The organism is Bacteroides congonensis, from assembly GCF_900130125.1.
GTDB classification, from domain to species: Bacteria; Bacteroidota; Bacteroidia; order Bacteroidales; family Bacteroidaceae; genus Bacteroides; species Bacteroides congonensis.
Window position 1 is genome coordinate 57672 of sequence record NZ_FQXY01000008.1, and the last position, 57671, is coordinate 115342.

General features: G+C 45.8%; 52 protein-coding genes, 1 tRNA gene and 2 pseudogenes (1 of these 55 only partly in view). 30 read left to right on the top strand and 25 right to left on the bottom strand.

Annotated features, from left to right (window positions below; translation table 11 throughout):
* From BQ7997_RS03585 to nicX, 4 genes are all read left to right on the top strand, one after another.
* Positions 1 to 1427 carry the 3' portion of an ATP-binding response regulator gene (locus BQ7997_RS03585; protein ID WP_011108398.1) on the top strand. It extends 946 nt beyond the left edge of the window, so 1427 of the gene's 2373 nt are visible here — the last part of the coding sequence; its start codon lies off the left edge, out of view; its stop codon occupies positions 1425 to 1427.
* A 4-nt stretch (positions 1428 to 1431) separates the two neighbouring features.
* Positions 1432 to 2712, top strand: coding sequence for a sigma-54-dependent transcriptional regulator (locus BQ7997_RS03590; protein ID WP_011108397.1), 1281 nt, complete (start codon positions 1432 to 1434; stop codon positions 2710 to 2712).
* A gap of 466 nt (positions 2713 to 3178) precedes the next feature.
* A complete protein-coding gene (gene ltrA, locus BQ7997_RS03595; RefSeq protein ID WP_011108396.1) occupies positions 3179 to 4585 on the top strand; it encodes a group II intron reverse transcriptase/maturase in 1407 nt (468 codons plus the stop codon).
* 574 nt (positions 4586 to 5159) lie between these two features.
* Positions 5160 to 6446, top strand: a complete 1287-nt coding sequence (gene nicX / locus BQ7997_RS03605) for a group II intron reverse transcriptase/nicotine-degrading enzyme NicX (RefSeq protein WP_073343667.1) — start codon at positions 5160 to 5162, stop codon at positions 6444 to 6446.
* Positions 6447 to 6609: 163 nt separating this feature from the next.
* On the opposite strand, the gene mobC is transcribed toward nicX, so the two are convergent.
* The 5 genes from mobC to BQ7997_RS25095 form a co-directional block, all read right to left on the bottom strand.
* The gene (mobC, locus tag BQ7997_RS03610) at positions 6610 to 8655 is read right to left on the bottom strand and encodes a conjugal transfer protein MobC (protein WP_011108393.1); all 2046 of its coding nucleotides are present in this window, start codon (positions 8653 to 8655) and stop codon (positions 6610 to 6612) included.
* Between the two features lie 38 nt (positions 8656 to 8693).
* Positions 8694 to 9950 carry a conjugal transfer protein MobB gene (gene mobB / locus BQ7997_RS03615; protein ID WP_073343669.1) on the bottom strand — a complete coding sequence of 419 codons (1257 nt, stop codon included), beginning with the start codon at positions 9948 to 9950 and terminating at the stop codon, positions 8694 to 8696.
* On the bottom strand, positions 9935 to 10357 hold the full coding sequence (gene mobA, locus BQ7997_RS03620) for a conjugal transfer protein MobA (RefSeq protein ID WP_011108391.1): 423 nt from the start codon (positions 10355 to 10357) through the stop codon (positions 9935 to 9937). Before mobA ends, mobB begins: the two co-directional genes overlap by 16 nt.
* 2 nt (positions 10358 to 10359) lie before the next feature.
* Positions 10360 to 10584, bottom strand: coding sequence for a hypothetical protein (locus BQ7997_RS03625; RefSeq protein WP_073343672.1), 225 nt, complete (start codon positions 10582 to 10584; stop codon positions 10360 to 10362).
* A 121-nt stretch (positions 10585 to 10705) separates the two neighbouring features.
* On the bottom strand, positions 10706 to 11119 hold the full coding sequence (locus tag BQ7997_RS25095; RefSeq protein WP_097677735.1) for a hypothetical protein: 414 nt from the start codon (positions 11117 to 11119) through the stop codon (positions 10706 to 10708).
* 87 nt (positions 11120 to 11206) lie between these two features.
* Between BQ7997_RS25095 and BQ7997_RS03630 the strand changes: the two genes are divergently transcribed.
* Genes BQ7997_RS03630 through BQ7997_RS03640 form a run of 3 tightly spaced genes read left to right on the top strand, consistent with a single transcriptional unit; the run spans position 11207 to position 13098 of the window.
* Positions 11207 to 11965 carry a ParA family protein gene (locus BQ7997_RS03630; RefSeq protein WP_073343674.1) on the top strand — a complete coding sequence of 253 codons (759 nt, stop codon included), beginning with the start codon at positions 11207 to 11209 and terminating at the stop codon, positions 11963 to 11965.
* A gap of 12 nt (positions 11966 to 11977) precedes the next feature.
* Positions 11978 to 12436, top strand: a complete 459-nt coding sequence (locus tag BQ7997_RS03635) for a DUF3408 domain-containing protein (RefSeq protein WP_008026391.1) — start codon at positions 11978 to 11980, stop codon at positions 12434 to 12436.
* Entirely contained in the window at positions 12424 to 13098 is a 675-nt protein-coding gene (locus BQ7997_RS03640) for a DUF4122 family protein (protein ID WP_073343677.1), read from the top strand. Before BQ7997_RS03635 ends, BQ7997_RS03640 begins: the two co-directional genes overlap by 13 nt.
* Before the next feature lie 84 nt (positions 13099 to 13182).
* On the opposite strand, the gene BQ7997_RS03645 is transcribed toward BQ7997_RS03640, so the two are convergent.
* Positions 13183 to 14262, bottom strand: a complete 1080-nt coding sequence (locus BQ7997_RS03645) for a PDDEXK nuclease domain-containing protein (RefSeq protein ID WP_235817254.1) — start codon at positions 14260 to 14262, stop codon at positions 13183 to 13185.
* A gap of 261 nt (positions 14263 to 14523) precedes the next feature.
* On the opposite strand from BQ7997_RS03645, the pseudogene BQ7997_RS25595 reads away from it, so the two are divergent.
* From BQ7997_RS25595 to BQ7997_RS25605, 13 genes and pseudogenes are all read left to right on the top strand, one after another.
* A pseudogene (locus BQ7997_RS25595) lies at positions 14524 to 14905 on the top strand (DUF4134 domain-containing protein).
* 5 nt (positions 14906 to 14910) lie between these two features.
* Complete coding sequence (locus tag BQ7997_RS25600; RefSeq protein ID WP_073343683.1) at positions 14911 to 15231, top strand: DUF4133 domain-containing protein; 321 nt, start codon at positions 14911 to 14913, stop codon at positions 15229 to 15231.
* Complete coding sequence (locus BQ7997_RS03660) at positions 15228 to 17753, top strand: TraG family conjugative transposon ATPase (RefSeq protein ID WP_073343685.1); 2526 nt, start codon at positions 15228 to 15230, stop codon at positions 17751 to 17753. Before BQ7997_RS25600 ends, BQ7997_RS03660 begins: the two co-directional genes overlap by 4 nt.
* Positions 17754 to 17761: 8 nt before the next feature.
* Positions 17762 to 18121, top strand: coding sequence for a DUF3876 domain-containing protein (locus BQ7997_RS03665; protein ID WP_073344743.1), 360 nt, complete (start codon positions 17762 to 17764; stop codon positions 18119 to 18121).
* Positions 18118 to 18762 carry a DUF4141 domain-containing protein gene (locus BQ7997_RS03670; RefSeq protein ID WP_044655412.1) on the top strand — a complete coding sequence of 215 codons (645 nt, stop codon included), beginning with the start codon at positions 18118 to 18120 and terminating at the stop codon, positions 18760 to 18762. The genes BQ7997_RS03665 and BQ7997_RS03670 overlap by 4 nt, the downstream gene beginning before the upstream one ends.
* A gap of 2 nt (positions 18763 to 18764) precedes the next feature.
* Entirely contained in the window at positions 18765 to 19778 is a 1014-nt protein-coding gene (gene traJ / locus BQ7997_RS03675) for a conjugative transposon protein TraJ (protein ID WP_004323338.1), read from the top strand.
* A 21-nt stretch (positions 19779 to 19799) separates the two neighbouring features.
* Entirely contained in the window at positions 19800 to 20423 is a 624-nt protein-coding gene (gene traK, locus BQ7997_RS03680; RefSeq protein ID WP_044129968.1) for a conjugative transposon protein TraK, read from the top strand.
* A complete protein-coding gene (locus BQ7997_RS03685; RefSeq protein WP_044129969.1) occupies positions 20420 to 20719 on the top strand; it encodes a TraL conjugative transposon family protein in 300 nt (99 codons plus the stop codon). The genes traK and BQ7997_RS03685 overlap by 4 nt, the downstream gene beginning before the upstream one ends.
* A complete protein-coding gene (traM, locus tag BQ7997_RS03690; protein WP_073343687.1) occupies positions 20670 to 21968 on the top strand; it encodes a conjugative transposon protein TraM in 1299 nt (432 codons plus the stop codon). Before BQ7997_RS03685 ends, traM begins: the two co-directional genes overlap by 50 nt.
* A 59-nt stretch (positions 21969 to 22027) precedes the next feature.
* Positions 22028 to 22945 (top strand): conjugative transposon protein TraN, encoded by a 918-nt coding sequence (gene traN, locus BQ7997_RS03695; protein WP_044129976.1) that lies wholly within the window; start codon positions 22028 to 22030, stop codon positions 22943 to 22945.
* Entirely contained in the window at positions 22942 to 23529 is a 588-nt protein-coding gene (locus tag BQ7997_RS03700; protein ID WP_044129972.1) for a conjugal transfer protein TraO, read from the top strand. Before traN ends, BQ7997_RS03700 begins: the two co-directional genes overlap by 4 nt.
* Positions 23530 to 23549: 20 nt before the next feature.
* Complete coding sequence (locus BQ7997_RS03705) at positions 23550 to 24014, top strand: DUF3872 domain-containing protein (protein ID WP_073344745.1); 465 nt, start codon at positions 23550 to 23552, stop codon at positions 24012 to 24014.
* Positions 24015 to 24024: 10 nt separating this feature from the next.
* Complete coding sequence (locus tag BQ7997_RS25605) at positions 24025 to 24597, top strand: tRNA (adenine-N(6)-)-methyltransferase (protein ID WP_083589161.1); 573 nt, start codon at positions 24025 to 24027, stop codon at positions 24595 to 24597.
* 194 nt (positions 24598 to 24791) lie between these two features.
* On the opposite strand, the gene BQ7997_RS03715 is transcribed toward BQ7997_RS25605, so the two are convergent.
* The 11 genes from BQ7997_RS03715 to BQ7997_RS25610 form a co-directional block, all read right to left on the bottom strand.
* Positions 24792 to 25154, bottom strand: coding sequence for a hypothetical protein (locus BQ7997_RS03715; RefSeq protein ID WP_004297770.1), 363 nt, complete (start codon positions 25152 to 25154; stop codon positions 24792 to 24794).
* 366 nt (positions 25155 to 25520) lie between these two features.
* The gene (locus tag BQ7997_RS03720; protein WP_073343692.1) at positions 25521 to 26678 is read right to left on the bottom strand and encodes a hypothetical protein; all 1158 of its coding nucleotides are present in this window, start codon (positions 26676 to 26678) and stop codon (positions 25521 to 25523) included.
* A gap of 72 nt (positions 26679 to 26750) precedes the next feature.
* Positions 26751 to 27569: an N-6 DNA methylase gene (locus BQ7997_RS03725; protein WP_073343695.1), complete on the bottom strand. Its 819-nt coding sequence runs from the start codon at positions 27567 to 27569 to the stop codon at positions 26751 to 26753.
* A 2-nt stretch (positions 27570 to 27571) separates the two neighbouring features.
* Positions 27572 to 28375: a DUF4121 family protein gene (locus BQ7997_RS03730; RefSeq protein ID WP_073343698.1), complete on the bottom strand. Its 804-nt coding sequence runs from the start codon at positions 28373 to 28375 to the stop codon at positions 27572 to 27574.
* Positions 28362 to 28637 (bottom strand): hypothetical protein, encoded by a 276-nt coding sequence (locus BQ7997_RS03735; RefSeq protein WP_073343701.1) that lies wholly within the window; start codon positions 28635 to 28637, stop codon positions 28362 to 28364. Before BQ7997_RS03735 ends, BQ7997_RS03730 begins: the two co-directional genes overlap by 14 nt.
* Positions 28621 to 29586, bottom strand: a complete 966-nt coding sequence (locus BQ7997_RS03740) for a hypothetical protein (RefSeq protein ID WP_073343703.1) — start codon at positions 29584 to 29586, stop codon at positions 28621 to 28623. The genes BQ7997_RS03735 and BQ7997_RS03740 overlap by 17 nt, the downstream gene beginning before the upstream one ends.
* A gap of 232 nt (positions 29587 to 29818) precedes the next feature.
* Positions 29819 to 30322 (bottom strand): hypothetical protein, encoded by a 504-nt coding sequence (locus BQ7997_RS03750; protein ID WP_073343705.1) that lies wholly within the window; start codon positions 30320 to 30322, stop codon positions 29819 to 29821.
* Between the two features lie 12 nt (positions 30323 to 30334).
* A complete protein-coding gene (locus tag BQ7997_RS03755; protein WP_073343707.1) occupies positions 30335 to 30628 on the bottom strand; it encodes a DUF4120 domain-containing protein in 294 nt (97 codons plus the stop codon).
* Between the two features lie 11 nt (positions 30629 to 30639).
* A complete protein-coding gene (locus BQ7997_RS03760; RefSeq protein WP_073343709.1) occupies positions 30640 to 31464 on the bottom strand; it encodes a hypothetical protein in 825 nt (274 codons plus the stop codon).
* Positions 31457 to 32383 (bottom strand): hypothetical protein, encoded by a 927-nt coding sequence (locus BQ7997_RS03765; protein ID WP_073343711.1) that lies wholly within the window; start codon positions 32381 to 32383, stop codon positions 31457 to 31459. Before BQ7997_RS03765 ends, BQ7997_RS03760 begins: the two co-directional genes overlap by 8 nt.
* 2 nt (positions 32384 to 32385) lie before the next feature.
* Positions 32386 to 33555 (bottom strand): RNA-binding protein, encoded by a 1170-nt coding sequence (locus BQ7997_RS25610; protein WP_073343713.1) that lies wholly within the window; start codon positions 33553 to 33555, stop codon positions 32386 to 32388.
* A gap of 567 nt (positions 33556 to 34122) precedes the next feature.
* Here BQ7997_RS25610 and BQ7997_RS03780 point away from each other — a divergent pair.
* Both BQ7997_RS03780 and BQ7997_RS25865 read left to right on the top strand, forming a co-directional pair.
* Entirely contained in the window at positions 34123 to 35745 is a 1623-nt protein-coding gene (locus BQ7997_RS03780) for an AlbA family DNA-binding domain-containing protein (RefSeq protein WP_073343715.1), read from the top strand.
* Between the two features lie 87 nt (positions 35746 to 35832).
* Positions 35833 to 36016: pseudogene (locus tag BQ7997_RS25865) on the top strand (ORF6N domain-containing protein); the annotation flags it as partial.
* A 1-nt stretch (position 36017) separates the two neighbouring features.
* On the opposite strand, the gene BQ7997_RS03785 reads toward BQ7997_RS25865, so the two are convergent.
* The 3 genes from BQ7997_RS03785 to gadC form a co-directional block, all read right to left on the bottom strand.
* The gene (locus tag BQ7997_RS03785) at positions 36018 to 37253 is read right to left on the bottom strand and encodes a site-specific integrase (RefSeq protein WP_073343717.1); all 1236 of its coding nucleotides are present in this window, start codon (positions 37251 to 37253) and stop codon (positions 36018 to 36020) included.
* A 457-nt stretch (positions 37254 to 37710) separates the two neighbouring features.
* A tRNA-Phe gene (locus tag BQ7997_RS03790) sits at positions 37711 to 37783 on the bottom strand.
* Positions 37784 to 37971: 188 nt separating this feature from the next.
* Positions 37972 to 39618, bottom strand: coding sequence for a glutamine/gamma-aminobutyrate antiporter GadC (gene gadC, locus BQ7997_RS03795; RefSeq protein ID WP_073343720.1), 1647 nt, complete (start codon positions 39616 to 39618; stop codon positions 37972 to 37974).
* A 217-nt stretch (positions 39619 to 39835) separates the two neighbouring features.
* On the opposite strand from gadC, the gene BQ7997_RS03800 reads away from it, so the two are divergent.
* On the top strand, positions 39836 to 40618 hold the full coding sequence (locus tag BQ7997_RS03800; protein ID WP_022138083.1) for a potassium channel family protein: 783 nt from the start codon (positions 39836 to 39838) through the stop codon (positions 40616 to 40618).
* Positions 40619 to 40930: 312 nt separating this feature from the next.
* Here BQ7997_RS03800 and glsA read toward each other — a convergent pair whose 3' ends face one another.
* Both glsA and BQ7997_RS03810 read right to left on the bottom strand, forming a co-directional pair.
* Positions 40931 to 41896 carry a glutaminase A gene (gene glsA / locus BQ7997_RS03805; protein ID WP_073343723.1) on the bottom strand — a complete coding sequence of 322 codons (966 nt, stop codon included), beginning with the start codon at positions 41894 to 41896 and terminating at the stop codon, positions 40931 to 40933.
* A gap of 8 nt (positions 41897 to 41904) precedes the next feature.
* Positions 41905 to 43350: a glutamate decarboxylase gene (locus tag BQ7997_RS03810; RefSeq protein WP_073343726.1), complete on the bottom strand. Its 1446-nt coding sequence runs from the start codon at positions 43348 to 43350 to the stop codon at positions 41905 to 41907.
* A gap of 313 nt (positions 43351 to 43663) precedes the next feature.
* Between BQ7997_RS03810 and BQ7997_RS03815 the strand changes: the two genes are divergently transcribed.
* Together BQ7997_RS03815 and BQ7997_RS03820 are read left to right on the top strand one after the other, a co-directional pair.
* Complete coding sequence (locus BQ7997_RS03815; protein ID WP_022139463.1) at positions 43664 to 44893, top strand: MFS transporter; 1230 nt, start codon at positions 43664 to 43666, stop codon at positions 44891 to 44893.
* A 3-nt stretch (positions 44894 to 44896) separates the two neighbouring features.
* Positions 44897 to 45796 (top strand): DMT family transporter, encoded by a 900-nt coding sequence (locus BQ7997_RS03820; RefSeq protein ID WP_044653600.1) that lies wholly within the window; start codon positions 44897 to 44899, stop codon positions 45794 to 45796.
* A gap of 92 nt (positions 45797 to 45888) precedes the next feature.
* Here the strand turns inward: BQ7997_RS03820 and BQ7997_RS03825 are convergent, their stop codons facing one another.
* The 3 genes from BQ7997_RS03825 to BQ7997_RS03835 form a co-directional block, all read right to left on the bottom strand.
* A complete protein-coding gene (locus tag BQ7997_RS03825; protein WP_073343729.1) occupies positions 45889 to 46281 on the bottom strand; it encodes an HIT family protein in 393 nt (130 codons plus the stop codon).
* A gap of 51 nt (positions 46282 to 46332) precedes the next feature.
* The gene (gene greA, locus BQ7997_RS03830; protein WP_022139460.1) at positions 46333 to 46797 is read right to left on the bottom strand and encodes a transcription elongation factor GreA; all 465 of its coding nucleotides are present in this window, start codon (positions 46795 to 46797) and stop codon (positions 46333 to 46335) included.
* Positions 46798 to 46978: 181 nt separating this feature from the next.
* Positions 46979 to 48130: a DUF4369 domain-containing protein gene (locus BQ7997_RS03835; RefSeq protein WP_073344748.1), complete on the bottom strand. Its 1152-nt coding sequence runs from the start codon at positions 48128 to 48130 to the stop codon at positions 46979 to 46981.
* 196 nt (positions 48131 to 48326) lie between these two features.
* Between BQ7997_RS03835 and pnp the strand changes: the two genes are divergently transcribed.
* The 5 genes from pnp to BQ7997_RS03860 all read left to right on the top strand — a co-directional run bounded on the left by pnp (position 48327) and on the right by BQ7997_RS03860 (position 57426).
* Positions 48327 to 50453, top strand: coding sequence for a polyribonucleotide nucleotidyltransferase (pnp, locus tag BQ7997_RS03840; RefSeq protein WP_073343732.1), 2127 nt, complete (start codon positions 48327 to 48329; stop codon positions 50451 to 50453).
* 171 nt (positions 50454 to 50624) lie between these two features.
* The gene (locus BQ7997_RS03845) at positions 50625 to 51158 is read left to right on the top strand and encodes an RNA polymerase sigma-70 factor (RefSeq protein ID WP_374049507.1); all 534 of its coding nucleotides are present in this window, start codon (positions 50625 to 50627) and stop codon (positions 51156 to 51158) included.
* Between the two features lie 106 nt (positions 51159 to 51264).
* Positions 51265 to 52206, top strand: coding sequence for a FecR family protein (locus tag BQ7997_RS03850; RefSeq protein WP_073343734.1), 942 nt, complete (start codon positions 51265 to 51267; stop codon positions 52204 to 52206).
* 184 nt (positions 52207 to 52390) lie between these two features.
* The gene (locus BQ7997_RS03855; RefSeq protein ID WP_073343736.1) at positions 52391 to 55798 is read left to right on the top strand and encodes a TonB-dependent receptor; all 3408 of its coding nucleotides are present in this window, start codon (positions 52391 to 52393) and stop codon (positions 55796 to 55798) included.
* 20 nt (positions 55799 to 55818) lie between these two features.
* Positions 55819 to 57426, top strand: a complete 1608-nt coding sequence (locus BQ7997_RS03860; RefSeq protein WP_073343739.1) for a SusD/RagB family nutrient-binding outer membrane lipoprotein — start codon at positions 55819 to 55821, stop codon at positions 57424 to 57426.
* Positions 57427 to 57671 lie beyond the last annotated feature (245 nt).

A 57671-nucleotide genomic window follows, 5' to 3' on the forward strand; every position in this document is an offset into this window, starting at 1 on the left:
CCAGGAAGCGTATGATGCTGACTATCGCCCATGACCTGCGCTCTCCCCTTGCCATTATCAGAGCAACGGCGGAGCTGCTGCCCGGCGAACAGGAAAGGGCTATGCAGGAGGAATACGCCGGAAATATCCGACATGCGTCAGACTATATGCTTTCGCTGGTGGACACATTGATGAATTTCTATCTGCTTGATACAGGACAGGCACGGGAGAATATTTCCGTCTTTTGTCTGGAAACCCTGTTCAGGGAGATTACCAACAATTACATGCCGCTCGTTCAAAAGAAAGGATTGCAACTGTTGACCCGGTATTCCGGCATGAACGCTGCTGTCAGTTGTGACAAGGGACATTTACAGCAGATTGTGAATAATCTGCTTTCCAACGCTCTGAAATTTACCGGGAAAGGATATGTCCGGCTGGAAGCGACATTCAACGTCGGCGAACTGTGTATCAAAGTGCAGGATACAGGAGCGGGAATGAATGATGAGGAGCAGAAACGGATATTCGATGCGTTCGAAAGGCTTGATAATGCCCGCGGCGTTTCCGGTTTCGGACTTGGCCTTGCCATTGTTTCCCGGCTTGTTTCACAGCTGGGCGGTTCCATCGGGGTGGAGAGTCACCCGGGGAAAGGAAGTTGTTTTAGGGTATCTCTTCCCCTTTTCCCTGCCGACAGTAGTTCCTTGAAGGAGGAGTTACAATCTCCGTCTGACTATCAAATAGAAGGACTGCGTATTCTCCTTCTTGACGATGACCCGAGACAGCTTTCCGTAACACGTGAGATGTTCAGGCGAAACCGGGTTGAATGTGACTGTTATACCGATTTCCGGCAGGTGGTTGCAAAATTGCGGGATGAGGATTATGACGCGTTGCTGACGGATATCCGCATGCCTGACATGGACGGGTTCGGGCTGCTGGAGTTGTTGCGTTCATCCAATATGGAAAGGGCCGGAACAATTCCGGTCATAGCCATGACTGCCGATATTGATCCGGAAGAGGAGTACCTTTCCCGGGGATTTGCCGGATGTATCCGTAAACCCTTCCGGATGAATGAGCTGCTGGAAACCGTTTCCCGAATTGTCAGAGGGAATAGGCGGACGGCATGGCAACCGGATTTTTCCCTGATTCTGACCGGGGAGGACAATAAGGGGGAGATGCTCGGTATCTTCATCCGGGAAAGCCGCAAGGACCTTGACAGGTTGCACGGGGCGTTGGAAAGGGATGATCGTCAGACAGTCCGTGAGATTCTGCACAAGAACCTTCCCCTGTGGACAAGTGTCCGCCTTGATTATCCGATAGAGGAACTGCAGGCTATTGTACTGTCCGATCCGGAACTCTGGACGGAAGAACAGATAAGGTGTATCTATAAAGTAGGAGAAGCAGCGTGGAAACTAATTGTCTGTGCTGAAAATATGAAGAAGAATATAAAATAAGCAAATGAAAAATATACTGATTATAGAGGATGATGTTGTCTTCAGCCGCAGTATCAGTAACTGGCTGAAGAAAAAGGGTATGGCAACCGGTCATGTGTCTACACTCTCGGCAGCCCGTAAGGAACTTCAGGTTAAGAAGTTCGACCTTGTCCTGGCAGACCTGCGTCTGCCGGACGGCAGCAGTATGGAGCTGCTGAAGTGGATGAAAGGAAAATATTATTCCATCCCGTTCCTTATTATGACCAGTTACGGCCAGGTGGAGAATGCGGTGGAAGCCATGCAGCTTGGGGCCTCCAATTACCTTTGCAAGCCGGTACAGCCGGACCGGCTTTGGGAAGTTATAGAAAAAGAGTTCAGCCGTCCGCAGCATGGCAGCACGGAATTCTACCGTGGTGAAAGTGAAAAGGCCCGTGAAATGTACCGGCTGATAGGCCCTGTGGCCCGTTCTGACATGTCCGTCCTGCTTCGTGGAGCATCGGGTACGGGTAAGGAACATATTGCCGCTGAGATTCATGAGTGGAGCCTGCGCAGGCACAAGCCTTTTGTAGCCGTGGACTGCGGTGCCGTTTCCGACGACCTTGTCAGATCCGAATTCTTCGGGTACTGCAAAGGGGCGTTCACCGGTGCGGACAGTGACAAGGCGGGACTTTTCCAGGCTGCTGAAGGTGGTACGTTGTTCCTTGATGAAATCGGTAACCTTGCTCCCGTAAATCAGATGAAACTGCTTCGCGCCCTGCAAGAAAAGCGTTACCTGCCGGTCGGGACAGTCAGGGAACGTCCCTTTGACATCCGCCTTATCGCCGCCACCAATGCAGATTTGGAGAAGGCCATTGCGGAAGGGAGTTTCCGTGAGGACTTGTACCACCGTCTGAACGAGTTCACTATCCGGGTTCCCCTGCTCTCCGAATGCGGGGAGGATATCCTTCCGTTGGCTGAATTCTTTCTGAAGCAGTTTTCCGCAAGATACGGGAAACCGGTTCAGGGCTTCGACCGGGAAGCGGCTGCCGTGTTACGGCAATACGGCTGGCCGGGGAATATCCGTGAACTGAAGAATACTGTCCGGCGTGCCGTCGTGTTTGCCGGGGAGGGGCGGATATCCGCACAGGAACTGAATCTGGATCAGGGCATGAAATTGGGAAACATGATTGTCTGTCCGGAAAAGGAGGAGCAGCAGATACTTCGGATACTTGGGCAGACCGGTAACAACCGCACCCTTACCGCCCGTGTACTCGGCATCAGCCGGACTGCCCTGTATTACAAGTTGAGGAAATACGGTATTGTGTGAATAAGGGAATATAGGACAGCCCCCGGAAAACGGGGGCTATTTCAGTATGCTCGGCATGGTTATTAGCTACCGGGTGCAAGTCCCCAATGAGCCCTAATAGCGGGAATCATACAGCCAATAGCAATGGTGTCCCTCGCGAGTTGGAATCTGAAAGAAGCTGGCGGCAAATATCTGGTCTGACGAACAGAAACTTCATATAAGGCATATGACCGTGGGTAAGGTTGCTGAACAAACCAAAGCCCTATAGCTATTCGGAAACGGTTGGTGTAAATGGAGCAGACATAAGATAGAAAGTTAATACCCTTATCCGAGGAGGTCTCACGGACATACAGAATAGTTGTCTTTACGAAATGTATGGAGTAACGCTTGCCGTGAGAAGTCAGCAGAGGTCATAGTAGTGGGACTGTCGATATTCCCATGAAGGACCGAACCTAATAATTAAACGATAGTAATTGAAAGTTACCAAATGAAAGAAAGAATGCAGAAAACATCAGCCCAAGCTCATGACTTCCCTCAAAGAGCTAGGACGGAATCCGAATGGTATGAGGGAGTGCAGACTTTCATGTGGATGACCGAAGACAACATCGTGGAAGTACCATTTGACAAAGAACACCTATTGGAAATCATCCTTAGTCCATCGAACCTGAACAAAGCCTATAAGGCGGTAGTCAGGAACAATGGAAGTGGCGGTATCGACAAGATGTCATGCGAACAATTATTGTCATGGCTAAAGGCCAATAAGGATGAACTGATAATCTCTTTGCAGTCCGGGACTTATCGCCCCAACCCTGTACGCAGGGTAGAAATACCAAAGGACAATGGCAAAAAGCGCCTCTTAGGAATCCCCACAGTGGTAGACCGATTGGTGCAACAAGCCATAAACCAAGTGTTGACGCTGATATACGAGCGTCAGTTTTCCAAGACAAGTTACGGGTTCCGTCCCCAAAGGGGTTGCCATGATGCTCTCCGTAAGGCGCAAAAGATAGTGAGTGAAGGTTATATATATGTAGTCGACCTCGACCTTGAACGCTTTTTCGATACGGTAAGTCATAGCAAGCTGATAGAAATACTCAGCCGTACCATAAAGGATGGAAGGGTAATAAGTCTGATACACAAATATCTTCGTAGCGGTGTAATAAACCGAGGAATGTTCGAGATGAGTACAGAAGGAACTCCCCAAGGAGGTCCTCTAAGTCCTCTGTTAAGTAATATCATGCTCAATGAACTGGACAAGGAACTGGAAAGACGTGGACACCCCTTTGTCCGTTACGCAGACGATGCGATGATATTTTGCAAATCCAAACGTGCCGCCAAACGTGTAAGGGAATCGATAACTCTGTTCATAGAAGGGAAACTCTTCCTTAAAGTGAACCATGAAAAGACGGTCGTATCTTATGTGAAAGGAGTAAAGTTCTTGGGGTACTCCTTTTATGTGAAGAAAGGGGACTGTATTCTACTTGTACACTCAAAATCCAAAAACAAGATGAAATCAAAACTCAAAGAATTGACAAGTCGGAGTAATGGATGGGGATATGAGAAAAGGAAACAGAAACTCAAAGATTACATAAGAGGATGGATTGCCTACTTCTGCCTTGCACAAATGAAAAGGCTTTGTATTGAAACCGACGAATGGCTAAGACGACGTATTCGCATGTGTATCTGGAAATCATGGAAGAATGCCAAAACCCGAGTAGCAAACTTAAAGAAATGCGGTGTCTCTGAGTGGCAGGCATATCAATGGGGAAACACTCGTCTTGGTTATTGGCGTGTCTCGAACAGCCCAATAGTAACCTTTGTAATGTCCAATGATAAATTGCGTAAGGCAGGCTATATGGAGTTCATGGACTGCTATCTCAAATGGTGCCCAAAATAGGAACCGCCGTATGCCGAACGGCACGTACGGTGGTGTGAGATTGTGCCACGAGAAGCATGTGCTAAATGCTTCGCAACTATGTAGGAGATGAGGGTAGGTCCCTCGCAATCAACTTGCAGGAGTGGGTTGCAAACCCGTATATGCTGCTCTTTCTCCATGGTCAGGGTAGTGAACGATATATGAAAAGGCAATGTATAAATTGTCAGGTAGCTTAATAGGAGATGACCGCAAGGGAACCATTGATGAAGCATCGAAAATAACCGTAGATGATGTCAAAACCAAGAGTTTCTCACTCTTTTGGGATAAGTAACGAGATTACCTGTTTATTGTCGTTATGGCATCCGGTGTACAGATGGCATGACCTGTTAAGAGGCTCTTATGTGGAACGTGGGAACCTGCTATAAGATGTTAACGGAAAATTCCAAGGGGCAGAACCTTCAAGGAAGAAAGTACGGATGCTTATAGTAGGGGCGGACTGACTCGTAGTAGTGTAGAAGTGCCTGTAATGGGTATGGAGCGAAGGGGTCAGCTTATTTAGCGTAAAAGTTAGTACAACTGATAAACAATTAGGAAGATGCAAAACGACAACGCAAAACCAATATCAATATCGAAGCAATTGGTTTATGATGCATTTCTGCGTGTGAAAGCAAACCGTGGAAGTGCAGGGATTGATAAGGTCACTCTTGAAGATTATGAAAAGAATCTGCGAGGTAACCTTTATAAACTATGGAATCGCATGAGTTCCGGCAGTTACTTTCCTCCATCGGTGAAGCTGGTAGAAATACCGAAGAGTACTGGTGGTAAACGTCCATTGGGTATCCCGACGGTATCTGATCGTGTAGCTCAAATGGCTGTAGTAATGCTGATAACCCCTTCTATCGAACCTTGTTTTCATGAGGATTCTTATGCCTACCGTCCCCATCGCTCGGCGCATGATGCTGTTGGCAAAGCTCGTGAGCGTTGTTGGAAGTATGCGTGGGTTCTGGACATCAGTAAATTCTTTGACACCATAGACCATGAACTACTGCTGAAAGCCTTGAAACGGCATACGCAAGAAAAATGGGTATTGATGTATATAGAACGTTGGCTGAAAGTTCCTTATGAGAAATCGGATGGAAGTCAGGTTGACAGGGCTCTCGGTGTACCCCAAGGCAGTGTCATAGGTCCGGTTCTTGCGAATCTGTTTCTTCATTATACCTTTGACAAGTGGATGGAAAAGAACTTTCCCCGTGTTCCATTTGAGAGATATGCTGATGATACAATTTGTCACTGCCATAGTCTTAAACAGGCTGAGTATATGCAAGCGATGATTCAACAACGGTTTGAGTGCTGCAGGTTGCGGCTCAATGAAGAGAAAACGAAAATCGTCTATTGCAAAAGTAGCCGTCAAAAGGAGTGCTATCCCAATGTGACTTTTGACTTTCTTGGATTTACGTTTCAACCCCGGGAATCGGTAGATAAGTATGGCAACCGTTTTACGGGTTTCCTGCCGGCTATCAGCCGAAAATCAATGAAACGAATCAATGAGACGATGCGCAGTTGGCACCTAAACAGGCACTCAAATCTCACATTGGAACACCTTGCGTCTGATATAAATCCTATCGTACGAGGTTGGATGACTTATTATGGTAAGTTTTATCCTACCCGTTTGAAGTGGTTTATGCAGACGTTGAACGGACGTCTAGCCCGTTGGGTAATGTGTAAGTTCGAGCGTTATAGACATCGTTTCTATCCTGCTCAAGAATGGCTTGCCCGTATTGCAGAGAAAGAGGGGCTTATCTTTTATCATTGGAAATGTGGCGCTCTGCCAAGATTTACCAATAAAGAAAAGGTGAGTTCCCAATTGATAATGGTTAAATAAGTAAAGCCGTGTGAAGCGAGAGTTTCACGCACGGTTTATTGAGAAGCTCGGGGTGAAACTCCCCTTGCTTACTCGGCGGTCGGAAAACGAAAAAGTAGGAAGAATACCAATTCGTTTTCCTCCTACTCGATTCTTTCAAAATTATGGAGGGGAAAATGCGCATTTATTCCTGTTTCCCGTTTCTCTTCTTTTTGTCATCTTCATTCTCCAGTCCCAGCCGCCTGCAGAGTTCCGGGTCATTTTTAATGCGTTCCATTTCCATGTTAATGATTGCCTGCGCATCCGCCTTGATCCTGTCATAGTTCCGTCCGATCTGCTGCGTCATGATGTCGTTTCCCTCCCTGTCCCTGAATTCATTGATGACGGGTATTTTTTTGTAATTCTTCTCTTCCCCGCTGACTTTTTCGTGGTCTACGATGATTTCGGCGTGGAATATCTTCTGTTCTATTTTCTCTCCGAAGTTGTCCGATACGGCACCAACGAATGTTCCTTGTGAAAGATTTGCTATCTTGGAGGCAGGAATAAGAGAGTCGAGTTGCGTGTTGATTGAGGTGGACACATCCTGCCGGTTGATGGATACGGACTGCCGCTTCTGGAGTACTTTTCCGAACCGCTCTGAAAGTGTCCTGGCGGTTTCCCCGACCACCTGGCCGCTAAAAATATTACCCACAGTATTTTGCACTACTTTGGATTCTTTTTCACCATAATCGCGGTTTAACTGGCTGAAATCCTGAAGGCCCAGACAGACTGCTACCTTGTTACTTCGTGCCGTGGCAATCAGATTGTCCAGTCCCCTGAAATATATAGTCGGTAATTCGTCAATGATTACCGTACTTTTCAGTTGTCCTTTTTTATTAATCAGCTTTACAATGCGGGAATTGTACAATCCCAGGGCCGCCGAATAAATATTCTGTCGGTCGGGATTATTGCCTACGCACAGCAATTTCGGTTCATTCGGGTTGTTGATGTCTAAGGAAAAATCATTACCCGTCATTACCCAGTAAAGCTGTGGTGAAATCATTCTGGTGAGCGGGATTTTTGCACTGGCAATCTGCCCCTGGAGCTGATCCTGAGCTCCGGATTTCCAGGCGTCCATAAAGGGTGAAAGGTAGTTCTCCAGCTCCGGATAAGAGGTTAATATAGTAAATAGATCTGAATACGGTTTGTTCAGCAGTTCCACCGCATGCGGGAATGTACAATAGATGCCGTTTTTGTAAATCTTTAAATACCAGATAATTGCCGCCAGAAGAATGATGGGTGATTCTACAAAGAAATCCCCCTGTTTCTCAATCCACGTTTTGTTCAAATTTAGCATGATTGTGTAGCTTGCTTCATATGCATCCGAGATGTCCGTCATGAACTCCGGATTGATAGGGTTACATCTGTGTGATCTACGCGGGTCATCGAAATTAATGACATAGAATTTGGGCTTTACCTTGTATTTATCCATATTGTTTAACAATGTGTTATATGCAATTATGGATAAATCGTCAAACTTGTAATCGTAAATGTAACAACTGTATCCCTTTGAAATCATCTGGCGTATGTAGTTATTTACCACTGCGTATGATTTGCCTGAACCGGGTGTACCAAGCACGATAGTTGCGCGGAACGGATTCACCACATTTATCCATCCGTCATTGAGTCTCCCCTGATACTGAAACTTTGTCGGCAGGTTGACTGAGTATTCATTTTCCATCAACCGGGTTTCCTGTTGGAAAGACTCGTTTTCGAGATTGAACACGTCCTCCATCAGGTTGTGCCTGTATAGACGGCTCATCCACAATCCTGCCATCAGCAGGCAAAGATAGCCGGGCACCAATGTGAATACATAAAGTGCGGTGACAGCCGCATGGGGCATGGGCAAATCCAATATCCACCAGTTGGGAAAGAAAAGGATGCATCCTGCGAAGAGTGCTGCATGGATTTTGTGCCGGGTGATCTTCTCGCCCTTGACACCTTTTGTTCCCAGACACGAGACGGCCAACAGCAGGATAGCTGCCAGTTTGCTCCATAGGACGCAATTGAAGATCCCGGTTGTATTGTTGAAGTTCATAATTATTTTGTCTATCACTTCCAGATTTAAATTCCAACTGGCAATGCTCGGATAACAATACACGTATACGTGTACTACCAAAAGAAAAATGCTCACCGCCCTTCCGAATTCCATTATTTTAGCGAGTGCTCTCAAATCGTCTTCCTGTTGCATAATACTTATGTGTAAATGGGGGTAATAATCAGTTTTCCTTAAATACCGCGGGACTTTCGTTTCGCTTTTCTCCTTTTCTTCATACGGCGTGCAAGGGCCTCCTCCCCGTAATCTACCGGATTTGTTTCCATGGAGAATATGCTTGCCGCCTGTTCCAATGGGCTTCCCGATTCCGCCTTGTGCGAATGGTGCTGCCATAGTTCGGTGCCGGTATGTGCGGAACGTTCTGTGGCAGGTATACCGTCCCACCATTTGAAAAGTTCATTGTAAATGTTTGCGGAAAATTCCTTGCCCATGCGCGAACCGTTAAATACTTCCCGCCTGTTATGGTCGATGAACGTGACACCGTAGATACGTCCCTGCTCATTTTCCCGGAATACTGCATCAATGCGGGCTTTCTTTAATAGTCCGGCCAGTTCTTCACGCGAACGTGCGTGCCGCATGGCATAAACCACCTGTGCATGAATAGTCGGCGCCCATTTACCATCCTTGAAATCCCTGGTGTGTGAAAGCATCCTCTTTTCCAGGCGTTCGTTTCCGAAACGTTTGCCGAAGCGTGAACTCTTGAAAGGTGGGCTGACCACTTTTCCGCTGTCATCGGTAGCCGAATAGATAATACCGGTATAAGGCTCGCCTTTGAATTCTCCCCGTACCTGTTTGGCTTCAATGTTTAGCGTGGATAACAGTGCACTGTATTCCCCGAAAGTCTGAAAGCGGTAACTTTCCAATACGGCTTTCAGGGTATTGCCTATCTGGTGCCGTACATCACCCTGGGTAGCATCCACTTTCTTCATTTCCGCTTTTTGATTCCGTTCTTCCATATCCGCACCGTTCCGCAGTCCAAAGTCTATTTCCAATTCCCGGCAGGCGGTCATGGAACGGCGATGCTCAAAAGAATCGTTGATTTTCCGTCCCTCTTCATCCACGCATACACTTACGATATGGATATGGGTATTGTGTGTATCACCATGCTTGTAAGCAATGTAGGGCTGGTCGCCATATCCCATCTTCTGCATATAATTCTGCGCCAGTTCCGCCAGCTGTTCATCGGTCAGCTTGTCCTCCGGTGCCGGGCTGAGTGCAATGTGCAGGACGGGCTTCTCCGTGTTCCTGTTTGCCAGCAGGTAATTCTCAAAGGAGAGCAGGGCGAGGCGCATGTCCTCGCCCGGTAGTCCCGGGCGGTCTGAAATCATCCGGTTGCCGGAGAGTATTTCAGCCGTCCCTTTCTCTACTTTCTCGTGATTGTAATGCAGTGCCCCGTACAGGCTGGCTCCATGACTTATTTTTGCAACCATTTCTTTTGGTATTCTTCGGTTAGTGCTATAACTTTTTTGGTCAGTAGCATCAGTTCAAGTGTCATTTTCTCCAGTTTGTAAAGTAGTGACATCGCACGTTTCTCCCCGAAATTGCTCCTGATGGCACGTACGACCTGGTTGTAGTTGTTACCGATAGTCTGGAATTGTCTGTGAAATTCCGTAAGGCGGATGTAGTAATCCATTGTCGCCTTGTCGATTTTAACCACTTTGATTGTGCCACCGAAGATGGCTTTTTTGATGAAACGTGTTTTGTCTTTTGCCTCTGATTCGGTAACCAACTTTTCAAACCGCATGTTTTCTCCGGCATTCAGGCGGAAGCTGTATTTGTAGTCCGCCGGATCGCTTTTGGGCTTTCTGCCCGTTTTTGCTCTCGATTCTTCCTTCATACTCATTGCATAATTATGGTCCGTCCTTTTTTCTCTTCCGGAATTTCCGACTTTGGAGGAAATTCCCCGACTGTCAGGTCGGGCAAGTGGTTTTCGTCGGACAGGATACTTCCTGTCGGACGAAAACACAACTTGCTATGTTCGTTTGAACATAGAATCCTCCTTCGTCGGATTGCTGCGCGACGTTCACGGCGTGCTGTAGTCCGATGAAGCATGTTTTCCTCCATAGTCTTATTCCGACTTTGCAAAGTTATGACTGATTAAGTGCTTGTGAAATAGAAATTTATGTGACAAGTGATGACATCTGATGACATGTCATGTCGGGTGAAGCGGATTTTAGTTATTGTATCAAAAATCCGTTCTACTTTTGGCGTGACGCAATGCAGCAAGGGACGGAACGGTACGGTATAAAAAATGCTTTATCAATGCGCTGCCTATGGTAGTGGGACAATACTGTGTATCCCGGTTGAATGTGACGTTGGTCATGTATGGATACGGCACCGTTCCGATACAATGATACGTAGGCGTATCGATGCCATGAGACAGCTTTTGTATAGATACAGTCATACATAACGAATATTGGCGTATGGCATCAAAGGTACATTCCGTTTTTAGTGTGACGCAAGGCTGCATGTATCGTATCGGTCCGGCACAAGAGAAGTCGTACTGATGTGGTGCAGACTGTGACGGGACGGTACTGTGTACCCCGGTTGGATGCGATACCGTCCATGTATGGAAACAGTGATACACAGCCGTATTCATGCTGCCGTACAGTATTGTGCGGCGTCATTTGATGTAAGGATACAGGCGAAAAGAAAATAAGTCATTAACCCTTAATTTCATGAAGTTATGAAGAAGGAACCTTTATTTGTAGCCCTCAGCAATCAGAAGGGCGGAGTCGGTAAATCAACGTTAACCGTGTTGCTTGCCAGCTATTTCCATTACCATAAGGCAAAGAACGTGCTTGTGGTAGATTGTGACTATCCCCAGCACAGCATGATGACTATGCGTGAATGGGACATAAAAAATGTGGAAAAGACCCCTCGTCTGCAAAGTTTGCTGGTGGAGCAGTTCGGGGATACGAGCAGAAAGGCCTACAACATCCTGGCTTCCACGCCCGAACAGGCCAAGGAAACTGCCTATGGTTTTATAGACCGTTCCGATACCGAATATGACCTTGTCCTTTTGGACCTTCCCGGAACGGTCAATACCACGGGCGTTTTCCAGTCCATCATCAATATGGACTATGTTTTTACCCCGATCACCCAGGAGAGGATGGTCATGCAGAGCAGCATGTCATTTGTCCTGTCCATCCGGGAATATCTGCTTCATCACAAGGGAGTCCCCTTGCGTGATATCCATATGTTCTGGAATAAAATGGACAAGCGCGTCTCCAGGGACTTGTATGACGCTTATATGGAAATCATCCGTTCTTTGGGACTACCTGTATTGAATACGGTTCTTCCGGGTGCGGAGCGTTATAAAAAGGATGTCGGTTTGAACGGGCAGATATTCCGCAGCACCCTGTTTCCGCCTTCCGCCGCCGCTCTGAAAGGAAGCAACCTCGATTTGCTTGCCGCTGAAATGGAAACCATACTCGGACTTTAACCGGACATGACTATGGCAAACAAGAACAGATCCGTCTATAATGTGGACGAGGACGCGCTCAAGCGTATGGTAGCCGGAGATACAACGGCCTTGGAAAAGATAAGGAAACAGGATGAACGGCCGGAAGAAGATGCCGGTGCCTCCGGAGTGTCGGAAGAAAAAGAAAAGAAACCTGATGTCTCCATTGAGAAGAAACCGTTCGCGGGGAAGAAAACACCGCGGGCATACGGCTTTGATGATTACCGGGAACAATTCCTGCAACAGAAACTGACGGGAGCCAGAAGACAGACTTATATACATGATTCACTGTATAAGGTCCTGGCCAGGGTGCTTCCGGTCATTGCACCGGAAATGTCTGTCCCCACATTTGTGAACAGTGTACTGTCGGACCATCTGAAAAGGTATCAGGATATAATTAACGGAATGTATAATCGGGAAGCGACCCAAAAACCGGTGGAATGGGAACTATAGTTTATTTGTCGATACGCCTTGCCTGTGCCTGTTATATATTATATAAGGTATGTGGGCAGAAAAAGAAGATACGTGAAATTTGCGACCTGCTGTATGCGAAGTTACCTCCCGTAAAAAAGAAAGAGCCGGAAAACGTCTTGTCGGAACCGGGCGGCGAATCCGGCGTCATGGGCAGCACCCGTTTTGTCTATCTGGATGAGGATGCCGGAAAGGGCGTTGCCCCCTATATGAGCCAGCCGTTGGAAACGGCTGCGGATTTTATAGGTGAGGAGGAAGATGTCGCTGAGGAAGAAGTGGAATGTAAATTACCGTTGGAGGAGATGAGAATGCTGAAAGAGGAACAGGAAGAACTGGACGGAACGTACCCGGTAGTGGATGCCGTCTCACAGGCCGTAACGCCTGATGATCTTGACAATGCCGGCAATGTATTGTTTAAACTGAATGATGCTGACAAGGATGAGGAGAAATCCCTTCGTGCGGCTCTTACCTTGCACATCATTCGGGAAACGGACCTGTTTGAGATTTTTTCCTCCCAGGTCGAGAATAAGAATGTCATCGACAGTCTGATGGGAAAATATCTGGACGGGAACGGGAACCCTCTGCCCGTGCGGAAAACAAAATCTGTCGTACCTGTATCGGACGGTTGGAAGCAATATCTGTGACCTGTCGGGTATACCAAAAACGCATCCCGGAACAAATGCCGGGATGCGTTTTTATTTTTTTGTTTTCCTTACGGCTGTTTTCTTCTATTCCTTATTTCCGGACAATTCGTTGTTGATTAACTCTTTGATCTGTTTTTGTGGAATCAGGTAACTGTATTCGGAAACTCCGATCGGAGCCGTTGAGCCTTGCAAGGCCACTTCCACTTCCACATTGTTCCTGTCCGCACACAATATAATACCGATGGACGGGTTCTCGTCCGGCATCTTTACCTGTCTGTCCAACAGGTTCAGGTAAAAGTTCATTTTCCCCACATATTCAGGTTGGAATGAACCTATTTTTAATTCCAGCGCTATCAGGGACCGGGTACAGCGGTTGAAAAAGAGCATATCCACAAAATACTCCTTATCCTCCAGTACCAGGCGGTACTGGTTCCCGATAAAGCTGAACCCCTTTCCCATTTCGAGCAGGAACGTTTTTATCTTGTCCACGAGCCTTCTTTCCAATTCCAGTTCCAGTATGGGTTTTGTGATTCTCAGGAATTCCAGATTATACCTGCTTTTCAACATTTCCTCCGCCTGTTCTTGTAAACATTCCGGCAGGGTTTCTTTGAAATTATGCAATTTGGGTTGTTCCTCCCTTGTTGAGAAAGCGTCCGCTTTGATATAATTCAGCAGCACATCCCTTGTCCAGCCCAGTTCCGTGCTCCTTGTCGCGTAAAAGTATATTTCTTCCGGGTTCTTGCACTTGCTCATTAACAACAGGTTGTGTCCCCAAGGTAAAACTGCAACGCTCTGTTGCAGTTTCCGGCTTTCCCCGCAATATCGTTCATAAAACCGTTTCATTTCCCAGAGGTTCCTCGAAGAAAAGCCCGTAGTTCCGGGAAATTCTTTCTGCAAATCAGAAGCAAGCATTTCCACCACCTGTGCTCCGTATCCTTTGCTCAAATGTTGTACGGACAGTTCCTTGCCGATGTTCCAATATAATTCCATTGTTGCACTGGTTATCTTGCGTGCAACCTTGGATTCTTGAACTTTTGATTTCTGCAACGATGCGCTGCAGAATCTGTTTATAATCATATTGAACTGTTTCCATTGTCCTGTCAGTTTATTTGCCACGAAGATAGCAATAATATTCCGGAAAACATGGAATTGTCCTTTCTTCATTATGTTTCATTGGCATTTCTTCGCTTCTGTTCTTTTGATGGAAAACCAGCTGTTGTAAACGTCTTTTTGTTTTACGTTTAAGAAAGAAACTTCTTATAAGCTTTGATGCTGTTAATGGAGAACTGACAAGCTCCGGAATTAAATTGCTTTTATCAATATGGTTTTCTGGCAGATATTAACAGGCTTGTTTCTCTTTCAACCGGGCTGAAAGACGTCTGTGCTTTGCAAGATATGACATCTGCTGACATTTGCTGCCACCTGATGAAATGTTTGTATCATGGTCTTTTGTCCCCTCCTATATTTGCGTTCGAATTCAAATTTATGTCTCACCTTAAACGATTCTACAATGAGAAAGAGAATCCTTTTTTCAGTGCTTTTCGCATTTTTCGCGGCTGCCTCTTTTGCGCAGGGGCAGGGGCTTGCTGGCATCAACGAAGCCACGAGCATGCTGACCTCGTATTTCGATCCGGCAACCAAACTGTGCTATGCCATCGGCGCGGTGCTGGGGTTGGTCGGGGGTATCAAGACCTACAGCAAGTTTTCAAGCGGCGATCCCGATACCAGCAAGACGGCAGCCAGCTGGTTTTTCGCCTGTATATTTTTGATTGTGGCCGCCACCATCCTGCGTTCCTTCTTCCTCTAGCGGCTATGGAATACGAGATAAATAAAGGCGCGGGTAATCCTTTGGAGTTCAAGGGCCTGAAATCACAGTACCTTTTTATTTTTGCGGGCGGGCTTGTTGCGGTGCTGCTTGTGGTGGTCATCCTTTATATAGCCGGTGTGAACCAGTGGATATGCGTTCCTTTCGGACTCCTGTCCGGTTCGCTGCTGGTCTGGCTGACCTTCCGCCTGAATGCCCGGTATGGTGAACACGGCCTTATGAAGCTGCTGTCGGGGAAACGCCATCCTCGTTATCTGATCCACCGCAGGAGATTATTCCGATTACTGACCAAAAGAAGAAAGAAATGAGAAATGTATTGAAAGCTGAAACGCTTGAACGTAAGTTCCCCCTGCTGTCTGTGGAGAACGGCTGCATTGTCAGCAAGGATGCCGACCTGACCGTGGCCTTTGAGGTGGAACTTCCCGAACTGTTTACTATGACTGCGGCTGAATACGAGGCTGTCCACTCTTCCTGGGTAAAAGCTGTCAAAGTGCTGCCGGATTTTTCGGTTGTCTGCAAGCAGGACTGGTTCACGAAGGAGACCTATCGTCCTGATTTCCGGGACGGTGAACAGAGCTTCCTGTCGAAAAGCTATGAGCGCCATTTCAACGAGCGCCCGTACCTGAACCACAAATGCTACCTGTATCTGACGAAGACCACGCGTGAGCGCAGCCGGCAGAGGAGTGACTTTAACAGCCTCTGCCGCGGTTCCCTTCTGCCCAAGGAGATGGTTGACAAGGACACGGCGGCCCGGTTTCTGGAAGCTGTGGAACAGTTCGAGCGTATCATGAACGATTCCGGCCATGTCAGCCTGCGCAGGCTGGAGGCGGACGAGATTACCGGCACTGAGGGACGTCCCGGACTGGTGGAGAAATATTTCTCCCTGTCGCTGGAGGATGAAACCGCCGTGCTTCAGGACATCTGTCTTAACCCCGGTGGCATGCGTGTGGGTGACAAGCGGCTGTGTGTGCATACCCTTTCTGATACGGAGGACCTTCCCGTCAGGGTGTCCACTGATATGCGTTATGAACGTATGTCCACCGACCGCAGTGACTGCCGCCTCTCGTTCGCCGCTCCCGTCGGCCTGTTGCTTCCCTGTAACCATATCTATTCGCAGTATGTGTTTATAGACGACGCGCAGGAGATTCTTCGTACGATGGAAAAAACTTCGCGCAACATGCTCTCCCTCTCGAAGTACAGCCGGAGTAATGCGGTAAACCGGGAGTGGACGGAGATGTATCTGGATGAAGCCCATACGAAGGGCGTATTGCCCGTCCGCTGCCACTGCAACGTGACGGCGTGGGCTGAGGACAGGGAGGAACTCAGACGTGTGAAGAACGATACCGGCAGCCAGCTTGCCATGATGGAATGCACGCCGAGGCACAATACGGTGGATGCCCCGGTGCTCTACTGGGCTGGCATTCCCGGCAATGCGGGTGATTTTCCGGCAGAGGAGTCGTTCTACACTTTTCTGGAACAGGCCGTCTGTCTCTTTACGGCTGAAACCAATTACCGGAGTTCTCCCAGCCCGTTCGGCATCCGTATGGCTGATCGCCGGAACGGTATCCCCCTGCATGTTGACATCAGCGACCTGCCGATGAAACGCGGTATCATCACGAACCGCAACAAGTTTGTTCTCGGTCCCAGCGGTAGCGGCAAATCCTTTTTTACCAACCACCTGGTCAGACAATATTATGAACAGGGCACGCATATCCTGCTGGTGGATACGGGCAACAGCTACCAGGGACTGTGCCGTATGATCCATGACCGTACGCACGGTGAGGACGGCATCTATATAACGTATGAGGAGGATAATCCGATAGCTTTTAATCCTTTTTATACGGATTCCGGACAGTTTGACGTTGAAAAACGTGAGAGTATCAAGACGCTGATCCTGACTTTGTGGAAACGGGAGGACGAAGCCCCGAAACGTTCGGAGGAGGTGGCCCTGTCGGGTGCGGTGAATGCCTATATCCGCCGGATTACGGATGACAGGGCGTCCAGGCCGGATTTTAACGGCTTCTATGAGTTTGTCCGTGATGACTACCGCCGTATGATCGAGCAAAAGAAGGTGCGTGAAAAGGACTTTGATATTGACGGCTTTCTGAATGTGCTGGAACCGTTTTACAAGGGCGGGGACTATGACTTCCTGCTGAACTCGGACAGGGAGCTGGACCTGACGAACAAACGGTTCATAGTCTTTGAACTGGACAACATCTCCTCCAACAAGGTCCTGCTTCCGGTGGTTACGCTTATTATCATGGAAACCTTTATATCCAAGATGAGAAAGCTCAGGGGAATCCGCAAGATGATATTGATTGAGGAATGTTGGAAAGCCCTGATGTCCGCCAACATGAGTGAATACATCAAGTATCTCTTTAAAACCGTCAGAAAGTATTTCGGTGAGGCCGTGGTAGTGACGCAGGAGGTGGACGACATCATCTCTTCGGATATTGTCAAGGAGGCGATCATCAACAACTCGGACTGCAAGATACTGCTTGACCAGCGTAAATATATGAACAAGTTCGAACATATCCAGAAACTTCTGGGACTGACGGAGAAGGAGAGGGGGCAGATCCTTTCCATCAACCGTGCGAACCGTCCCGGACCTTTCTACCGTGAAGTCTGGATCGGGCTGGGCGGAACACACTCCGCCGTTTATGCGACGGAGGTCAGCGCGGAGGAGTATACGGTGTACACGACCGAAGAATCCGAGAAGCTGGAACTCCATGAACTGACGCGGGAACTGGGCGGCAATCTGGAGCTCGCCGTCCGGCGGCTGGCTGAGAGGAAAAGAGAGGAACAAAAACAAGTATCAACCCCTAAATGAACGAAGTTATGAGAAACAGACAATTGGTGAGGCTGGCGGTATGCCTGGTCGGCATGGCCGCCATGGTATTGCAAAGTTGTATGGAAGCAAACGGAACGGACTGTGACAGACTCTGCGGTTCGTGGAGCAGCGTGGAGGGTAAGTCTGACGTGCTGGTCTACAAGGAAGGCGGAGCCTATAAGGTGACGGTCTTTTCCCGCAGCGGAAAGACACGTGTCCTGAAACCGCGGACCTACCTGCTGGTCGAGGAGAACGGCAACCTTTTCATCAACACCGGATACCGCATTGATGTGTCCTATAATGAAGCGACCGACGTGCTGACTTTTTCCCCTCACGGTGATTATGTACGTAATGAAAACAGACGATGAGAACGGGAGGTATATGGAAAAAGGCAAGCCTTGTTTGTACGGTGTTTCTGCTGGCAACCGTACAGTCAAGCGCTCAGTGGGTGGTTACCGATCCCGGAAACCTGGCCCAGGGTATCATCAACATGTCGGACAATATTGCGCATACCTCCAAGACGGCCACGAACACCGCGCAGAGCTTTTCCGAAACGGTCAAGATCTATGAGCAGTCAAAAAAATACTATGACGCCCTTAAATCCGTGAACAACCTGGTGAGGGACGCCCGCAAGGTGCGTGAAATCATCCTGATGGTGGGTGACGTGTCGGATATCTATGTCACCGGCTTCGGCAGGATGATGAAGGATGAGAATTTTTCGGCAAGGGAACTGGACGCCATCGCTTCCGGTTATACGAAACTTCTGGAGGAGAGCAACGGCGTATTGCAGGATCTGAAGCAGGTAATCGATGTCAGTACCCTCTCCATGACGGACAAGGACCGCATGGACGTGGTGGATGAGTGTTACCGTGACATGCGCCGTTACCGGAACCTTGTCAGTTATTATACGAACAGGAATATCGCCGTGAGCTACCTGCGTGCCAGGAAGAGGAACGACATGGACCGCGTAATGAGGCTCTATGGTGATGAAACCTCCAGATACTGGTAGCTATGGTACTGTTGTCGATAGATTTTGCCAGCCTCCATACGATACTGGAGAGTCTGTACAATGAGATGATGCCTCTTTGCGAGGACATGCTGGGTGTGGCGAAGGGCGTTGCGGGACTGGGTGCCCTGTTTTATGTCGCCCTCCGCGTCTGGCAGTCGATGGCCCGTGCCGAGCCGGTGGACGTCTATCCGCTGCTTCGCCCTTTTGCGCTGGGTATCTGTATCCTGCTGTTTCCGACATTGGTGCTGGGAACGATGAACAGTATTTTAAGTCCCATTGTGCAGGGGACCCACAGGATGCTGGAAGGGCAGACACTGGACATGCAGCAGTACAGGGCGCAGAAAGACCGGCTGGAGAGGGAGGCCATGATGCGCAATCCCGAAACCGCCTATCTGGTCAGCGACGAGGAGTTTGACCGCCAGCTGGACGAGCTCGGCTGGTCTCCGGGAGACGCCGCCACCCGTCTGGGAATGTATATGGAAGTGGGCATGTATAATCTGGAGAAGAGTATCCGTGACGCTTTCCGCAGCCTGCTGGAATTGCTCTTTGCAGCCGCTTCGTTGCTGATAGATACGGTACGGACCTTTTTCCTGGTGGTACTTTCCGTGCTGGGTCCGATAGCCTTCTCCATTTCGGTGTGGGACGGCTTGCAGTCCACGCTCGGGCAGTGGTTCACAAGATATATATCGGTCTACCTGTGGCTTCCTGTCAGCGACCTGTTCAGTTGCATGCTTGCCAAGATACAGGTGCTCATGCTTCAGAACGATATTGCCGAACTGCAGGGAAATCCCGATTATTCACTGGACAATTCGAACTGCGTGTACATCATTTTCATGTTGATCGGGATTGTCGGTTATTTTACCGTTCCGACCGTTTCCGGCTGGATTGTCCAGGCGGGAGGTGGCGGCAACTATTCCCGCAATCTGAACCGTACGGCGACTAAAGCCGGTGGTTTCACTGCCGGTGCCGGCGGTGCGGCATTGGGTAATATCGGAGGGCGTATACGTGGAAAATAAACAATCAAAAACGATTCACAGATGGAATTCAAGTCATTGACCAATATTGAAAGCAGCTTCAGGCGTATCCGCCTGATGCTGGCAGCCTTTGTATGCTGCTGCACGCTCATTACCGGCTATTCGTTGTGGAGCTCTTACAGCTTTGCCGAGAAGCAGCGTGAAAAGATCTATGTGCTGGACGGCGGGAAGTCGCTGATGCTTGCGCTCTCGCAGGATCTTTCCCAGAACCGTCCGGCGGAGGCTAGGGAGCACGTGAGGCGCTTCCATGAACTCTTCTTCAGCCTTTCGCCGCAGAAGGACGCCATCGAGCACAATATCCACCGGGCTCTGCTGCTGGCCGACAAGAGTGCCTACCATTATTATGTGGACCTTGCCGAGAAAGGGTATTACAACCGTCTGATTTCGGGTAACATCAACCAGGTTGTCCAGGTGGACAGCGTGGCCTGCGACTTCAACAGTTATCCCTATAAGGCGAGGACGTATGCCCGGCAGATGATCATCCGTGAGAGCAACGTGACGGAACGCAGCCTGGTGACGGAGTGCCGGCTTCAGAATGCTGTCAGGTCGGATGACAATCCGAACGGGTTCATTATCGAGCATTTTACCATTATGGAAAACAAGGATTTAAGGAGTGCCGACCGATGAGAAGAAGAAAATACCCGTGGAAACAGGCGGACATCCTGATACACCGATACTGCGGCAGACTGACGACAGGGCAGCGGTTGGCTGTCATCGCCGTTGCATTTGCCCTGTTTATGGCAGGCTGCCTGTATATGATCCTCTCTTCCCTTTTGGGTTTCGGAGAACCGGGCGGGGGACTGAAAATTGAGCATATCCGTCCTTTGGATATAAAGCCGGAGAAAGATACAACCATTCACTTTAAAGACTATTATGATTATGGACATTCAGAAAATCAGGACACTGTTAGGCTTGTCTGCTGACAGACCTTTGAGTCCCGAGGAAAAACGCAGGCGTATCAGGTATATTGTCTATCCCGCCATGTGCCTGCTCTTTGCAGGTTCGTTATGGCTGATTTATTCGCCGTCTGAGAAGGAGAGGGCGGCGGAGGAGAAAGAGAAGGGATTCAATACGGATATTCCCTCCCCCGGACAGCAAAGGATGGACGGCAACAAGGTGGACGCTTATGAGCGTGAAGAATTGGAGAAAAAGGATAATTGCCGTAAAAATGCATTTCAGGAGATGGCCTCGCTGTTCGGCAGTTCCGGTAAGGATACGGTGCACCTGCCTGAAGGCATGGCGGAATTACCGGTGGAAGAGGCGGATAACCCCTCTACAGGTTCCCATAATACTGTCCGTTCTTCTGCCGGTGCCTACCGTAACATGAACCGTACGCTGGATAATTTTTATACCCGTGCGGAGAACTCCGAAAGGAATGAACTGCTCCGACGCATCGAAGAGCTGGAGCATGAACGGCAGATGAAAAAGCCGTCGCAGGAGACTACGATGGAAGAGAAAATGGCGCTGATGGAGAAATCCTATGAACTGGCTGCCCGGTACAACGGGAAACAGGCGGCGACGACTTCTCCGGCAATGGATAAAAGGCAGCGGACGGCTGTCAAACCGGTAAAACAGGTCCGGCACCAGGTGGTGTCTTCCCTGTCACAACCCGTGAGCAACGGGGAATCCGGAAACGGATTTGCGGGGGAAAGGAATGTAGGGTTCAATACTCCTGTGGGGAAAGTGCTGACTTCTGACAGGAATACCATTCCTGCCTGCGTACACGGTACACAGACTGTTTCGGACGGTCAGGCGCTGCGTATCCGCCTGCTGGAACCGATGGTGGTCGATGACCGGTTTATTCCCAAGGGGACGATCCTGACCGGCGGAGTCCGTATGGAAGGTGAACGGCTTGATATCCTTGTTCAGGCGGTTGAATATAAAGGTACGGTTATTCCTGTAGAACTGGAGGTTTACGATGCGGACGGCCAGCGGGGAATACCGGTCCCCAACTCGATGGAGTATGATGCGGCACGTGAGATAGCGGCAAATATGGGAACCTCCATGAACGGTAGTATCAATATCTCTACGGATGCCGGGGCGCAGATCGCTTCGGACCTGGGAAAAGGAGTGATACAGGGCGTGTCGGGATATGTCGCTAAAAAGATGCGGACGGTGAAGGTCACTCTGAAAGCAGGACACAGGCTGTTGCTTCATTCTCCCGAACAGTGAGACACAAAAGCAGTAAAAGAAAATCAATCATTAACCAACCAATCAAGATGCAATCGGATATGAAAAAGATTCTGATGATGTTTTTTGCCCTGATGACGGGTGTGACGGCTGCCAGTGCGCAGTTGAGTAGCGGGGATTATTTTGAGGGACTGAGCCGTAAGATCGGCTTTAGCCGGATGATAGCCCCGCACGGGCTGGAAATCACTTATGATAAAACGGTACATGTCATATTTCCTTCCCCGATCAAGTATGTGGACTTGGGGTCCACCAATCTGATAGCCGGAAAGGCGGATGCGGCGGAGAACGTGATCCGTGTGAAAGCTGCTAAAAAGCATTTCCGGGATGAGACGAACATGAGCGTGATCACTGAAGATGGAAATTTTTACACGTTCAATGTCAGGTATGCGGATGAACCGCTCCTGCTGAACGTGGAGATGTGCGATTTCATCCATGACGGTGAAACGGTGAACCGTCCGAACAATGCCATGGAAATCTATTTGCAGGAACTGGGCAATGAGTCCCCGCGTCTGGTACGCCTGATTATGAAGTCCGTGCACAGGCAGGACAAAAGACGGGTCAGACATATCGGCTGTAAACGTTTCGGGGTTCAGTTCCTGCTTAGGGGGCTTTATACCCATAATGACCTGCTGTACTTTCATACACAGCTAAGGAATGAGACGAATGTCCCGTTTGATGTGGATTTCGTGACCTTCAAGATTGTCGACAAAAAGATCGTGAAACGTACCGCCATGCAGGAACAGATGATCTATCCCTTGCGTGCCTGCAACTATGTGACCCGTGTGGATGGAAAGTCCTCGGAACGTACGGTGTTCGCGTTACCCAAATTTACGATACCGGAGGACAAGAAACTGGTGGTGGAGATGTATGAGAAACAGGGAGGACGCCACCAGATGTTTGAGGTGGATAATGAGGACCTTGTGCGTGCTGAACCCGTCAACGAATTGAAGGTACGATGAGAATGACCGGAAAATTTGTGTTGTTGCTTGCAGCTATGCTTGCCCTGTTTCTGGGGCAGGCGCAGGCCCAACGCTGCCTGCCGGGTATGAAAGGTGTGCAGCTAATGGCGGATATGGTTGACGGTTTTTATTGCGGGAAGGAGCGTAATGATACGGGATTCGCTTTCGGACTTGCCGTTTCTACCTATGTCAAGGGAGGAAATAAATGGGTATCGGGTATTGAAATCATGCGGCGGTATTATCCTTACCGTAATACACGTATCCCTTTGAAACAGTATACTGCGGAAGGCGGCTACTACTACAATTTCTTTTCCGACCCGGGGAAAAATGTATTTTTGAATATTGGTGCTTCAGGATTGATGGGGTATGAAACTGTAAACGGTGGAAAGGGACTGCTCTTTGACGGTGCCGTCCTGAAAAAACACGAATCGTTCATTTATGGCGGTGCAGTGACACTGGAAGCGGAAACTTATCTTTCAGACAAGGTCGTCCTGTTACTGCGTCTTCGTGAACGTGTTCTTTGGGGGAGTGCCGCAAAGCACTTCCATACCCAATATGGCTTGGGCATCAAATACATTTTATAATGACTAAATCCATACGAAAAATGAAAAAGATACTTGATCAGATAATGATATTGTGCAGCATGGCAGCCGCCTTGTTTTGTTTTATCTCTTGTAGTGATGACCTGGATATTCAGCAGGAATATCCGTTCACGGTAGAGGCGATGCCCGTAGCGGACAAGATAGTCAGTGGCCAGACGGTGGAAATCCGTCTGGAAATTACCGAGGAAGGTAATTTTTCCGGAACGCTTTATACTCTCCGCTATTTCCAGCCTGACGGGAATGGATTGTTGAAGCTGGAAGACGGTACGGTTCTGAAACCCAATGACCGCTATTTATTGAGTGAGAAGAAGTTCCGGTTGTATTACACTTCAAGGAGTACGAATGAGGCACAAACGATTGATTTGTACTTTGAAAATAACTGGCAGGATGTCCGGCAGCTGAGTTTCAGTTTCAATAACAGGAATGACGGGGCGGAGAAAACGGAAGGAGGAGCCCGTGCCCAGTAAATTGAGCAGGATGTTCTTGAACTGCAGTGACGAGAAATACACTCCGGGATACGGAGTGGCTCCCATCATCAAGTATCTGCCTGAAGGGAAGATCATATGGTGCCCTTTTGACACGTGCCACAGCGAGTTCGTGCTTCATCTGCAGGAAGCCGGATTTCAGGTAAAATACTCGCATATAGATACCGGACAGGATTTTTTTGCTTACGAGCCGGATTGTTGGGATATTATTGTATCTAATCCGCCTTTCAGCAGAAAAATTGAAGTTTTTGAACGCTGCCTGCAACTGGACAAGCCGTTCGCCCTGCTGATGTCCAATTTTTGGCTGAACAGTGTCGGTCCGTGCCGGCTGTTTAAGGACAGGGAGCTTCAATTGCTGATGTTTGACAAACGCATCCAGTTTGACAAAGGGGGAGGTGTCCCATTTGGCAGCAGCTATTATTGTCACCGTCTTTTGCCTAAACAAATCGTGTTTGAGGAACTGGCGGTCTGTCGGAATGATTACAGCCGTATGCATCGGGATGTGGATAACTTGAATCGGAATATTGCGGAAGAAGACGCCGGACTTTCCTTCGGCGTTGTTTGAAAGCACAAACGGAAAAATGGATTATGGGAAAAACTTTTTTATTGTTCTTTCGATTTCCGCCTTTTCCGCCCGTGCCGGAAATCCGCCTTCCATGATTGACAAGGCGGAAGAGGGAGTTTGAACTTTTCTATATACCTTAGATTACATGTTACCGGAGCCGTGAACAGTATGCCATATTGCTTGCGGCTCTTTTATTATAGGGTTCTGCCCAGCAGTACTGACAGACGGTAGATATATTTGTTGTATTTTTTGAGACACTCCATATCCAGTGTTCCGTTATGGTAGGGACTGGATTTGTCCGTGTAGAAGAATACATCCACTTTACTGCTGTTTCTTTGAATATCCACCCCTTCAACCGGTATTTCTTCCGGGTTGTCATATTCTTCCAGCGGTAATTCCTCAATTGAGTTCCATTTGTCCATTCCAAGCAGGTTCAGTTTCCGGTTGAACAGGACGAAACCTTTTCTGGAGTAATCAATTCTTATACCGTATGGACGGTCCAGATAGAAACTTTCAACGGCCTTTTGTGCATACAGGCTCGAATTATTATTTTCCATTTTGAGTATTGATATAAGTTTTCTCTTTCAATAAATGTCTGTAAAAGGGAAGCAAAGATACAAAAAATAGTTTCTGTGTAAATTTATAGACGGATGAATTTGAATTTAATAAAGTAGGGGAACTGGAAGAACGGTTGACTGTTTATGGGGAGATGCAGAGAGAGTATAGGGGAACTAGAATAAGTTGGTGAATACGACAATTCTATCTGCTCTTTTGGTTAAAACATCCGTTTCATCATATCAACTATTTTTATAGTCCGGCAATTTGTCCATTGTGAATGATTCTGTTTTACAATTGCTTGCCGGACAATGGAAGGTCCGGCAAGTTCTGCTGATTTTTCATTCTATGATTGTCGTTTTTCCATTTCAGTTGTTTTTCACCCGGTTCATCAGTTGCCCGGATATCTCATGCAGCTCCCTGCTGCGTTCCGGCTCCTGTTCCCGTGCAAAGGCGGTGATGCCTTGTGCCAGTTTCCAGAGTGTTGCCCCTCCTGTTATGCCGTCGTCGGGGTTGTTGTTCATCAGGAGCTTTTCGACTTCCCGTCCTTCGTTTTTCAGCAACGCGCCACGCTGTACCAGGGATTTAAGTTCCTTGTCAAAGTCCACGTCTATTTCCGACGCTCCCTGAATTTCGATGGCTTTCTGCATGATCGTATCCTTGCTGTAAAGTCCTTTAGTCAAATCTTTGACAGCCGATACGGTAGTTTTCGTATCCAGTTCATAGGTTCTTTGCGAGAGCGCAAGCGTATCCGGCAAGCGTCCTCCCAGATGAATCTGCCGCATGACCGATTCACGTACCATGCCGTTCAGGCAAGCTCCGTTGAGCAGGAACGAGCGCATGTCCACCGAACCGTTTCCGAAATCGGATGTGCTGAATCTTGCTCCCGCGAATATGATTACCGTCCCGTTTTTACGGGTGGGTATTTCAACCGGTGTAGGAAGAATCGTTTCGCACCATACTTTGGTGTCATTCATATAGGCGTCGGACACGACGGCTCCGTTGTTTGCCGCTTCCCTGATGAATGCGGTTAGTATGTCCACGGAGTTGAGTCGCCGGTACGAGTCTGAGAGTACACCCCTGATTTCCGTTCCTACCGCACGGATGAGCACGCGTGTGCGCCCCGTCCATCCCGAATGTTCGTTAAGAATGGTTGCGCACAGCTGTTTCTGCCAGGCGTCTCCTGCGGAAAGCTCCCTGAGATATTTTGCCGGAATGCCCATTTTCTCGGAAATCTGGCTGATGGCATTTCCGTGCAGGTTGAATTTTCCTTCCGGCATGTTCATCTGTACCTGTTCCTCTGCCTGGAATGTAATGACCGGATGGCGGTCCTCATTACGCAGGTTCACTCCTATGGGTGCGATGAAGTCCTGCGCGATTTTTCCCTCTTCAAGCAGGCGGGTGATTGTAGCCATGACACCCTGCTGTTTTCCTTCGATCATTTTTTGAACCTTGTTTATGACTACCTGGTTCAATCCCTGTTGCTTTTGTACCGGTGCAGCGGCCGGCATTACTGTAACTTCCATAATTGCTGTATTTAATGGGTTAATAAATAAATTTAGCATACCGGTGGTATGCTTATAAAATATAGTATATAATCATTTTTCATGCTGATGATCGGGTTTGGTATCATATTTTATGTCGTTATTACATCTTGAAAACGTCTGTAAAGGCGGAGGGGAATCCGCCTTACGCTTCCTGCCACCCGCTGACATCGTTTTTCGTATGATATAAGGGGATGCTGGAAGATTCCTGCCTGCCCGGTATTCCTCCATGTTCATTCTTTTTATCGTGGGTATGCCTGTCCATGCAAGCATGGGATTGACCTTCCAACCGTCCACGAAGTTTCCGGGATTCAGGCTGTCATGGCAGATAACTTCCCCTACGCATCCGTGTATGAGCATATTGCATACGGTCATCAGGCAGCAGGTCCGGTTGATATCCTCCCCTATGAGGTAGTTTCCCGGATTCCGTGCATGATAGGCCAGCAGCAGCCTTCCGCTTCCGCAGGTCGGATCACCTATCCTCTGTCCGGTCTTTTTTTCTTCCGTTTGGGTGCACAGCACCATGAGGTTGCAGATATGTACCGGAGTGAAGAATTGCCCCTGTGACTGCTGGGTACTTTTGGAAACCAGTGCCATATATAAATCCCCGAAAGGGTCATACCAGCTTGTATCATCCTTTATCCGGCTTGCCATGAGCCGTACCCATCCGGTGAGCATTTCCATAAATTTCATGTTCTGCAGCCGTTTGTACTTCCAGTTCTGCAGTGGGGGAGCACCGGGAGAAAACCCGTGGATGATGTAGGTCAGGAAATCGTTGAATACATTGACGGGATCGAGTCCGTTTGTGTAGGAGAAATCCGTTATCAGCTTCTCAAGCGGACGGACCGGGGGAGGGGTTTCGTATTTTGCCATTGTTATTTCTTTTTATAGACGGTTATTGTACGGGTATCATCGCAGGTTATTATTTTCACGGGGGACTCTCCGAGAAAGGATATGTGTATTTCGGCTTTTGTTTCGTTCCATTCTTGTTCCGTGAGTATTTCCCATTTCATGTGGTATCCCCATAGAACGAGTGAGTTGCTGTATATCCCGTCGAAGAGTTTCCCGTGAAGGATTCCGGTCAGCCTGTCCAGTTCCTCGCGTGAGTATAGGGTGAATCCTTCGGTCATGTAGAAGAACTCGCCGTCATGTTCCGGGTCGGGCTGCCTGTTGATGTGGTATTTGCTCCAGTTTCTGGTAGTATATCTGCCATACAGGGGTTCGGGTTCCGTATATTGCCACGCACGGACACAGGCCGTGAAGTATACCTCCCCGTTGGCGCATTTTCCGGCATGTCCCCATGTCCTGAACTGCTTTTCCCTGATACCTGCCGGTCTTAAGGCGGCTCTCTTCAGATAAGTCCATATCCCTTCATGGACGTTATAGCCGACACCGTCCCCGCTTTCATAACAGAACGGGATGATTCCGGAAAGGCAGATCTTGAAATGTCCGTCGCATATCTCTTCGATGTGTGCCGATTGAAACCAGTCACCGTTCCGGCAGGTATACTCGATAATGTCACCTGCTGCCGGTCCGATATTCTTTTCCCGTTCTTGCCGGATTATTGCAATGAGACGGTTTACCTTGTCCGTGTCACTTTGGTTTACCCGATATCTGCGGTAATGGAAACCGTTGAAGCATTGCAGGCTTTCCACTGTATAAAGGTCAGTAAATTCCATAGTGTTTTCGATTTTTACGGTATACTTCAATTTGTCGGGCTACCATGTCACAGAATTTCTGTCCGTTTTCACCCTCCCCTCTGAAATAGATGATCATTTCTCGGAGGTCCCGGTTGAAACAGTTCATCCATTTGTCGTAATAATGACTGCCCTGTGTCTTTCCGAAGGTCTCCTCGAAAAGGTGCAGGTTCAGCCCTTCCTCCCCGTGGTGGTTGTACTGCCATAGGAAGATGAGTAATAGACGGTTATAGCTGAGTTCCATAGAATATGTTTTTTGATATTCCTTCCGGGGTTGCTCTTGCACAAAGGAGCTCCTCCCTTATCCATATTTGGGTGTATTCTTCCAGATATCCCTTGTCTATGAGTTTTTGATAGGCTTCCCGGACATATTTGTAAGCGGGGGAGTCCCGGTCGGGCCCTTCCGGATATTTTTGAGTCGGTATGTTGATTTCTGAAGCCACCGTCATGAGATTTTCGGTAACAGTCCACGGTTTCCTTCTGAAAAGGTCGAATATCCGGTAGTATATGCTTGTTTCGTTTTGCTGCCGGTAAAATTCCAGCTCCTCTTCCTGCGTGAAACTGAATATGAAATCAAGCAGGGTGCACTTAATCAGATGGAATCTCCTGCTTTCCCTGAGTAACCGGATGAGCGTTTCGGGCAGGTGTGTGGCCTCACACTGTCCGGTTATCCATCCGTAATGCGAATAAAGCCTTGTATTCCCTTTGGTTATCCGGCATCCTTTTCCTCTTTTCTCCATTTCTGCCGTATATCCGTCCGTGGTGAATATTTCCGCGATTTCCTCATAAAGTTTCCTCTTCTTTCTGTATTCGTTCTTTTTCCCGTACACATATCCCCAGTCAAGCTCGATCTCTATCCTGTAGATCAGATTTTTTTCATATTCCGGGTTTGTATATCCGAAAGCATGTGTTCTCCCGGTTATCGGTCCCAGTATGAATCCTTCCGGTGTATATAGTTGAAGTACATGCAGCAGTTCCGCCAGAAGGAAGTCCGGTTTCTTGCTCCTCCACCATTTTGCCTGCCGGTCTTCTTCCGCGTATGCCGGAAGAAGGGGTGAAAGTTGTACATATTCGGGGGTGTCCCGTATGATTTCCATTATCCGTAATATTGCCCCTGGTTTGTCTTCCAGTGTGAAAAGTGTCGTTTCTGTATCCGCATACAGTCTGTTCCGGGTTCTTTCATCTGTAATCATAGCCGATCATTTTTTAGTTATACATGAGCCTGTCGTGAGACGGGCATTTTTATTTCTTGTTGGATGCGTTGTCCGTTTGCCGGGGATTGCGGCAAGGCTTGACGGAAAAAAATACCGGAGCGTAGCGAGGATGATTTTTTTCCTGTCAACCAGCCCGCAGGGCTGCCTTGCGCATTCAGTCCGGCAAACGGCTATCTTTGCGGCAAGAAATGGAAATGTGGAATCCGTTTTGCTATTTCCGCATTTCCCGTTGGTGTTTTTCGGCTTTCCTTTGCAGCCTTCTTTCTGCCTCCTGTACATTTTCTTTTTTTATTTTGAGCTTGGCGACAGCCTTTTGGAGCATTTCGTCCGTCTGTTCGTCAAAAAAGAGGTTGTTCTGCTTTTGCCATGCTGTGTATTCCCTTATCCTCCGTTCCATCCTGGTGACCTGTGCCTTGGCTGCCGCCAGCGAGGAGAGACAGGAGCCGAATGAATAGTCTTCACCGCTGTGCCTGTCATACAGGCAGTAGGTATGTGTAACATTCCCTTTGGGATATTGGCAGGTCAGTCTTGCCATTCTCCACCGGACGACCCAGTCATATTTGTCCGCCACTTTTCGTGGCAGGTCATATCGGAAGAGCAGGACTTTACCGCCCTGCTCCGTAGTCCTGTAAAAGGAGATGATCACCCACAGCTCGATCTCCAGCTCTTTTTCCGCTTTTGCCATGTCTTTGGCATACTGCATCCATTCTTCCATGTTCCGGAAACTTTAAGTGTGTATCTGCCATCCTTTGAAGGGAGTCAGCTGTACGGCAAACGATTCATCCGGTGAGCCGTGATAGAGCAGCCCTCCGACAATCCCTCTGCTGCCGTCCGGGTACCTTTGGGTGAACCCGAATGAATAAGGCGCCCAGTCGTGGTAAAGCTCTATTTCACACGGGCGGTCCGGATTCTTTTCCCATGCTTCAAGACGTTCCATGCAGTTCTGCAGTGAAGTGTCCTTGATTGATTCCGCATACTGTACTACCTGGTCGTAGTAGTCCTGTTTGCACATGATTTTCATGATATTCCGTTTTAATTGGTTGATAATGTTTTTTCTTTCTCTCTGTTCCTGCCTGTATTCCTGACGGTTTTGTATTCAGTTTCCCAGCTGGTGGAGTCGCACCAGTCCCTGCACATTCCGCATACTTCGGTTGCATAGGAATAACGTACCTGTGAGTCTACGAACAGTCTGTCCCTGACGAATGGAAACGTAATGTCCAGGGGCAGACTGATGTGGTAGCCGGAACCGTTGAAACTGTTGGCGACGGCTACGATGACATCCCCGTGGAAACGGATGGTTCTGAAATCTTTTCCGTTGTCGTTTGTGACAAGTTCATTGAACCCGGCATTGAAATAAATACGTAGTTCACCGCCGTATGTGGCGTTATCCACCAGTTCTTCAATTAGTGTGTCAAACTGTCCTTTCTTCAGTTTCAGGGCGCGCCTGACCTTGTAACAGGACATAGCTCTGAATTCTTTTCCGATGCGTTCCTCTATTTTCGTACCGGGAGAGTAGTACATGTTGACGGCGGCGGAATTTTTTATGAGTTCTTCCGCCGGGTCGGTATCATTCCTGCTCAAGATGAGGTCCGTAATCTCTTCACGATGTTCCTCGAATTCTTCCTGCCTTTTCTCTTCTGCCATCTTCTCTTTGATTTCCCCAAGTATTTTGAGCAGACTTTCCGCTTCCTGTTCAGCATAACATTCCATGACTGTTTCATATAGCCTCCCCATGTTATTGTTCCGGATGCACTGCTCCTGCAGGTCTTCGCGTTCGTCCAGATTCTCCCGGTAGTCCACATGATACAGGCTGACCGTTTCGGGAACATATTTTTTCCATGACTCCGTATTATTCATAGCATTTGCATTTAGGGAGGACTGCTTTTGTTTCAGCCGGTGTTTTCTCTCTTTTGACGGCTCTGAGCCTGTGCATAATGTGCAGGAACAGTTCCCGGTCATAAATCCTGTAGAAGAAGTTTTCTCCGGTTTCCTTGACGGTTCCGGTGAATGAGACGGAATCACGGCAGGGAGGAAACTGGAAGAGGCATCCGCTTGTTATTATGGTGTATCTCTTTTCCTCCACTTCATCCAGCAATGTTTCCATGTCGTCATGTCTGCCATATCCGGAGAAATACAGAAAATGATGTTTCCTCAGGCTGATCAGTATGTTCGCCATGTCTTTTCTGGCCTTGCAGGTGTCCCCACCATTATTCCCTCCGGTTACCATGTTACAGATGAAACGTTCCCTGTTTTCCTTGTCGGTGAATGAATAGGGAATGGTGATGATCTCCTGCTTGTCCTTGCTTGTAATTCTCTCCGCTTTTCCTTTGGTGACTTTTCCCTTGAATGTGATGTTGTGGTAATGCTCGTTCATTTGCCGCTCCAGTTCGGCCTGCGGTGTCATGACCGGACGCAGTCCCCGGAAAAAACGTTTTCCGATGGTGAAACAGAACATGTACAGGCTGCCGTGGTAGGGCTCGCCGAAAAAGAATGAATGGCGCTTCAGACGGACGGGAGGCAGTTCGTTCATACAGTTATAATAGTTCTCCTTTGTAATTTCACGGAAGGGGCGGCACAATGACTTGTCATGAATGCGTGACCTCTTGTGTATGGCGTTTCTTGTTACTGCAACTAGAAAAGGATTGTTTTCCTGTTTCTTGAGTTCCTCTAGTGTGCTGCCGTAGTAGTCACAGTGTATGCCGTCCGACATGGATGTGACGCAGCTTCCTCGGAAACAACGGGAGTCAATGACAAATTTCAGATGTTCTTTTTTCATGGTCAGATATTTTGGAGGTTTAAGATTCTCTTTGCCGCAGACACCGCATTCGGATTGAGTTGCCGCTGCCATGCCCTGTTCCTGGGCGACCAGTGGAAACCGGATGATTTGAGTTCCCTGCGTTTGCTCTCTTCCGGTATTTTGTTGAAGAGGATTTGCAGACGACTTTCCTGATAGTTCCAAACGAGGATTCCACCTTCAAACGTTACTTCCCTATTTTCCAGCTCTTGGGTTTCCTTTAACTTGTCCCGCATGCGACTGGCTGTTTCAGCCAGCTGGAAGAACCGGTGGCGTGGTGTGATGACAGGCTTCTTTATGCCGGCATTATATTCGGAAATGAAGTCGATTGCCTTCTGTACAATTTCCACGTCGCCATGTCCGGCAAATGTGCTGACCTTGTTGAAGATGCTGCTGACGAAGAGTGTCCGGTTGTATCCTCTGGCTTTTCCCGTATCAATCTCATGGATCGTGTTTGCGCTGCTTGCAATGTCACGTTTCAGCCTGCGCCATGTTTCCTCCCGTTTTTCTTCTTCAGGCCTGTCTTTTTCCGTGAGCAGTTGCATGGTTTTCAGAAATTTCTCACGCCATTTCAGGAATTCGTCGTATCTGTTCTGATAGGCATTTTGTGCCTTTTCATTCCTTTGGAAATTGAATCCTCCCCGTCCTGTCACCATCGGGTTTGCGCAGCGTGAGAGGCTGTGGAATAAAACGGATATTTTACTTTTGTAAGTATTGATATAATCCTGTTTTTTTGCCTCCGGTATTTTCTTCAGGTCTTCATGGAGCTGCTTTTCATATCCCATGATGTCCGTTTCAGCCATTGTTTCCGGATCATGGGAGTTCCATCGGTAGGCATTGACGGCGATTTCTTCCAGTTCTTCCAGATAGCCGGGATACTTGAATTTTGTTACTTCCCAGTTTTTGAAGTCAGAAGCACGCAATTCCTTCTCTTCACCGTTTTCCGTGTAGGTATGAATATACATATACATACCTGTGCTTTTCTTGCGGAAATGGAAGGTAACCGCATCTTTGTCCGTTCCGATCCGCCGGATGGATTCTGCACGGTGCGCATTTGTTCTTGTGAGCGGAGTGATTGTCGGGTTACCACTGCTACTTTCTACAAGGTTCATTACTTGTTCTTCGTGAACCTGCATTTCGGTCATTTCAGCCATACTTTAATCATTTAAAATTAGACATAACCGGCTCCGTGGAGCCAGTATTTCGATTTCTTACTTGCCGGGTTGTTCGTGTCCGGGATTGTGCAAGGCTTGGCAGGAAAAAATACCGGAGCGTAGCGAGGATGATTTTTTGCTCGCCAACCAGCCCGCAGGGCTGCCTTGGGCAATCCGCAGGACACGGACTATTTTTGCAGGTAAGAAGTTGAAATATAAAATCTGGTATGGGGTGACCTGAAAATAGCAACAGTATTACATTGGATATATCTTTATTGAGTAGTTTTATTATGCGATTTTATGAGTAAAATAACATTCGAAGATTATCAGTGAAGCAATGAAGAGTGTTTTATATATTTTTTAGTTCTTCAAATTGTTACATTAAAAATGAGTTTTTACAAATATAAACGAATTAAATGAGGTTGAATGGAGATAATTAGGAGTTGAAGTTATTTATTAGAAAGTTAAGAGGGCGTCTAATTAATGAAAATAACACAATTGTTGTTTGATAAAGTAGACTGATTGTGGGTAAACTATTATCTTTGTCAATATATAAAATATGTGATTATGACATCAGAGGAAGCAAAAAATATTATAGCAAAAGGAGAAGGAATTAATATTGAATTTAAGAGTTGTCAGAATGAGATAGGATCCTCCGTTTATGAAACGGTTTGTTCTTTTTTAAATCGTTCTGGCGGGTATATTTTTATCGGTGTAAATGATGATAAAGAGATAGTTGGAGTCAATAAAAACAACTTGGAGGCAATGAAGAAAAACTTCGTACATGTAGTTAATGATCCGACTGCGTTTTCTCCAAAGGCATACGTTACACCTGAAGATATAGAGATTGATGGTAAAGTAATAATTTTTGTAAGGGTTGAAGAAAGCCAGTACGTGCATCGTTTCAAACATAAGTATTATGATAGAAATAATGAGGCAGATACTAATGTTACTGACAATCCTTCTTTAGTAGCTTCTCTCTTTTCTCGTAAGGATACACTATCTTATGAAAATCGGTTACTTCCCATGTTAGATCTGACGGATCTGGATGATGCAACATTTGATTATTGTCGTAAACTTGTTATTGCACGAAATGACACTCATGCCTGGATAAAACTTTCTAATGAAGAATTGCTGAAAAGCTGTGGCTTAATGGCAAAGGATCCTGTTACTGGAAAGATTGGTGTTAAAGTGGCTGCTCTTCTATTGTTTGGAAAGGATGAAAGTATAGCTTCTTTTATTCCGGCATATCGGTTTGAAGCTATATATAGGAATAAGACTTATGGGCGTTTTGTTTTAAATGAAGTGACAGATAGTACTAGATATGATGATCGAATAACAATACGGACCAATCTAATCAAGGCTTATGGCTTGTTGATGGATTTTGTTTATAAACATTTGCCGGAAAAATTCTATCTTCAGGATGGATCAACACAAAGAGGCGATCTTAGGGCGAATATATTCCGGGAGATTATAGCAAACTTGTGTGTACATAGAGAATATGCAAGTAATGAAGTTGGTTTATTTGAAATATTTGCTGATAAAGTAAGGACGTGTAATGCCACAAAGTTCACGTCTTCTTTGAGAACAGGTTCTATAAGTATAGATGAATTGGAAAACTATACTAAGAATCCATTATTGTTCAAGGTATTTCGTGAACTGGGTTGGGGTGAAGAATTAGGTTCGGGAAGCCGTAATATTAAAAAGTTTGCTCCTCTTTACTATAATAATAGCGTGATTGAAATACTGAATAATGAGCGTTTTGTTTTTAGTATGACTTATCGAGATGTTGTTGGTGATGTACAAGCCAGTGATGTGAATAGGTGTGAAAATGCACCTGCTATGAGTGTGAAAAGTTGTGAAGTAGGTAGTGCTGTAGATCATAATAATGTGAATGTAGATAAACTAACTTCTATTTCTATAGGTACTGCACTTGTTTCCGAATTTGTTTCTGGGGTTAGTGATAAAATAGCTCTTAGAATGGCTGAAGAAATTGCTGCTATTTATGTTGTAGGACAACTTACAAAGAAAGAACTAAAAGAACAATTAGAATTAACCGAAGAGCAAATAAAGATTGATCTAAGAGAATTGTCTAGAGCTAAACTGTTGGAACAGAAAGGTAAAGATAAGAAATATATGCTGTCTGAAATGGCACAGATAAAAATATCATCCTTTTGGACAAAAATGTAATTATAACCAATTCATTCCTCTATCCTGCTTGTGCGGATCAGGACAGTTGTCAGAAAGTGTGCGACATAATGAACCGGGTGCTAATTCACTAAAGATGAATTCGAGAGTTTGAGGTGCAAAATTTGCACCTCAAACAAAAAGTGGTACAAGATATATGCCTTATGCCTTTACGGAGTCTGGAGAAGCAATGCTTTCATCGGTTCTGAACAGTGAGGTTGCAATTAATATCAATATAATGCATGTATTTATATTGGTTCGTCGGATGCTTACGTTTATTGTGTTAATCGTTTCTTGACATTGAGCATGGATTTTTTTAGACTGGCATTCATGACTCGGGCATAATGTTGGGTCATTCGTGTGGAAGCATGTCCAAGCATAACTGATACATCTTGTAGGGGTACATTATTAGCGAGCGTAATGGTAGTCCCGAATGTATGTCGACCAGCGTGAGTGGTGATATTTTTCTTAATTCCGCAGAAATCTGCTATTTCTTTGAGATAGCTGTTCATTTTTTGGTTGCAGGGAACTGGGAGACAACATCCTTTTTTGATGCAAACAGGATTATTTTCATACTTCTTTAGTATGGCAAGCGGAACGGGAAGTAGAGGTATGTTACAGATGGAAGATGCTTTACGCCGATGCATCAGTTTGATTCTTCCTTTTCTGATCCACCAGTCTCCATTATTATCTTGCATCAGATCTTCTTTTTTGAGCGTGGACACATCGGCAAATGCCAGACCAGTGAAGCAGGCGAAAATGAAAATATCCCGTACCAGTGCTAGTCGGGGTATAGTGAATTCCTTATTCATAACGGTCTGTAATTCGTCATATGTGAGGAATACAGGAGCTGTTTCATCCTGTTCCATTTTGTATCCATAAAACGCATCTTTCTTCATCCAACCTTTTGCCAGTGCCATATTTGTGATTTTCTTGAAACATTTCATATATCGTACAATAGTATTGCGGCACAAACCGACTTCTGTTTTTAAATGCATGTCAAAGGCTTTTATGAATTCCGGAGTGAGTTCATGGAAAGTAATATCTTCTTTGTCATAAAATGTAGGAATGGAATTTTCGAGTTTTTTCAGTACATTTTTGTAACGGTTGATGGTTACTGGTGCATAGTCAATATTCACAACTTTCTCCATCTCCTTGATTTCTAGTCGTATTGTTCCAAGCAGGGTACGGATTTCCGTATCCTTGCCGAATACACGTTTTAATATTAAGGAGGGAGTGGATATTGCCTGCTCCAGTATAAGTTCTTTATACTTTTCCAATGCTCGCGTGGCTAATTCAGATAAATAACTGTTGAGTTCATTGGAAGCCCGGTCTTTTCCTTTACTACATCCTTTGGCTGCGTTCCACAGTTTGAGAGGAACGCTTCTTTGGATTCGTGTTTCTTCGTATTGACCGTTAATTGTGATCCTCATTAGAATAGGTGCTTCACCATTTTTTAATAATTTCGTTTTGAGAACGAAAAACAGAATCTTCATTGTTCCTTGTTTCATAACCTTTTTTCTTTAAGTTGGTAAATACAATTAGTTATTCTGTCAACTTGAAAGCTGAGTTGGAAGTCGGTAAAAAAGTTAAAATCGGTGGCTTTTTTGTAGACATGGTCTGAAAAACCACCGTTTTTTTTTAGTTTTAAGATTCTCTTTGTTTTCCTTCATCTTATATTTGTCAGTAAAGGAAGAATCTTTTTTGCTTTTCTTTTTCCGCTATTTCCATTGCATTCAAGCAGGTATGCAAAAGTATGTTTTTGCTCCTAAAAATGATTGGCGCAAATTGTTGTAAATGAGTGAAATATAGTGCAATCGGTGGTTTTTTAAAGGGACTCTGAAAAAGCCACCGAATGGGACATTTCCAGATACTCGAATCGGCTGGAATTTGCGTATTGGAGTATAAAAGAAAACCCATTGAAATGACTGAATTTCAATGGGTTCTGAGAAATTACCGAATCGATAGTGGTGCCACCAGGAATCGAACCGGGGACACAAGGATTTTCAGTCCTTTGCTCTACCAACTGAGCTATGGCACCTTTTCTCGTTTGCGGGTGCAAAGATAAGTATATTTTTTAATACCGCAATAACTTTGAAAGAAATTTTCGATAAATAATAGTAATGATGAAGATTAGTTTCTTTCGGAGATTATAAATAATCCCGCTTTGGCTATTCGAAAAGCCGGAGCGGGATTACTTTTTTCAGATGCAGGATGTACGCTTGGTCTTTACGACTTCGGTACATTCTTATCCGTGTCTCCGATTCCCGGAGACGCATTGCCTGAAGCGGAACTTCCACTCGAAGCGGCAGAATTGCCTGAAGGAGCGGTGCTTGAAACGGTTGCGTTGGAAGTCGTTGTACCAGGACGGGCTGCGCTTGCAGTGGTACTGCCGGCGGCTACATTAGCAGTAGCAACTTGCGGCTGGACTTCCCAGTGGAACGGTTCGAAGTTAGAGTTAGGATCTACCCAGGACGGTTTCTTGGCAGCGTAGATGATGAACGGAGCAATAACGACGATGATGGCACCGATAATCAGTACGGAGAACCAAACGGTATTGCTACCTGTGGAAATCTGGCTAGGCGGGATGAAGCTGAGGATAAAGGCAAGCAATGATCCGCAGAATCCGAGTCCGCCGACGAACCACATCAGACCGTTACCGGACTTACCGATACGGAACGGACGGTTCAGCTTTTTCATCTTATAACGCAGTGCGATAGCTCCGGAGAACATCAACAGGTACATGATAAGGTAAAGAATAACTGTCAACTGTGACAGAATCTGGTAGAAACTCTGTACGGAAGGCATGACTACGAACAACAAACTTAATACGGTAACAGCGATACCCTGTACGAACAAGATATTTTTCTGCACACCCAGTTTGTTTGTTTTCTGGAAGAACGGAGGCATGTAACCGGCTTTACCCACGGCAAAGATACCTTTTGACGGACCGGCAACCCATGTCAATACACCTGCCAATACACCGAACGCAAGGGCGATGGCGATGATCGGTGACAACCAGGAAGCATGGATATACTTGAAGTAGTTGTCAAAACCGACAAGCAAACTTTGAGTAAGGTTGATATCCTTGGCGGGGATGATAACACCGAGTGCGAAAGTACCGAGAACGAAGATAAGAACGGTGATAAGTGCACCGATAAATACGGCTTTCGGATAGTTCTTGGACGGGTTTTCTACATCTTTCACGTGGATACCGCCCATTTCCATACCGGCATAAAACAAGAAGATACTGGCGGCGAGAACGACATTGTCAAAGTTGGTAAAGTCAGGGAAGAAGCTGCTGTTGAAATCCATGTTGGAATGTCCGCCGGTTGCCAGATAGATGATACCGAGGATAATCAGCAGGGCGGCCGGAATGATTGTACCGACCATACCACCGATTTTGGCTACTTTACCAACCCAGCTCATACCTTTCAGGGAAATGAAAGTGGCGAGCCAGTAGATGATAAGTACCACGACAAGCGTGTAATACTTGTTGTTTGCCAGTGACATGTCATGTACGTCGTTCATTCCGATGAAGGCGATAGATACGGCACCGAATGTCAATACTGTCGGGTACCAGATGGTACTTTCAATCCATTGCACCCAGATGGCGAGGAATCCCAGTTTCTTGCCGTAGGCTTCACCTACCCACCGGAACACACCACCTTGCTTGTCCTGAAACATAGCCGCCAGTTCTGCTGCGACGAGCGATGTAGGGATCAGGAAGACGATAGCTGCAAAAAGATAGTAAAAGGCCGAACTCATTCCGTAGACGGCCTCGGCCGGTAGTCCACGCAATGATACTACTGCCGTAACGTTCATGATAGCTAGTGTAAACACACCCAGCTTCACTGCATTTTTAATATTTGCCATAAGTTAAGGTTTTAAGTGAAAAATATTTTAAAGTCAGTCATATAACAACATTTTGCGTGAGATGTTCCCGCAATCTCTTTCAAAGTTCGTTAATTAACATCGCTGAATTGATATATTATTGCCTCTGGACAGCTTGTCCCGAAACAATCGCTTTCTCCGATTGTTTCTTAGCATTATAAATTAATTTAAGAATCATTTTATTATAAACTAAGTAGTTATGAAATCAGCGCTTTCAGATTTTGTTTTTGGAAAAAAGGGAATCTATGGCATTCTCCACATTATTATATTAGTGATGTCACTTTTCCTGGTAATTAGTATTTCGGTAGATACTTTTAAGGGAATTCCTTTTTATACGCAGTCTTCTTACATGAAAACCCAGTTGTGGATTTGTATTTGGTTTCTTTTTGATTTCGTGCTGGAGTTTTTTCTATCGAAGCACAAAGGACGTTATCTGCGGACGCATTTCGTCTTTCTGCTAGTGGCTATTCCCTATCAGAACATTATTGCTTATTACGGGTGGACATTCTCGCCGGAAGTCACTTATCTGCTCCGGTTCATTCCTTTGTTGAGGGGCGGGTATGCGCTTGCCATCGTAGTGGGGTGGCTGACGTACAACCGTGCTTCGAGCCTGTTCGTCTCTTATCTGACTATGTTGCTGGCAACGGTTTATTTTTCCAGTCTCGCATTTTTCGTTCTCGAACATAAGGTGAACCCACTGGTAAATGGCTATGGGGATGCTTTGTGGTGGGCGTTTATGGATGTTACTACCGTCGGGTCGAATATCATAGCGCAAACGGTGACGGGGCGGGTGCTTTCCGTATTGCTGGCAGCCTTGGGAATGATGATGTTCCCTATTTTTACAGTCTATATAACGAACTTGATTCAGCAATCCAACAAGCGGAAAAAACAATATTACGAAGCGGAAGAACAGCAGAAAAAGGCTGTTGCGCAGAAACAAGCCGCAGCGGAGAAACCTGTAGTGCAAAGCACGCAAGGATAATATGACAAGTAATAAAAGTGGCTTCATCATCTTTGCTTATGCGGGATGATGAAGTTATTCTTATATATAAGAGGTTGTAAATCAGTAGTTAATTATTATTTTTAATAATCTTGTGACTATTCTTTATAAATGTCGGGGAATATGCATCGAGTAGAATATATTACATTTTATCTTTGCGCAAAAGATGTACAGACGCAGGATCTGTTTTATATCTGACAAAGATATTTGGTGTGAAGTCTTAACTGGACAAGGGGAATAAAAAAGGTTACTATCGTAAGATAGTAACCTTTACGTTTTTTTCAAAAGAGTCTTTTAGTCGACAATGGTGATATGATCGTGACCGAATACATTCAATCCCAACTTGTTCATGATGTACTGGATAGCCAACTGTGCTTTGACAGAGTTGCCCGATCCATCCAAAGGAGGAGCGAATGCGGCGATACCGAACTGTCCGGGCAATACACCCATCACACCACCGCCTACACCTGTTTTGGCAGGGATACCGGAAGTGTACATCCAGTCGCCGGTATGTTCGTAGAAACCTACTGCGGCAATCATGGCTGTGATTTTAGGAGCCAGGCCGGCATCGAACACTTCTTTCTTGGTCACAGGGTTCACACCGCCGTTGGCGATTGTTCCGGCTGCAATGGAAAGTTGCAATGCAGTGACTCCCAGCGAGCACTGACGGGTATAAAGGTCGAGTGACATATCCGGGTCGTCATAGATGCGGTTGTAGTTCTTCAGCAACCAGGCGATAGAACGGTTGTTGAAGTTCGTATCCGATTCGGATTTGTACAATTCGTCAATCAACTGGGGAGCGCTGCCGCACAAGTCGGTTACGTTTCCTACGATGGCATCCCATTTCTTGGCGGAGTCACCGATAGGTTTCACCATACTGCAGGCAGAGATGGCGCCGGCGTTTACCAACGGAGTGGACGGATGGTCGTTCTCCAAAAGGATGGCGATGATTGAGTTGAAAGGTAAACCTGTTGCGTCGGCTCCGATCTTGTCAAGGATTTCCTTGGCGCCATATTGACGCAAAGCCAGAATAGCCGTATGCACTTTGGATACAGATTCTATACCGAAGCGGTAGTCAGTATCTCCCACATGGATGGTCTGCCCGTCGAGCAGGCAGACACTGATTCCAAAGAGAGCTTTGTTGACATTTGCCAGGTAAGGGATATAGTCCGCGTTCTTGCCGCCTGTATTGGTCTTTACCTGATCGTATGCCTCTTGTACCACTTCTTTTAATTGAGCGAGTGTTACTTTTTTATCCATAGAACATTTTATTTTTTAATTGTTTTGTGACGACGGCCACCGTGGTTGAACATCTTGGCTTCTACCGGAAGGTTCTTTTCCTGTGCCATACGGGTAGGAGTAGGATATTCCAATTTTTCGAGTTCTGTAATCGCATTGTTGATGTCGCCCAGTAACATATCTGCCATATCACGGCTGAATCCCTGACGGACAACGATACGCATCACTACATAATCATCCAGTTTGGCAGGTAATGTATAAGCAGGAACCATCCAACCATGTTGGGACAGTTTGTCTTGCAAATCATACAAAGTCCATTTGGCAGATTTCGCATATTCCGGTTTCAGGTACCAGATGAACAATGGGTTCACAACATCTTCAGAGTAGTTGACGAACGGAACCATCTTGGCGATTTCATCATGGAGATACTTGGCAATTTGCAATGAGTTGTATTGTACTTCCTTGTATCCCTGGAATCCTAAACGGATGAATTGGTAATATTGTCCGAGGATTTGAGCGGCAGGACGAGAGAAGTTCAAACCTACCTGAGTGATGTTGGCACCCAGATAATTTACGCTGAACGACATTTCTTCCGGCAGATATTCCTTGCCTTTCCAACAAACCCAACCAAGCCCCGGATATACCAGGCCGAACTTATGACCGGATACACTGATAGAAAGTACCCATTTCAAACGGAAGTCCCATTTCTTTTCCGGATAAAGGAAAGGAAGGATGAAACCACCACTTGCGGCATCTACGTGGATAGGAATGTCATAGCCTGTCTTGGCGTTGTAAGCATCGAGTGCTTTGTCCAATGCTTCGACATCATCGTTCAGTCCTGTCCATGTAACACCCTGGATAGGTACGATACAGATGGTATTTTCGTCACACATCTTCAAAGCTTCTTCGGGGTCGAGTGTGGTCTTGTCAAGAGTCAAAGGCACTTCACGCATTTCGATCTGCCACAACTGTGCGAACTTTTCCCAAACAACCTGGAAACCTGTAGAAATAACAAAGTTTGGTTTGTCGAACGGTTTGCCCTGAGCTTGTCTTTTTTTACGCCAGCGCAACCAGGCGGCTACACCACCCAACATACATGCTTCGGAAGAACCGATGGCCAGTGCTCCGGTTTTCCAGGTATCTTTTTCAGGAGAGTTCCACAAGTTGGCAACGATGTTGATACATTTACCGTTCATCACTGCGATACGCGGATACTCTGTCTCATCAATGTAGTTGATGTTGATGGCTTCGTTCATCAGTTTGGTAGCGTAGTCATCCATGTAGGTGGTAACGAAAGTGGCGAGGTTCAAACGTGGCTGAGTCTGAGCGAATGTTTCGTCTTTTACCATCTGATAGGCAACTTCAGGAGTTGTCGGCCCATCAGGGATTTTCTCTACCGGAGAGGGTTGTAACATTCTGTCTGAACCAAATACATCAGTTTTGGCATCACCTTTTCTGAAATTTAAATCTTCCATACTTAATTTATTTTTTAAAGGTTTAGGGCGATGGGGTGTTTCCCCGTCGAATTTCCCACAACAACAGCAGATAGTTTTGAAAGTTTCCGGCTTTTACATTATTTGGCGTTTATTAAGGGGGCGGATGCCCTTATTGAAACACACCTTTTTGGATTCTTTTCACCACAGGGGACACAGAGGACGCAGAGGTTATAATTATCTCTGAATTAGAACTCTGCGTCCTCTGTGGTGAAATAGTTCATTTCCGTACCTATTTGAACTTTATACGGAGAGTATTGTTTTCTTCAAACCTAAACTTTTAACGAATAAGCATATGAGAATACAGACTGGACGGGGGACAATTCCTCTTATAACCTTAATTGCCATCTGGTCTATTTCGGCATTGACATCATTGCCGGGACTGGCCGTTTCACCCATATTGGGTGATCTTACAAAGATATTTCCGGAAGCGACGGATTTGGATATACAGATGTTGACTTCACTGCCATCGTTGCTTATTATTCCTTTTATATTATTAGGTGGTAAACTGACGGAGAAGGTCGATTATGTCCGTATCCTGAAAATAGGGCTCTGGCTTTTTGCCGCAAGCGGTATTTTATATCTGATTTCCAATAAAATGTGGCAATTAATCGTGGTAAGCGCTTTGCTCGGTATCGGTTCGGGACTTATTATCCCTTTGTCTACCGGATTGGTTTCCCGCTATTTCGTGGGAACTTACCGTGTGAAGCAATTCGGATTAAGTTCCGCCATAACTAATTTCACTTTGGTGATAGCCACTGCCGTGACAGGTTATCTTGCGGAAGTCAGTTGGCATCTGCCTTTTTTGGTCTATCTTCTTCCACTGGTTTCTATCCTGTTGGTCGGACATTTAAAGACAAACCAGCCGGGGACGGAACCTGTTGCTGCCGGTAGCGGCAATTCAACACCGGAGCAGTCTGCCATTGATACCGGAGGAAGCAAGTACGGCATTCATACCAGGCACCTGTTGCAATTAATGCTTTTTTATGGAGTGACGACTTACATTGTATTGGCTGTCATATTCAATCTGCCTTTTTTGATGGAAAAACATCATTTCTCCAGTGGTGATTCTGGGTTGATGATTTCACTTTTCTTCTTGGCGATTATGGCTCCGGGATTTGGACTGGATAAGATTGTGGGGGTACTGAAAGAACGGACAAAGGCATATAGCCTGCTATCCATGGCTTTAGGATTATTATTGATTTGGATAGCCCCGATAGAATGGCTCATTATTCCGGGATGTATTCTTGTCGGTTTGGGATACGGTGTCATTCAACCTATGCTTTATGACAAGACCACCCATACCGCATTACCGGAAAAGACCACTTTGGCACTGGCATTCGTAATGATGATGAATTACTTGGCTATTTTGCTTTATCCTTTCATTGTCGACTTTTTCCAGTGGATATTCCACACCCGGTCACAGGAATTTCCTTTCATATTTAATCTGCTGATTACTATTGTAACGTTTTTCTGGGCTTACCTGCGGCGTAATACCTTTTTGTTTAATGATCAATTGAAATAAAAAATGAAGAATAAGAAACTGGAGGCTAATCTGAGCATGGCCGTCTCGAAAATTTTTAGCGGTTTAAATATGAATGCTCTGAAGTTCCTTCTGCCTTTGTGGATGAGTCCGCTGACAGGGGCGACACTCCGTTGTACATTTGCGGCTGCTGCTTTTTGGATTATCGGATGGTTTATGCCACCGGAGAAATCATCGGCCAAGGACAAATGGTTGCTCTTCCTGCTAGGGGCTTTCGGACTTTATGGCTTTATGTTTCTTTATTTGGCGGGGTTGAGTAAGACGACTCCTGTCTCCAGTTCCATATTCACCAGTCTTCAGCCTATTTGGGTATTCCTTATTATGATCTTCTTTTATAAGGAAAAGGCGACGGCAAAAAAGATTATCGGTATCTCCATCGGACTGGTCGGAGCATTGGTCTGTATTCTGACGCAGCAAAGCGATGATTTGGCATCCGATGCTTTTATGGGAAATATGCTCTGTCTGGTTAGTTCTGTTGTCTATGCCATCTACCTGATTTTAAGTAATCGTATCCTTACTACTATCGGGGCAATGACCATGTTGCGATATACATTTTCCGGTGCGGCGGTATCTGCTATTATAGTGACAATGATTACCGGTTTCGACGCGGCGGTATTCTCCATGCCGTTCCATTGGACACCTTTCCTTATCCTGATGTTTGTGCTGATTTTCCCAACCACCATAAGTTATATGTTACTCCCTATCGGATTGAAATATCTCAAGACAACAGTGGTAGCTATCTATGGTTATCTGATTCTGATTGTGGCGACTGTCGCTTCTCTTATCTTAGGGCAAGACCGTTTCAGTTGGACGCAGACGTTTGCCATCATTTTTATCTGTATCGGAGTCTATTTGGTGGAAGTTGCCGAAAGCAAGGAACGCTAAAAGCTGCACACAGGGAAACACCTTGTTTCAAAGCATGGAATAAAAAAAGAGCGTTCTTCACAGAACGCTCTTGCTTATTTTATCATCATGTTTTATAGAGAGGAGTTGATTGCTTGTGCTATGGACTTGAATTCTTCATCCGACAATTTCAGCTTCGGATTCGAGAACAACATATCCGATTCCTTCTGAATGGGAATCAAATGAATGTGCGCGTGAGGAACTTCCAGTCCGATAACAGCTTCGCCTACCTTTTGGCAAGGGAAAGCCTTTTCGATGGCGCGGGCTACTTTCTTGGCAAATACATGCATAGCGGCCAGATCTTCATCGCTCAAATCGAAAATATAGTCTACTTCCTGTTTGGGCACCACCAATGTATGCCCCTTTACCAACGGGTTGATATCGAGAAAAGCAAAAAACTTTTCGTTTTCCGCTATCTTGTAGCAGGGGATTTCACCTGCGATGATTCTGCTGAATATTGTTGCCATAACTTTTATTGATAAAATAAGGCAAGCCTTACTTGAAGACCTGCCTTGACGTTAAATTGATATGTTTACTACTTCCAATGCAATTTGACCCTGTGGAACAGTAATTTCTGCTACTTCACCCACCTTCTTGCCAAGCAGACCTTGCGCAATCGGAGTGTTAACGGAAATCTTTCCTTCTTTCAGGTTAGCTTCGCTTTCAGAAACGATGGTGTAGGTCATCTTCATTCCATTCTTCACGTTCTTCAGCTCCACTTTATTTAAAATCTGTACAGAATCTGTTTTCAGTTTAGATTCATCAATGATTTTTGCATCTGCAATGGTAGCTTTCAGTTTGTTGATACGCATTTCCAACATACCTTGTGCCTCTTTGGCTGCGTCGTACTCTGCATTTTCCGACAAGTCTCCTTTATCTCTGGCTTCGGCTATTGCCGCAGAGATCTTCGGGCGTTCCACTGTTTCCAGTTCTTTTAGTTCCGCCATCAGTTTCTTGTAACCTTCTTCTGACATATAAGCCATGATGTTTTCCTCCTTTAATTGTTTTTAATGGTCATATAAACAAAAAAGAATTCCAACATGTGCCATGCTGGAACCCTCTTCTCATTATTTCTTTGCAAAGATAGCCTTTTAAGTGATACGTGTCAAGTGGAAAATGATGCTATGTAACATATTTAAAAGAAATATGCTAAATTATAACAACTTAAAGCAATGACTTGACAGCTGCTTCCAAATCCTTGATATCTTCGCCACGAAGCTTCAATTCGTTGTTACGGTTAATCAAAAAGACAGATGGTACTTGGCGGACATTATATACGGCTACGTTCGTCGAATATACTCCGTTTCCATCGCGTACACACACCCAGGGAAGGTTGTCGGCCGATGTTTTCCAGTAGTGTTCATCCGCGTCGAGAGATACCTGGTAGATTTCCAGTCCACTCTTTGCGTATTCATTATATAGTTCACGAAGCATCAGGTTGTGAGGAGCTCCGGCAGGCGACTGGAATACGGAGAAGTCTAACAGTACGACTTTACCTTTCAGGTCAGTCAGCTTGCGTACATTTCCTTTCACGTCGCGCAAGGCAATGTCGATAATCCCCGTTTCTACGATTTTTTCCTGGGGGATTTCCAACGCTTTCGCTTGCGGCTGGCGTGTATTCTTCATTCCTTTGATTACGATATTATAAAGGTTCTTGGAACGTACGGCATTCGGGAATGCGTTGTTGAGGCTCGTGGCAACAGCGGCAAAACACTTCACGTCATCTTTATTGTTCAACGGGTCGAATATCAGATAATTGTTGAGCTTCTGGAATAAGGCAAAGTAAGCGGCTGCCGTGTTGGGAGCGGCAAAAATATAGTTGACTTTTACATCTTCCTTATAATTGTTGAGCAGGGTCGCCAGGCTGTCCTCAAAGACATCATGCCCGATTTTGTTGCTGCGCAGTGCAGCCAGCAAATCATCCACGTCTTTCTGAAGCCGGATTTGTTTTTGCGTCAGTTCCTTTATCTTGTTACTGTTTTCCGAACCTTCCACAGTATAAGCGGTAGAGAAATCTACATACGGTGCTTTGACCTGGATTGTTTCGATAGAGTCTACAGAAAAGTTGATAACTTTGTCGTCTACCCGCAAGCGATAGAATTCGGGTGATTCGGGGCGGGGTTGCTTGAAGCTGAATGTGCCTTCCCCTTTCAGTTTTACTGAATCGAGCGGAACAATACCTTCCAGGCCGGAAGCCTCGAGATAAAGCATTTTACCGTCGGCTCCTGATACATCCCCGTTCACCTGGAATTTAGGGCCGGAACTACAAGCTGTCATAGTAAGTGCGGCGAGCGCTGCAAAAGTAACCTTTTTCATATAGTGTGTGTTATTTACGAGGTGCAAATATACTTCTTTTCGAGATTAGTCAAAGCATTTTGCTGTGTTCTTCATCCTATTTTTGAAAAAAAATCAGTTAGTAACTAACTTTTTAGCTCATTTCCACCTGATTACAACGATAAATGTATATCTTTGCAGGAATTTTGAAAGAAAAAGTATAGATAAAACAATTTTTATGATTAACCCAATTGTTAAGACGATCGAGTTGGCAGATGGAAGAACCATCACGCTCGAAACGGGAAAGTTGGCAAAACAGGCAGACGGTTCTGTAATGCTACGCATGGGCAACACCATGTTATTAGCTACTGTTTGTGCCGCTAAAGATGCAGTTCCCGGAACAGATTTTATGCCTTTACAGGTAGAGTACAAAGAAAAATTTGCGGCATTCGGCCGTTTTCCCGGTGGTTTCACCAAGAGAGAGGGTAGAGCTTCTGATTATGAAATTCTGACTTGCCGTCTCGTTGACCGTGCTCTCCGTCCTTTGTTCCCTGATAATTATCACGCAGAGGTATATGTGAACATCATCCTCTTCTCGGCTGATGGTGTAGATATGCCGGACGCATTGGCAGGACTTGCAGCTTCTGCAGCACTTGCCGTTTCAGATATCCCATTCAACGGACCTATCTCTGAAGTACGTGTAGCACGTATCGACGGTCAGTTCGTTATCAATCCGACTTTTGACCAACTGGAAAAAGCAGATATGGATCTTATGGTTGCCGCTACTTATGACAACATCATGATGGTAGAGGGTGAAATGAATGAAGTATCCGAAGCTGAATTGCTGGAAGCAATGAAAGTGGCTCACGAAGCTATCAAGGTTCATTGCAAGGTACAGATGGAGTTGACAGAGGCTGTCGGCAAAACTGTGAAACGTGAATATGACCATGAAGTAAACGACGACGATTTGCGTAAGGCAGTTCGTGAAGCATGTTATGATAAAGCATATGCTGTTGCCGCTTCGGGAAATAAGAACAAGCACGAACGTTTTGATGCTTTCGAGGCTATCCGTGAAGAGTTCAAGGCTCAGTTCTCTGAAGAAGAATTGGCAGAAAAGGCTGCGCTGATTGACCGTTACTACCATGATGTAGAAAAAGAAGCAATGCGCCGTTCTATCCTTGACGAAGGTAAGCGTCTCGATGGTCGTAAGACTACCGAAATCCGTCCTATCTGGTGTGAGGTTGATCCTCTGCCTGGTCCTCACGGATCTGCTATCTTCACTCGTGGTGAAACTCAGTCACTGACTTCTGTTACGCTGGGTACCAAACTCGACGAAAAGATTATCGACAATGTTCTGGAACACGGAAAAGAACGTTTCCTGTTACATTATAACTTCCCTCCTTTCTCTACAGGTGAAGCAAAAGCACAACGTGGCGTAGGCCGTCGCGAAGTCGGTCACGGTCACTTGGCATGGCGCGCTTTGAAAGGACAAATACCTGCTGACTACCCCTATGTAATACGTGTGGTTTCAGAAATTCTCGAATCTAACGGTTCTTCTTCCATGGCTACTGTATGTGCCGGAACATTGGCATTGATGGACGCAGGTGTGAAGATTAAAAAACCGGTATCAGGTATCGCTATGGGATTGATCAAGAATCCGGGCGAAGAGAAATATGCCGTATTGTCTGATATCCTCGGTGACGAAGACCACCTGGGTGATATGGACTTCAAGGTAACCGGAACAAGAGACGGTATCACTGCTACTCAGATGGATATCAAGGTAGACGGTTTGTCTTACGAAATCTTGGAAAATGCTTTGAATCAGGCTAAAGAAGGACGTATGCATATCCTCGATAAGATTACCGAAACAATTGCAGAACCGCGTGCCGACTTGAAAGAACATGCTCCCCGCATCGAAACGATGACAATTCCTAAGGAATTCATCGGTGCTGTGATCGGCCCTGGTGGAAAGATCATCCAAGGTATGCAGGAAGAAACAGGTGCTGTGATTACTATCGAAGAAATTGACGGTATGGGCCGCATCGAAGTTTCCGGAACAAACAAGAAATGTATTGATGATGCAATGCGCATGATTAAGGCAATCGTTGCTGTTCCTGAAGTGGGTGAAGTGTACAAAGGTAAAGTTCGTTCTATCATGCCTTACGGTGCGTTTATCGAATTCTTGCCGGGCAAAGACGGTTTGCTGCACATTTCAGAAATTGACTGGAAACGTCTTGAAACTGTAGAAGAAGCCGGAATCAAGGAAGGTGACGAAATTGAAGTGAAACTGATTGACATCGATCCAAAGACAGGCAAATTCAAACTTTCCAGAAAAGTTTTGTTGCCAAGACCGGAGAAAAAGTAAAAAAGTGATAGCTTTTATATGACAAAGGATAGTCCGAAAACTTAGTTTTCGGACTATTTTTTTGTCTTATATTTTGCTTTTGTGAAAAAGTTTCTGTTCTTTTGTAGATTGAAAAATATGAATAACCCTTAAATCTAATGCGTGGTGTACAAAACAGATAATATATCTTCCATTCAACTTTTTTCTGAATTCTTTCATGAGAATCAGGAGAAGTTCCTGTCATTCGCCTATTCATACATCCGGGACAAGCAGGAAGCCGAAGATATATTGATGGAATCTATGATTACTTTGTGGGAAAACAGGGATAAATGGGAAGAAGATTCCAATCTGCACGCATTGTTGTTGACCATTATAAAAAATAAGGCGTTGAATTATCTGGCACACGTACAAGTACGTCTTCGTGCCGAAGAAGAAATAACCACGCATAGGCAGCGTGAGCTTGATCTTCGTATTTCTACACTGGAAGATTGTGAGCCCGATACTATTTTTAACGCGGAAATACAACACATCGTGCAAAAAGCTTTGAAACATATGCCGGAGCAGAGCCGGAAGATTTTCATGTTAAGCCGTTATCAAAATACTCCCAACAAAATAATAGCCCAACAACTGGGAATTTCTATTAAAAGCGTAGAGTTTCATATCACTAAAGCACTGAAAATCCTGCGTGCCGAACTGAAAGATTATCTTATTTCCATTCTTTTATAAAAAAATCGCATTTTTCGTTAGGGTTGTCAGGGGCTGGCCTGTTTTATATATAGAGGGGGAGAAAAAGACCTCTTATTAAGTATTAACAGGAAAAAGACAAATTCACATGACCCAAGAGTTATTACATAAATATTTTAAGGGCAACACTACTGTTGAAGAAGAGAAACGTATTCTTGACTGGGTGGACGAGTCGGAAGAAAACCGCCGTACATTGCAGAAAGAACGTATGCTGTTTGATATTGCCCTTTTCACCGATTCCAAGACAAACAATAAGAGAGAGAAGGCGGCAATGGGCACTCGCATTTTACCAGTGTTAAGGTGGAGTGCCCGTATAGCTGCTGTTGCTGTCGTTGTATTATGTTGCGGGTATTTATTGCAGGAATACCAATATAATAAGGTGGCGCAGACGCAGACTGTGGCAGTTCCTGCCGGACAGCGGGCGCAGATCACCTTGGCAGACGGAACCAGAGTATGGTTGAACGCACAGTCTACATTAAGTTATTCTTCCAACTTCGGACGCAATGACAGAAACGTGGAGCTGGACGGAGAAGCTTACTTCGAGGTGGCGAAAAATAAAGAGATACCTTTTAATGTAAATACGGAGACGAACCAAGTGAGGGTGGTAGGAACGCATTTTAATGTATGCGCTTATAGAGGCAGCAATGAATTTACAACTACTTTGCTTGAAGGTATCGTCGATATCTACGCAAATGGCGGCGAACGTCCGCTCACTCGCCTGGGAGTGAACGAGGTATTTATTTCCCGTGACGGAAAGTTCAGAAAGGAACAGTTTACAGATTTTGATTATCTCCGTTGGAAGGATGGCCTATACTGCTTCGATGATACTCCCTTTAATTTACTGCTCGGTAAACTTGAAAAGTATTATAAGGTGAAGATTATCGTGAATAATCCGAAAGTGCTGAATTATCGTTGCACAGGTAAGTTCAAGGATCAGGACGGTGTGGAACACGTACTTAAAGTGATTCAGAAAGATCATCCGTTCACTTATTCAATGAATACCGAAAAAGACAGCATCTTTATAAAATAGAAACGAGCTCATGTTAGATATATACCTTAAATTAGTGCTAACCCTTAAAAGTATAAGAATTATGAATAACAGTCAATAACCCCACTATCTGAAAAGAGAATCGGAAAGTACCCCCATACTTTCCGATTCGAAACAGTCAAAAATCGACCTTAATCAATTTATTAACTTAACACGTTGCAAAGATATGAGAAAAATTTCTTTGAAAGGGCTTTTTTGCCCAAAAAGTTTAGAATCTAAGCAAATAATACTGACTATGAAGATCACTTTATTCCTTCTTCTGTTCGTAACGTTCCAAGCTTATTGTGAGAATGGATACTCTCAGAGTGCGAAAATCAGCATCCCCCGCTCGACGCTGAAAGTAAGTGAGTTACTCTCTAAGATAGAGTCACAGACCGATTACCTGTTCGTCTACAACAAACAAACGGTAGATGTGAAGCGGGTAGTTAATGTATCAGCCGACAATCAGCCGGTATCCGAAATACTCGACCGGGCTTTCAAAGGTACGGGTATCCGTTATGTAATGGAAGGCAATAATATTGTGCTGACCAAGCAGGTAGAAAATAGTGCATCCACACAGCAACAGAAGATAATTACCGTAAAAGGTGTCGTAACCGATGCAAGGGGCGAAGGAATTATTGGTGCCAGCATTGTAGAAAAAGGTACGACGAACGGAACCATTACCGACTTGGATGGTAACTTTACCTTGAAACTTCCTGCCGACGCTGTTCTCAATGTCTCGTATGTAGGTTATCAGTCACAGAGCATCCCTGTCAACGGGCAGACGACTTTCAATATTAAGATGGAAGAAGAAGCAATGGCTTTGGAGCAGGTAGTAGTTACTGCTATGGGTATCAAGAAGAAAGAAGCTTCTCTGACTTATTCTACCCAGCAAGTGGGCGGTGATGAACTGACCCGTGCCAAAGATCCGAATATGATTAACGCATTGGCTGGTAAAACCGCCGGTGTACAGATTACTAAAAGTGCGGCAGGACTGGGCGGATCTGCCAAGGTTTCTATTCGTGGCGCCCGTTCCGCTTTTGCCAGTGGAAATAACCAACCCCTGTATGTGATTGACGGTGTGCCGATGCTCAATAACAGTACAGAATCGACAGCTACCGTAATGGGTGGTGAAAATGACGGTGTGAATCGCGATGCAGGTGATGGGGTATCTAACTTGAATCCGGAAGATATTGAGAGTATGAGTATTCTGAAAGGTGCTTCTGCCGCAGCACTTTACGGTTCACAGGCAGCCAATGGTGTTATCTTGATTACTACCAAGAAAGGTAAGGCCGGTATGCAGAAAGTAACTTTCTCTTCCAATCTGACAGTAGACCATGCAATCAGTCTGCCGGAGTTTCAGAACTCATATGGGCGGATGGAAGGAGGAACCAGTAGCTGGGGAAAGGAAGGAAACCTCACGGATTACAACAATGTAGATAATTTCTTCAGTAATGGTGTGACTGCAATCAATACGGTTTCTTTCATGGGTGGCAATGATAAATCGCAAACTTACTTTTCTTATGCGAATACTACCGCCAAAGGTATCATTGACTCAAACAAACTTCAGAAACATAACCTCACTTTTCGTGAAACCGCCAGTTTCTTCAATGATCGCCTGAAGTTGGATGGTAATGTGAACCTGATGACGCAGACTATCAAGAATAGTCCTTCTTCCGGAGGATATTACCTCAATCCGTTGGTGAATATCTATGGTTTCCCGCGTGGAATGGATATGGCTCCTTATCGGGATAATTTTGAACTTTATGACGCAGATCGTAACATGAACCTGCAAAACTGGTATGTGACTAACGAAGACGGATCTATCAGTGAATGGGATCAGAACCCTTATTGGATAAAGAACCGTGTGACTAACAGGAACAAACGCTACCGTGCAATGGCTTCTCTGACGGCTAATGTGAAAGTGAATAGCTGGTTTACTCTGCAAGCTCGCGGCAATGTGGATTTTGTCAGTGATAAATTTGAAAATAAGATGTATGCTTCCACCTCTCCGAATATTGCCGGGACGTATGACGGACTGATGAATGGGCGTTATGTATGGTCGGATAGCCAGAATTTTCAGGTGTACGGTGACTTGATGGCTATGTTCAACAAGACATTCAACAAGTTTTCCATTAATGGGGCTGTCGGAACAAGTATCAATGCCACAACGGCCAACTCACTGATGATTGATTCCAAGCTTGCTTCATTATATCATCCCAATGTATTTACAGTTCCCAATGTCGTATCAACTTCCAAAGCGGCTATTTCCCACACTATCGACTCTAAACGTACTATTCAGTCGGTATTTGCGACCGCGCAACTCGGTTGGGACGAAATGCTTTATCTTGACCTGACAGCCCGTAACGACTGGTCGTCTACATTGGCTAATACGAATAGTAAAAATTCAGGTTTCTTCTATCCGTCTGTAGGTTTGACGTGGATTTTGTCCAAGACGCTGAAAATGCCCGACTGGATATCATTCAGCAAGATACGCGGTTCATGGGCACAGGTTGGTAATGACTTGCCGATTGGTATCACCAGCCTTGCCGATATTGTACAGGCAGGGGGTGCTATTCAGGTGAACGATAGAGAGCATCGCGGTGACCTGAAACCGGAAATCAGTACTTCTTTTGAAGTAGGTACGGAATGGAGATTCTTTAACAGCCGTTTGGGAATCGACTTTACCTGGTATCAGACAGATACAAAGAACCAGTTACTGATGATGCCCAATCCGGCAGGTTCTCTGTATGCTTATCGCTATATCAACGCAGGTAAGATTCGTAACAAGGGTTTTGAACTTACCGTTGACGGAACTCCGCTGATGAATGATAATTTCCGTTGGAAGACTGCGGTAAATGTATCTGCCAACCGTAACAAAGTGGTTTCCCTGCATCCCGATTATACGCAGTTCTCTTACGGACAGGAAGGCTTCTCTATGGCTTATCAGATGCGTATCAAGGAGGGTGGTAAATTAGGAGATATTTATGGAAATGCTTTTGTCCGCAATGATGACGGCTTCATTCAAGTGAATGCTGACGGTTCGCCGGTGAACAAGACCGGTAATAAGGATCTTCTTGGCAATGCTAATCCGGATTGTTTGTTGGGATGGAGCAATACCTTCACTTACAAAGGTTTTACTTTGTATTTCCTTGTCGATGCACGTATCGGCGGTGATGTAATGTCATTGACAGAAGCCGACCTGGATTCTCGTGGTGTAACCAAAGCGACTGCTGAAGCTCGTGACCGCGGTTATGTAGAATATAATGGTCAGAGATTTGAAAATGTGAAAGGCTTCTATGGATCAGTAGGCGGACGTAACGGTATCTCGGAATATTATATGTATGACGCAACCAATATCCGCTTGCGTGAATTGTCACTAAGCTATGCTCTTCCGAGGACGTGGCTTGCAAAAACAAAAGTTTTTCAGGGAATTGATGTATCGTTCGTTGCCCGCAATTTATTCTTCTTCTATAAAGATGCTCCATTCGATCCGGATGCAACTTTATCGGTAGGAAACAACAATCAGGGTGTGGATGTATTTGGAATGCCGACTACCCGCAACATTGGATTCAACGTTAAATTTACATTCTAACTTTAAAATAATTGAGCATTATGAAAAGATATAAATATATACTAGCATTACTAATGGGGGGATTGTTCAGTTTCTCGGGATGTACCGATAATTTTGAATCCGATAATGAACTGAAAGGCGCATTTAATGAAGAAGCGCAATCCTATGACCGCCAGAAATACACAATGCCGCTAGAGGTTGTGCAATCAGGAATTTATTTCCAATACAACTGGGGAGACGGCTTGAACTGGCCGTGGCAGTTGACGCAGTCGCTGCAACATGATATGTTTTCCGGATATTTCCATGATCCTACGGCCAAGTTTAATGACAAGAACTCTGTCTATAATATCAACACCGGATGGTCTAATGCAGCCTGGAACTATACTTATCAATATATATTCCCGGCCATATACAAAGCGGAGCTTAATACAAAAGATGTGGAAGAAGCCATCCAGTACTATGGCATAGGTAAAATATTGAAAGTGGAGCTGATGCATCGTATCGCAGATTCATACGGGCCTATCGTGTACAGCAAATTCGGCAATGGTGAAGCCAATGCGGTAGATACGCAACAGGAAGCTTATATGGCTTTTTTCAAAGATTTGGATGCCGGAATCGAGGCGCTTGATAAATATCTGGCGGATGGCGGAAACGATGCGATTTTCAATGCTCATGATATGATGAACGCCAAAGGTATCAAGGGATGGATCAAATTTGCCAATTCACTACGTCTGCGTCTTGCTATCCGTATATCCAATGTTGATAAGACTACGGCGACAGCTCAAACTAAAAAAGCACTTGAGAATCCTTATGGAGTATTGGAAAACTCTCAGGATATTATCCAGGTGTCAGGCCGTGGATATACTAATCCTTTGTATGGCGTAGCAGGATGGGGAGAAGTTTATATGGGGGCAAGCATGGCGTCCTTGCTGAATGGCTATGAGGATCCTCGTCGTGAGAAATGGTTTAATAAGGCAACTCTGGCTGGTCATACGGACAAATGGATTGGTATTCCGCAAGGAGTATTGATGAGAGAAGGTGATCCCAGTTATTACAGCGGTTATTCGGCTTTCAATGCAATCAGTGGTGAGACGACTCCTGCTATTCTGATGACAGCGGCAGAGATTTGGTTCTTGAGGGCGGAAGCGGCTTTGCGCGGGCTTACAACTGAAGATGTGAAGGTTTGTTATGAGACAGGTGTAAAAACTTCGTTTGCTCAATGGAAGGTTGATGGAGTCAACGACTATTTGGCAAGTGACAAAAAACCGGTGGGATATGTAGATTACGTTCCTGCCAGTGGTGGCAAAGATATGGATGCGCTTATTACCATTACTCCGAAGTGGGACGATGGGGCAACTCCTGAAGTACAGTTGGAACAGATAATTACCCAAAAGTGGCTGGCCTGTTTTCCTGAGAGTTATGAAGCCTGGTCGGAACAACGTCGTACCGGTTATCCGAAACTGTTTAAAGTACAGACAAACAATAGTGGCGGAACAATTGATACGGAGATTATGATTCGTCGTTTGCCATTCTCTACGGATGATGCCGACAAGGATCCTGCACAATACGGCTTCTTGAAAGCTGCCCTTGGCGGAGCTGATAATGGCGGAACCCGTCTCTGGTGGGATGCCGGTCAGAATAGATTTTAGAAGCAGATGAGTAGTTTATAATTATAGGTATAACTTTTTTGATTCAAACGTGTTTTCTCCGTGTATTAGGAAATGAGAGGAGAAAGATTGCGTGGGAGTGAAGTCGAGGGGGCTTCGCTCCCTTTTTTGTTTGCAATATTCAGAATAAGTTGCGGATATGGCTGCTTTTTTATCATTTTATATTTTTAATGTGTATTATATTTCAATAGTAATAGTAAAATGATTAGATTTGCACCGATTTATTA

Bases quoted from the DNA above. Each gene is read 5' to 3' on its own strand.
- BQ7997_RS03815 (WP_022139463.1), top strand. From the start codon at position 43,664: ATGAGAATACAGACTGGACGGGGGACAATTCCTCTTATAACCTTAATT.
- BQ7997_RS03660 (WP_073343685.1), top strand. From the start codon at position 15,228: ATGAGAAATGTATTGAAAGCTGAAACGCTTGAACGTAAGTTCCCCCTG.
- BQ7997_RS03625 (WP_073343672.1), bottom strand. From the start codon at position 10,584: ATGGAGGAAAACATGCTTCATCGGACTACAGCACGCCGTGAACGTCGC.
- BQ7997_RS03740 (WP_073343703.1), bottom strand. From the start codon at position 29,586: ATGATTACAGATGAAAGAACCCGGAACAGACTGTATGCGGATACAGAA.
- BQ7997_RS03755 (WP_073343707.1), bottom strand. From the start codon at position 30,628: ATGAAAATCATGTGCAAACAGGACTACTACGACCAGGTAGTACAGTAT.
- glsA (WP_073343723.1), bottom strand. From the start codon at position 41,896: ATGGATAAAAAAGTAACACTCGCTCAATTAAAAGAAGTGGTACAAGAG.
- BQ7997_RS03715 (WP_004297770.1), bottom strand. From the start codon at position 25,154: ATGGAAAATAATAATTCGAGCCTGTATGCACAAAAGGCCGTTGAAAGT.
- BQ7997_RS03630 (WP_073343674.1), top strand. From the start codon at position 11,207: ATGAAGAAGGAACCTTTATTTGTAGCCCTCAGCAATCAGAAGGGCGGA.
- BQ7997_RS25095 (WP_097677735.1), bottom strand. From the start codon at position 11,119: ATGAATACGGCTGTGTATCACTGTTTCCATACATGGACGGTATCGCAT.
- BQ7997_RS25605 (WP_083589161.1), top strand. From the start codon at position 24,025: ATGTTCTTGAACTGCAGTGACGAGAAATACACTCCGGGATACGGAGTG.
- BQ7997_RS03720 (WP_073343692.1), bottom strand. From the start codon at position 26,678: ATGGAAGTTACAGTAATGCCGGCCGCTGCACCGGTACAAAAGCAACAG.
- pnp (WP_073343732.1), top strand. From the start codon at position 48,327: ATGATTAACCCAATTGTTAAGACGATCGAGTTGGCAGATGGAAGAACC.
- BQ7997_RS03635 (WP_008026391.1), top strand. From the start codon at position 11,978: ATGGCAAACAAGAACAGATCCGTCTATAATGTGGACGAGGACGCGCTC.
- BQ7997_RS03700 (WP_044129972.1), top strand. From the start codon at position 22,942: ATGAGAATGACCGGAAAATTTGTGTTGTTGCTTGCAGCTATGCTTGCC.
- mobC (WP_011108393.1), bottom strand. From the start codon at position 8,655: ATGCAACAGGAAGACGATTTGAGAGCACTCGCTAAAATAATGGAATTC.
- BQ7997_RS03765 (WP_073343711.1), bottom strand. From the start codon at position 32,383: ATGAAAAAAGAACATCTGAAATTTGTCATTGACTCCCGTTGTTTCCGA.
- BQ7997_RS03645 (WP_235817254.1), bottom strand. From the start codon at position 14,262: ATGAAGAAAGGACAATTCCATGTTTTCCGGAATATTATTGCTATCTTC.
- BQ7997_RS03835 (WP_073344748.1), bottom strand. From the start codon at position 48,130: ATGAAAAAGGTTACTTTTGCAGCGCTCGCCGCACTTACTATGACAGCT.
- BQ7997_RS03780 (WP_073343715.1), top strand. From the start codon at position 34,123: ATGACATCAGAGGAAGCAAAAAATATTATAGCAAAAGGAGAAGGAATT.
- BQ7997_RS03855 (WP_073343736.1), top strand. From the start codon at position 52,391: ATGAGAAAAATTTCTTTGAAAGGGCTTTTTTGCCCAAAAAGTTTAGAA.
- BQ7997_RS25610 (WP_073343713.1), bottom strand. From the start codon at position 33,555: ATGGCTGAAATGACCGAAATGCAGGTTCACGAAGAACAAGTAATGAAC.
- BQ7997_RS03665 (WP_073344743.1), top strand. From the start codon at position 17,762: ATGAGAAACAGACAATTGGTGAGGCTGGCGGTATGCCTGGTCGGCATG.
- BQ7997_RS03820 (WP_044653600.1), top strand. From the start codon at position 44,897: ATGAAGAATAAGAAACTGGAGGCTAATCTGAGCATGGCCGTCTCGAAA.
- greA (WP_022139460.1), bottom strand. From the start codon at position 46,797: ATGGCTTATATGTCAGAAGAAGGTTACAAGAAACTGATGGCGGAACTA.
- traM (WP_073343687.1), top strand. From the start codon at position 20,670: ATGATTATGGACATTCAGAAAATCAGGACACTGTTAGGCTTGTCTGCT.
- BQ7997_RS03860 (WP_073343739.1), top strand. From the start codon at position 55,819: ATGAAAAGATATAAATATATACTAGCATTACTAATGGGGGGATTGTTC.
- BQ7997_RS03670 (WP_044655412.1), top strand. From the start codon at position 18,118: ATGAGAACGGGAGGTATATGGAAAAAGGCAAGCCTTGTTTGTACGGTG.
- BQ7997_RS03725 (WP_073343695.1), bottom strand. From the start codon at position 27,569: ATGGCAAAATACGAAACCCCTCCCCCGGTCCGTCCGCTTGAGAAGCTG.
- BQ7997_RS03850 (WP_073343734.1), top strand. From the start codon at position 51,265: ATGACCCAAGAGTTATTACATAAATATTTTAAGGGCAACACTACTGTT.
- BQ7997_RS25600 (WP_073343683.1), top strand. From the start codon at position 14,911: ATGGAATACGAGATAAATAAAGGCGCGGGTAATCCTTTGGAGTTCAAG.
- BQ7997_RS03640 (WP_073343677.1), top strand. From the start codon at position 12,424: ATGGGAACTATAGTTTATTTGTCGATACGCCTTGCCTGTGCCTGTTAT.
- BQ7997_RS03705 (WP_073344745.1), top strand. From the start codon at position 23,550: ATGAAAAAGATACTTGATCAGATAATGATATTGTGCAGCATGGCAGCC.
- BQ7997_RS03810 (WP_073343726.1), bottom strand. From the start codon at position 43,350: ATGGAAGATTTAAATTTCAGAAAAGGTGATGCCAAAACTGATGTATTT.
- BQ7997_RS03735 (WP_073343701.1), bottom strand. From the start codon at position 28,637: ATGGAACTCAGCTATAACCGTCTATTACTCATCTTCCTATGGCAGTAC.
- ltrA (WP_011108396.1), top strand. From the start codon at position 3,179: ATGAAAGAAAGAATGCAGAAAACATCAGCCCAAGCTCATGACTTCCCT.
- BQ7997_RS03785 (WP_073343717.1), bottom strand. From the start codon at position 37,253: ATGAAACAAGGAACAATGAAGATTCTGTTTTTCGTTCTCAAAACGAAA.
- mobA (WP_011108391.1), bottom strand. From the start codon at position 10,357: ATGAAGGAAGAATCGAGAGCAAAAACGGGCAGAAAGCCCAAAAGCGAT.
- BQ7997_RS03590 (WP_011108397.1), top strand. From the start codon at position 1,432: ATGAAAAATATACTGATTATAGAGGATGATGTTGTCTTCAGCCGCAGT.
- BQ7997_RS03800 (WP_022138083.1), top strand. From the start codon at position 39,836: ATGAAATCAGCGCTTTCAGATTTTGTTTTTGGAAAAAAGGGAATCTAT.
- BQ7997_RS03760 (WP_073343709.1), bottom strand. From the start codon at position 31,464: ATGAATAATACGGAGTCATGGAAAAAATATGTTCCCGAAACGGTCAGC.
- traJ (WP_004323338.1), top strand. From the start codon at position 18,765: ATGGTACTGTTGTCGATAGATTTTGCCAGCCTCCATACGATACTGGAG.
- BQ7997_RS03685 (WP_044129969.1), top strand. From the start codon at position 20,420: ATGAGAAGAAGAAAATACCCGTGGAAACAGGCGGACATCCTGATACAC.
- mobB (WP_073343669.1), bottom strand. From the start codon at position 9,950: ATGGTTGCAAAAATAAGTCATGGAGCCAGCCTGTACGGGGCACTGCAT.
- BQ7997_RS03730 (WP_073343698.1), bottom strand. From the start codon at position 28,375: ATGGAATTTACTGACCTTTATACAGTGGAAAGCCTGCAATGCTTCAAC.
- traK (WP_044129968.1), top strand. From the start codon at position 19,800: ATGGAATTCAAGTCATTGACCAATATTGAAAGCAGCTTCAGGCGTATC.
- nicX (WP_073343667.1), top strand. From the start codon at position 5,160: ATGCAAAACGACAACGCAAAACCAATATCAATATCGAAGCAATTGGTT.
- traN (WP_044129976.1), top strand. From the start codon at position 22,028: ATGAAAAAGATTCTGATGATGTTTTTTGCCCTGATGACGGGTGTGACG.
- BQ7997_RS03825 (WP_073343729.1), bottom strand. From the start codon at position 46,281: ATGGCAACAATATTCAGCAGAATCATCGCAGGTGAAATCCCCTGCTAC.
- gadC (WP_073343720.1), bottom strand. From the start codon at position 39,618: ATGGCAAATATTAAAAATGCAGTGAAGCTGGGTGTGTTTACACTAGCT.
- BQ7997_RS03750 (WP_073343705.1), bottom strand. From the start codon at position 30,322: ATGGAAGAATGGATGCAGTATGCCAAAGACATGGCAAAAGCGGAAAAA.